This window comes from Streptomyces sp. NBC_00271, assembly GCF_036178845.1.
Taxonomy (GTDB): Bacteria; Actinomycetota; Actinomycetes; order Streptomycetales; family Streptomycetaceae; genus Streptomyces.
Genome location: NZ_CP108070.1, coordinates 7,632,008 through 7,689,678, shown reverse-complemented (window position 1 = coordinate 7,689,678; position 57,671 = coordinate 7,632,008). Strand labels below are relative to the sequence as shown.

Annotated in this window: 49 protein-coding genes (2 of these 49 running past the window's edge); 31 read left to right on the top strand and 18 right to left on the bottom strand. The window is 70.4% G+C overall.

The features are described 5' to 3' along the window. The 7 genes from OG798_RS35065 to OG798_RS35035 all read left to right on the top strand — a co-directional run. On the top strand, positions 1–318 hold the end of the coding sequence (locus tag OG798_RS35065) for a peptidoglycan recognition family protein (protein WP_097224787.1). 1,641 nt of this gene lie to the left of the window's left edge; the window shows 318 of its 1,959 coding nt (coding positions 1,642–1,959); its start codon lies beyond the left edge, outside the window; it ends in the stop codon at positions 316–318. A 719-nt stretch (positions 319–1,037) separates the two neighbouring features. Then, positions 1,038–3,620 carry a Pls/PosA family non-ribosomal peptide synthetase gene (locus OG798_RS35060; RefSeq protein ID WP_097224788.1) on the top strand — a complete coding sequence of 861 codons (2,583 nt, stop codon included), beginning with the start codon at positions 1,038–1,040 and terminating at the stop codon, positions 3,618–3,620. Beyond that, positions 3,617–6,865 carry a non-ribosomal peptide synthetase gene (locus OG798_RS35055; protein ID WP_267062808.1) on the top strand — a complete coding sequence of 1,083 codons (3,249 nt, stop codon included), beginning with the start codon at positions 3,617–3,619 and terminating at the stop codon, positions 6,863–6,865. The genes OG798_RS35060 and OG798_RS35055 overlap by 4 nt, the downstream gene beginning before the upstream one ends. A 128-nt stretch (positions 6,866–6,993) precedes the next feature. Beyond that, entirely contained in the window at positions 6,994–7,998 is a 1,005-nt protein-coding gene (locus OG798_RS35050; RefSeq protein WP_095852613.1) for a TauD/TfdA family dioxygenase, read from the top strand. Beyond that, positions 7,995–9,077, top strand: a complete 1,083-nt coding sequence (gene sbnB / locus OG798_RS35045; protein ID WP_267062807.1) for a 2,3-diaminopropionate biosynthesis protein SbnB — start codon at positions 7,995–7,997, stop codon at positions 9,075–9,077. Before OG798_RS35050 ends, sbnB begins: the two co-directional genes overlap by 4 nt. Before the next feature lie 157 nt (positions 9,078–9,234). Next, complete coding sequence (gene sbnA, locus OG798_RS35040) at positions 9,235–10,320, top strand: 2,3-diaminopropionate biosynthesis protein SbnA (protein ID WP_095852615.1); 1,086 nt, start codon at positions 9,235–9,237, stop codon at positions 10,318–10,320. A gap of 261 nt (positions 10,321–10,581) precedes the next feature. After that, positions 10,582–12,342 (top strand): beta-ketoacyl-[acyl-carrier-protein] synthase family protein, encoded by a 1,761-nt coding sequence (locus OG798_RS35035; RefSeq protein WP_267062806.1) that lies wholly within the window; start codon positions 10,582–10,584, stop codon positions 12,340–12,342. A gap of 50 nt (positions 12,343–12,392) precedes the next feature. Here OG798_RS35035 and ku read toward each other — a convergent pair whose 3' ends face one another. Further along, the gene (ku, locus tag OG798_RS35030) at positions 12,393–13,499 is read right to left on the bottom strand and encodes a non-homologous end joining protein Ku (protein ID WP_443053907.1); all 1,107 of its coding nucleotides are present in this window, start codon (positions 13,497–13,499) and stop codon (positions 12,393–12,395) included. 196 nt (positions 13,500–13,695) lie between these two features. On the opposite strand from ku, the gene ligD reads away from it, so the two are divergent. Further along, a complete protein-coding gene (gene ligD / locus OG798_RS35025) occupies positions 13,696–14,562 on the top strand; it encodes a non-homologous end-joining DNA ligase (RefSeq protein ID WP_095852618.1) in 867 nt (288 codons plus the stop codon). A gap of 513 nt (positions 14,563–15,075) precedes the next feature. On the opposite strand, the gene OG798_RS35020 is transcribed toward ligD, so the two are convergent. Next, entirely contained in the window at positions 15,076–15,879 is an 804-nt protein-coding gene (locus tag OG798_RS35020; RefSeq protein WP_095852619.1) for a nuclease-related domain-containing protein, read from the bottom strand. 97 nt (positions 15,880–15,976) lie between these two features. Between OG798_RS35020 and OG798_RS35015 the strand changes: the two genes are divergently transcribed. The 8 genes from OG798_RS35015 to OG798_RS34980 all read left to right on the top strand — a co-directional run bounded on the left by OG798_RS35015 (position 15,977) and on the right by OG798_RS34980 (position 24,287). Continuing rightward, the gene (locus OG798_RS35015) at positions 15,977–16,483 is read left to right on the top strand and encodes a protein-tyrosine phosphatase family protein (protein ID WP_095857779.1); all 507 of its coding nucleotides are present in this window, start codon (positions 15,977–15,979) and stop codon (positions 16,481–16,483) included. Positions 16,484–16,658: 175 nt separating this feature from the next. Further along, entirely contained in the window at positions 16,659–17,489 is an 831-nt protein-coding gene (locus tag OG798_RS35010) for a hypothetical protein (protein WP_121415029.1), read from the top strand. Further along, positions 17,486–18,823, top strand: coding sequence for a sensor histidine kinase (locus tag OG798_RS35005; protein WP_267062804.1), 1,338 nt, complete (start codon positions 17,486–17,488; stop codon positions 18,821–18,823). The genes OG798_RS35010 and OG798_RS35005 overlap by 4 nt, the downstream gene beginning before the upstream one ends. A 101-nt stretch (positions 18,824–18,924) precedes the next feature. Then, positions 18,925–19,443: an SH3 domain-containing protein gene (locus OG798_RS35000; protein ID WP_267062803.1), complete on the top strand. Its 519-nt coding sequence runs from the start codon at positions 18,925–18,927 to the stop codon at positions 19,441–19,443. An 80-nt stretch (positions 19,444–19,523) separates the two neighbouring features. Continuing rightward, complete coding sequence (locus OG798_RS34995; RefSeq protein ID WP_095852623.1) at positions 19,524–20,918, top strand: FtsW/RodA/SpoVE family cell cycle protein; 1,395 nt, start codon at positions 19,524–19,526, stop codon at positions 20,916–20,918. Beyond that, entirely contained in the window at positions 20,915–22,369 is a 1,455-nt protein-coding gene (locus OG798_RS34990) for a penicillin-binding transpeptidase domain-containing protein (protein ID WP_121415031.1), read from the top strand. The genes OG798_RS34995 and OG798_RS34990 overlap by 4 nt, the downstream gene beginning before the upstream one ends. Before the next feature lie 131 nt (positions 22,370–22,500). Beyond that, on the top strand, positions 22,501–23,571 hold the full coding sequence (locus tag OG798_RS34985) for a permease (protein WP_257038530.1): 1,071 nt from the start codon (positions 22,501–22,503) through the stop codon (positions 23,569–23,571). Further along, positions 23,568–24,287: a TIGR03943 family putative permease subunit gene (locus OG798_RS34980; protein WP_095852626.1), complete on the top strand. Its 720-nt coding sequence runs from the start codon at positions 23,568–23,570 to the stop codon at positions 24,285–24,287. Before OG798_RS34985 ends, OG798_RS34980 begins: the two co-directional genes overlap by 4 nt. 19 nt (positions 24,288–24,306) lie before the next feature. Here the strand turns inward: OG798_RS34980 and OG798_RS34975 are convergent, their stop codons facing one another. Both OG798_RS34975 and OG798_RS34970 read right to left on the bottom strand, forming a co-directional pair. After that, the gene (locus OG798_RS34975) at positions 24,307–25,215 is read right to left on the bottom strand and encodes an ADP-ribosylglycohydrolase family protein (RefSeq protein ID WP_328758228.1); all 909 of its coding nucleotides are present in this window, start codon (positions 25,213–25,215) and stop codon (positions 24,307–24,309) included. A gap of 69 nt (positions 25,216–25,284) precedes the next feature. Beyond that, a complete protein-coding gene (locus tag OG798_RS34970) occupies positions 25,285–26,391 on the bottom strand; it encodes a ferritin-like domain-containing protein (protein WP_328758227.1) in 1,107 nt (368 codons plus the stop codon). Positions 26,392–26,541: 150 nt separating this feature from the next. Between OG798_RS34970 and OG798_RS34965 the strand changes: the two genes are divergently transcribed. From OG798_RS34965 to OG798_RS34950, 4 genes are all read left to right on the top strand, one after another. Then, on the top strand, positions 26,542–27,471 hold the full coding sequence (locus OG798_RS34965) for an AurF N-oxygenase family protein (protein WP_095857780.1): 930 nt from the start codon (positions 26,542–26,544) through the stop codon (positions 27,469–27,471). An 88-nt stretch (positions 27,472–27,559) separates the two neighbouring features. Further along, positions 27,560–28,285: a TetR/AcrR family transcriptional regulator gene (locus OG798_RS34960; RefSeq protein WP_095852629.1), complete on the top strand. Its 726-nt coding sequence runs from the start codon at positions 27,560–27,562 to the stop codon at positions 28,283–28,285. Positions 28,286–28,310: 25 nt separating this feature from the next. Then, entirely contained in the window at positions 28,311–28,619 is a 309-nt protein-coding gene (locus OG798_RS34955; protein WP_097224800.1) for a hypothetical protein, read from the top strand. Between the two features lie 102 nt (positions 28,620–28,721). Continuing rightward, positions 28,722–29,810, top strand: coding sequence for a C40 family peptidase (locus OG798_RS34950; protein ID WP_328758224.1), 1,089 nt, complete (start codon positions 28,722–28,724; stop codon positions 29,808–29,810). Between the two features lie 69 nt (positions 29,811–29,879). Here the strand turns inward: OG798_RS34950 and OG798_RS34945 are convergent, their stop codons facing one another. From OG798_RS34945 to OG798_RS34925, 5 genes are read right to left on the bottom strand one after another with little or no spacing between them, the layout of a single operon-like run. Further along, the gene (locus OG798_RS34945) at positions 29,880–31,133 is read right to left on the bottom strand and encodes a styrene monooxygenase/indole monooxygenase family protein (protein ID WP_095852632.1); all 1,254 of its coding nucleotides are present in this window, start codon (positions 31,131–31,133) and stop codon (positions 29,880–29,882) included. Positions 31,134–31,157: 24 nt separating this feature from the next. Continuing rightward, entirely contained in the window at positions 31,158–31,832 is a 675-nt protein-coding gene (locus tag OG798_RS34940; protein WP_079174117.1) for a GTP-binding protein, read from the bottom strand. Further along, a complete protein-coding gene (locus OG798_RS34935) occupies positions 31,813–32,220 on the bottom strand; it encodes a DUF742 domain-containing protein (protein ID WP_095852633.1) in 408 nt (135 codons plus the stop codon). Before OG798_RS34935 ends, OG798_RS34940 begins: the two co-directional genes overlap by 20 nt. Next, on the bottom strand, positions 32,217–32,720 hold the full coding sequence (locus OG798_RS34930; protein WP_054236699.1) for a roadblock/LC7 domain-containing protein: 504 nt from the start codon (positions 32,718–32,720) through the stop codon (positions 32,217–32,219). The genes OG798_RS34935 and OG798_RS34930 overlap by 4 nt, the downstream gene beginning before the upstream one ends. Continuing rightward, a complete protein-coding gene (locus tag OG798_RS34925) occupies positions 32,717–35,527 on the bottom strand; it encodes a sensor histidine kinase (protein ID WP_328758222.1) in 2,811 nt (936 codons plus the stop codon). The genes OG798_RS34930 and OG798_RS34925 overlap by 4 nt, the downstream gene beginning before the upstream one ends. Before the next feature lie 413 nt (positions 35,528–35,940). Between OG798_RS34925 and OG798_RS34920 the strand changes: the two genes are divergently transcribed. Further along, the gene (locus tag OG798_RS34920) at positions 35,941–36,729 is read left to right on the top strand and encodes a protein phosphatase 2C domain-containing protein (RefSeq protein ID WP_121415038.1); all 789 of its coding nucleotides are present in this window, start codon (positions 35,941–35,943) and stop codon (positions 36,727–36,729) included. Between the two features lie 36 nt (positions 36,730–36,765). Here the strand turns inward: OG798_RS34920 and OG798_RS34915 are convergent, their stop codons facing one another. Together OG798_RS34915 and OG798_RS34910 are read right to left on the bottom strand one after the other, a co-directional pair. After that, positions 36,766–37,197: a MarR family winged helix-turn-helix transcriptional regulator gene (locus OG798_RS34915; protein ID WP_095852635.1), complete on the bottom strand. Its 432-nt coding sequence runs from the start codon at positions 37,195–37,197 to the stop codon at positions 36,766–36,768. Between the two features lie 12 nt (positions 37,198–37,209). Next, positions 37,210–37,728 carry a MarR family winged helix-turn-helix transcriptional regulator gene (locus OG798_RS34910; RefSeq protein WP_443053904.1) on the bottom strand — a complete coding sequence of 173 codons (519 nt, stop codon included), beginning with the start codon at positions 37,726–37,728 and terminating at the stop codon, positions 37,210–37,212. Between the two features lie 288 nt (positions 37,729–38,016). Between OG798_RS34910 and OG798_RS34905 the strand changes: the two genes are divergently transcribed. Next, a complete protein-coding gene (locus tag OG798_RS34905) occupies positions 38,017–38,844 on the top strand; it encodes a lysozyme (RefSeq protein ID WP_095852637.1) in 828 nt (275 codons plus the stop codon). Positions 38,845–39,087: 243 nt separating this feature from the next. Here the strand turns inward: OG798_RS34905 and lon are convergent, their stop codons facing one another. From lon to OG798_RS34890, 3 genes are all read right to left on the bottom strand, one after another. Then, positions 39,088–41,505: an endopeptidase La gene (lon, locus tag OG798_RS34900; RefSeq protein WP_095852638.1), complete on the bottom strand. Its 2,418-nt coding sequence runs from the start codon at positions 41,503–41,505 to the stop codon at positions 39,088–39,090. Positions 41,506–41,996: 491 nt separating this feature from the next. Then, the gene (locus tag OG798_RS34895) at positions 41,997–42,923 is read right to left on the bottom strand and encodes a rhomboid-like protein (protein ID WP_267062796.1); all 927 of its coding nucleotides are present in this window, start codon (positions 42,921–42,923) and stop codon (positions 41,997–41,999) included. 144 nt (positions 42,924–43,067) lie between these two features. Beyond that, positions 43,068–43,253: a hypothetical protein gene (locus OG798_RS34890; protein ID WP_121415040.1), complete on the bottom strand. Its 186-nt coding sequence runs from the start codon at positions 43,251–43,253 to the stop codon at positions 43,068–43,070. Positions 43,254–43,262: 9 nt separating this feature from the next. On the opposite strand from OG798_RS34890, the gene OG798_RS34885 reads away from it, so the two are divergent. The 7 genes from OG798_RS34885 (at position 43,263) to OG798_RS34855 (ending at position 53,118) form a co-directional block, all read left to right on the top strand. Further along, entirely contained in the window at positions 43,263–44,048 is a 786-nt protein-coding gene (locus OG798_RS34885; RefSeq protein WP_267062795.1) for an MFS transporter, read from the top strand. 77 nt (positions 44,049–44,125) lie between these two features. Beyond that, positions 44,126–45,883: a glycoside hydrolase family 3 protein gene (locus OG798_RS34880; RefSeq protein ID WP_267062794.1), complete on the top strand. Its 1,758-nt coding sequence runs from the start codon at positions 44,126–44,128 to the stop codon at positions 45,881–45,883. A gap of 55 nt (positions 45,884–45,938) precedes the next feature. Beyond that, positions 45,939–46,616, top strand: coding sequence for a spermidine synthase (locus OG798_RS34875; RefSeq protein WP_328758220.1), 678 nt, complete (start codon positions 45,939–45,941; stop codon positions 46,614–46,616). 113 nt (positions 46,617–46,729) lie between these two features. After that, complete coding sequence (locus tag OG798_RS34870) at positions 46,730–47,467, top strand: response regulator transcription factor (RefSeq protein ID WP_054236710.1); 738 nt, start codon at positions 46,730–46,732, stop codon at positions 47,465–47,467. A gap of 47 nt (positions 47,468–47,514) precedes the next feature. After that, positions 47,515–48,657 (top strand): HAMP domain-containing sensor histidine kinase, encoded by a 1,143-nt coding sequence (locus tag OG798_RS34865; RefSeq protein ID WP_257016583.1) that lies wholly within the window; start codon positions 47,515–47,517, stop codon positions 48,655–48,657. 282 nt (positions 48,658–48,939) lie between these two features. Beyond that, complete coding sequence (locus tag OG798_RS34860; protein WP_095852643.1) at positions 48,940–52,758, top strand: multifunctional oxoglutarate decarboxylase/oxoglutarate dehydrogenase thiamine pyrophosphate-binding subunit/dihydrolipoyllysine-residue succinyltransferase subunit; 3,819 nt, start codon at positions 48,940–48,942, stop codon at positions 52,756–52,758. 177 nt (positions 52,759–52,935) lie between these two features. Then, on the top strand, positions 52,936–53,118 hold the full coding sequence (locus OG798_RS34855) for a DUF6104 family protein (protein ID WP_005312030.1): 183 nt from the start codon (positions 52,936–52,938) through the stop codon (positions 53,116–53,118). A 27-nt stretch (positions 53,119–53,145) separates the two neighbouring features. Here the strand turns inward: OG798_RS34855 and OG798_RS34850 are convergent, their stop codons facing one another. Further along, complete coding sequence (locus OG798_RS34850; protein ID WP_095852644.1) at positions 53,146–53,973, bottom strand: hypothetical protein; 828 nt, start codon at positions 53,971–53,973, stop codon at positions 53,146–53,148. 233 nt (positions 53,974–54,206) lie between these two features. On the opposite strand from OG798_RS34850, the gene OG798_RS34845 reads away from it, so the two are divergent. Then, positions 54,207–55,082, top strand: a complete 876-nt coding sequence (locus OG798_RS34845) for a DUF4097 family beta strand repeat-containing protein (protein ID WP_067368788.1) — start codon at positions 54,207–54,209, stop codon at positions 55,080–55,082. A 1-nt stretch (position 55,083) separates the two neighbouring features. After that, positions 55,084–56,154: a PadR family transcriptional regulator gene (locus OG798_RS34840; RefSeq protein WP_328758219.1), complete on the top strand. Its 1,071-nt coding sequence runs from the start codon at positions 55,084–55,086 to the stop codon at positions 56,152–56,154. Positions 56,155–56,260: 106 nt separating this feature from the next. Here the strand turns inward: OG798_RS34840 and OG798_RS34835 are convergent, their stop codons facing one another. The 3 genes from OG798_RS34835 to OG798_RS34825 all read right to left on the bottom strand — a co-directional run. After that, positions 56,261–56,827 carry a Clp protease N-terminal domain-containing protein gene (locus tag OG798_RS34835; RefSeq protein WP_328758218.1) on the bottom strand — a complete coding sequence of 189 codons (567 nt, stop codon included), beginning with the start codon at positions 56,825–56,827 and terminating at the stop codon, positions 56,261–56,263. Further along, entirely contained in the window at positions 56,827–57,036 is a 210-nt protein-coding gene (locus OG798_RS34830; protein WP_010984411.1) for a helix-turn-helix domain-containing protein, read from the bottom strand. The genes OG798_RS34835 and OG798_RS34830 overlap by 1 nt, the downstream gene beginning before the upstream one ends. A gap of 161 nt (positions 57,037–57,197) precedes the next feature. Next, positions 57,198–57,671: the end of a zinc-binding dehydrogenase gene (locus OG798_RS34825; protein ID WP_095852648.1), read on the bottom strand. Its footprint extends 492 nt past the window's final position; the window shows 474 of its 966 coding nt (coding positions 493–966); the start codon falls outside the window, past its right edge; its stop codon occupies positions 57,198–57,200.

Sequence of the window (57,671 nt, the reverse complement as noted above, 5' to 3'; positions counted from 1 at the left end):
ATCCCGGTGTTCGGGCGTGCCCTGCCGGAGGAGGAGGCCTACCCGGAGGGAGTGGAACAGCAGTCCGAGTCCCCACTCCCGTACAGCCTCCTCGCGGGCCAGCGGTACGTGGCCCAGTCCCGGCCCGTCGGTTCCTACATCGACAGGTCGACCTTCAGCGACACACCGAGCCTGGTGGTGACGGGGCGCGAGGAGTACTACGAGATCCAGTTCGGCCACCGGATCGCCTACGTCCGCGCGAGCGACGTGGACCTGGTGCGTGTACCCGGCACGGAGAAGGCGCCGTCGGGGCACGCGGCGCCCCCTGCCGGGCAGTAACGGGGTCCCGGTCCGAGCCGAGCCGGAGGCGTCCACGCGACCGCGTGGACGCCTCCGGCTCAGGCATGCATGGGGTGCCGGGAGGCTCAGACGTGATGGGGTGCCGGGCGACTCAGGCGTGATGGGGTGCCCGGCGGCAGTTCTCTTCGTGGACGCCCACGCGCCCTTTCCACGCGCCCGTGTACGGCCGGAGGCCCGGCCGCGCGCCCGCGCCTCTCCTCAAGACCTTCACAGATCTCCAGGTCTCCGCAGATCTCCGCGTCCCCACAGATCTCCGCCTGCCCAGGGTCCTCCACGTCCGCGTGTCGCGACCCCGTCGGTGGCGTCCGCCCGCCCGTCCGGATCTGGTACACGCCACTCGTACGCAGTAAGGCGAATCCCGTGCGCAACTCCTCGCCGGCCCTCCGGACGGGATCGTGGACGAGGAGTGAAAACGGGTGGCGACCGCTCTGTGCCGCGGGCATCGGGCGTCAGCAGCAAGAACCCCCTGACGCCGTCGAAGGACAGTGCCATCCCGACACGATCCAGTTCGAGTGGCAGCCCCACGGATGGGCGGCTAAGACTGAGTCAACGGTCTTGTGACCGGGCCGGTTTCGTGACCGGAGAACAGATTCCGACCTCATGGCTTCCGGATTACTCGCTCCGGCCATCGAAAGGCGCGCGTGCAGGGCGTCGACCGTATTGGCAGGCGGCGTTCGAAAGTTCCTCAAGGAGCTCGTATGGAGGAGAAGTCCGTCGAAGTCCTGACGCCTGGTCCGGGTGAATCCACACTCGACAAGCGTGGGTACACAGGACCGAACAGCGGCATCGAGAAGGAACTCGCCGACGTGTTGGCCGTCGTCATCGACGTCGAACAAGTATCGGTCGAGAGTCACTTCTTCAACGACCTCGGCGCCAACTCATTGGTGATGGCCCAATTCTGCGCACGGATCAGGAAGCGGCCGGATCTCCCCTCGGCGTCGATGAAGGACATCTACCGGCACCCGACGATCCGAAGCCTGGCGACGGGTCTCGCGGACGCCGAACCGCTTCTGACCGAATCGTCGGTTCCGGCGCCGGCCACGGTGGTGACACGGGCCGGGACGGCGCGGTACGTCCTCTGCGGAGCACTTCAGTTCCTGTTCTTCATGGGATATTCATTCCTCGCCGGAATTGCCGCCGACCGGGGCTACGGATGGGTTTCCGCAGGCTCGAACGCGATCGGAATCTACCTGCGATCGCTCGTCTTCGGCTCCATCGGTTTCGTCGCTCTGTGCACTTTCCCGATCGCGGCCAAATGGATTCTCGTCGGCCGGTGGAAACCGCGTGAATTCCCGATCTGGGGACTGACATATCTGCGCTTCTGGACGGTCAAGGCGCTGATCCACGCCAACCCGATGATCTTCTTCGTCGGCAATCCCCTGTACGTGCTGTACCTGCGCGCCCTGGGCGCCCGGATCGGCAAGGGGGTCACGATCCTCTCCCGCCAGACTCCGGCCTGCCCCGACCTGCTCACAATCGGCGCCGGAACGGTGATCCGCAAGGACTCGTTCTTCCACTGCTACCGGGCGCACGCCGGGCGTATCCAGACCGGCCGGGTCACCCTGGGCCGGGACGTGTTCATCGGCGAGAAGACCGTGCTCGACATCGACACGTCGATGGGCGACGGGGCTCAGCTCGGCCACACGTCCACGCTGTACAGCGGCCAGATGGTCCCGGGCGGCCAGCAGTGGCACGGATCCCCGGCACAGCCCACCGAGCACGACTACGTGCGGATCGAGTCGGCCGCGTGCGGCGCACTGCGCCGGTTCGGCTTCGGTTTCGTCACCCTGCTGCAGGTGTTCTTCGTCTACGTGCCGCTGATGGTCGGGGGCGCGTACATGCTGATCGACCTGGTTCCGGCGTTGCACAACCGGCTGGGCCCGGGTTCGGTGGGGTTCACCTCACCGGGTCTCTACGCCGACGCGCTGGCCCTGTCCTTCGTGCTGTTCTTCGGCTTCGTCGTCTTCGGCCTGGCCGTGCTGTTCACCGTTCCGCGCCTGCTGAACCTGGTCATCCAGCCGGACAAGGTCTATCCGCTGTACGGCTTCCACTACTCGACGTTCCGCGCGATCGGGCGCATGACCAACATCAAGTTCTTCAAATGGCTGCTCGGTGACAGCTCCTACATCGTCTACTATCTGCGCGGCCTCGGATACGACTTGTCCCGGATCGAACAGACCGGGTCGAACTTCGGCACGGAAGTGCAGCACGAGAGCCCGTATCTGTGCTCGGTCGGCAGCGGCACGATGGTCGCCGACGGGCTCTCCATCGTCAACGCGGACTATTCGAGCTCCTCTTTCCGGGTGTCCAAGGCCTCGATCGGACCGCGCAACTTCATCGGGAACAACATCGCCTATCCGTCGGGGGCCAGGACGGGCGAGAACTGCCTCCTCGCGACGAAGGTGATGATTCCGCTCGAAGGCGAAGTGCGCGAAGGCGTGGGCCTGTTGGGCTCGCCGTGTTTCGAGATTCCCCGGACGGTCGAGCGCGACTCACGGTTCGACCATCTCCGCAGCGGCGAGGAGTTCCGTCGCAGTCTCGCCGCGAAGAATCGTTACAACATCCGCTCGATGCTCCTGCTCCTGACGGTGCGGTGGATCTACTTCTTCGTCCTCACGGTGGTCGCTCTCGCCGATGTCGATCTGTACGACTCCTACGGGCATGTACTGATCGCCGCGTTCCTCGTGTTCAGCCTTGCTTTCACGCCGTTCTACTTCGTGCTGGTGGAGCGCTGCATCGCCGCATTCCGCGGGCTACAACCGCAGTTGTGTTCCATCTACGAACCGTACTTCTGGTGGCACGAGCGCCTCTGGAAGGTTCCCGAGAACTACCTCAACATCTTCAACGGGACCCCTTTCAAGAGCCTGATCTGGCGGATGCTGGGCGTTCGGATCGGCAGCAGGGTCTTCGACGACGGCTGCCACCTGACGGAGCGGATGCTCACCACCATCGGGAGCGACTGCACGCTCAATGCGGGAAGCAAGATCCAGTGCCATTCGCAGGAGGACGGCACCTTCAAGTCCGACCGCAGCACGATCGGCGCCGGCTCCACGCTCGGTGTCGGCGCCCACGTCCACTACGGCGTGACGATGGGCGACGGCGCGGAACTCGCCCCCGACTCCTTCCTCATGAAGGGCGAGGAAGTCCCGGAGCGCGCCCGGTGGGGCGGAAATCCGGCGGCCGAAACGCGCGAGGCCCCCTATCAGCCTGCCGCACTGGCGTACGAGGCACAGCGTGACCGCTCCGGCCTGCAGGCCCAGTCAAACGGGAAGATGCGATGAGAGTGCAAGTGGAAGCCGATCGGGAGTTCTGGCGCGGTCAGCTCGTGGCCGGTGGGTTCACCGCGGTGCCGCGGTGGACGCCCCAGCCGGTGGCGGGCGTCGCCGACCACGAGACGACGGTCCCGGAGGACGTCGCGGGACCGCTGCGCGGGCTGGCGCAGGACCTGGCCGTACCGCTCGACTCGGTGCTGCTGGCCGCGCACGCCAAGGTGCTCGCCGCGCTGTCCGGTGAGCGCGAGATCGTGTCCGGCTACGTCCCCGCCGACGGCGGCCGGCCGTTGCCCTGCCGCCTGACGACCGAACCCCCGACGTGGCGGACCCTGCTGCTGAACGCCCATCGGGCCGCGTCGGAGCTGTTGTCGCACAAGGACTTCCCGGTCGACGACCTCAGGCGCGAACTGGGCCTCACCGAGCCGCCGTTCGAGGCCGTCTTCGATCCGGGCGGTGTGGGCGGCGACCTGGCCGAGGACACCGTGGTGTGGATCGGGTTCTCGTGGCGGGACGGCCGGCTCGTGCTGCGGCTGCGGTACCGGACCGACGTACTCGACGCGGACTGCGCCGCCCGGATCGCCGGTTACCACGTCACCGCGCTCGCCCTGATCGCCGTCGGCCCGGATGCCGAGCACGGACGGCAGGGCCTGCTCTCCGCCGAGGAACTCCGCTTCCAGTTCGAAGGGCTCGCCGGACCCCGCCGGGAGCTGCCCGATCGCCGGATGCACGAGTTGTTCGAACAGCGGGTGCGGGAACACCCGGACGCCGTCGCGGCCGTACACGGTGAACGGCGGTGGACCTACCGCGAACTCAACGCCCGGGCCAATCGGCTGGCACGCGCGCTGCTGGCGCGCGGGCTGCGCCGGGAGGACGTGGTCGCGGTGGTGACCGAACGCAACCTGGACTGGCCGGCCGCCGTGCTCGCGGTCTTCAAGGCCGGGGGCGTGTACCTGCCCATCGAGCCGCACTTCCCGGCCGGCCGCATCGCCACCACCCTCACGCGCGCCGGGTGTGCCCTCGTGCTGACCGAGCACGGCAGCACCACCACCCTCGACCAGGCCCTGGAGTCCCTGTCCGGGATCGGGAAGGTCCTCATCGACGCGGCCTACGCGGAGGACCACGCCGACGACGATCCGGGCGTGCCCGTCGCACCGGACCAACTCGCCTACATCTACTTCACTTCCGGCTCCACGGGTGAGCCGAAGGGCGCGATGTGCGAGCACGCGGGGATGCTCAACCACCTCTACGCCAAGATCGACGACCTGGGGCTCGGCAAGGGACAGGTGGTCGCGCAGACCGCGCCCCAGTGCTTCGACATCTCGCTGTGGCAACTGGTGTCCGGGCTCCTGGTCGGCGGGCAGACCCTGCTGGTGGAGCAGGAGGTGATCCTGGACGTCCAGCGGTTCGTCGACAAGATCGTCGAGGGCCGGGTCGCCGTGCTCCAGGTCGTGCCCTCGTACCTGGACGTCGTCGTGTCCTGTCTGCGGCAGCACCCCCGTGAGCTGCCGGAACTGCGATGTGTGTCGGTCACCGGCGAGGCGTTGAAGAAGGAGCTCACGGAGCGCTGGTTCGCCGTCCAGCCCGGGATCAAGCTGGTCAACGCCTACGGGCTGACCGAGACCTCGGACGACACCAACCACGAGGTCATGGACCGGGCGCCGGACCGCATCCTGCTCGGCCGCGCGGTCAACAACGTGCGCGTCTACGTCGTCGACGAACACCTCGCCCCGGTGCCACTCGGTGCCCCCGGTCTGATCGTGTTCTCCGGCGTCTGCGTCGGCCGCGGCTACATCAACGACCCCGAGCGCACCCGGCAGGCCTATCTGGCCGATCCACACCGTGCGGGCGCCCGGCTCTACCGGGGCGGCGACTACGGCCGCTGGCAGCCCGGGGGCAAGCTGGAGTTCCTCGGCCGCCGGGACACCCAGGTCAAGATCCGTGGCTTCCGGATCGAGATCGGCGAGATCGAGAACACCCTGCTGCGGGTGCCGGGAGTGCGCGACGGCGCGGTGGTCGTCGCCGAGCGGGCCGATCAGAGCAAGCACCTGGTGGCGTTCTACTCGGGCCCGCGGGCCCTCGACGGCGACGTCCTGCCGGCCCGGCTCGCCGAGTCGCTGCCCGAGTACATGGTCCCGTCGGCCTTCCACTGGCGCGAAAGCCTGCCGCTGACCGCCAACAGCAAGATCGACAGGAAGACCCTGCAGGCGCTCGCCGGAGAACTCGACGACGTCCAGGACGACTACGACGCGCCGAGCACACCGACCGAACACCGGCTGGCGGCCGCGTGGGAGAAGGTCCTCGGCATCCCACAGGACCGGATCGGACGCCGCGACCACTTCTTCGACCGCGGCGGCACCTCCCTCTCGGCGGTGAAGCTCGCCATCACCCTGGACCGCGCCGTGTCCCTCAAAGACGTCACCGCACACCCGGTCCTCGCCGACCTGGCCGCGCTGGTCGACGGCAGGTCCGAGCGGCGCCCCGGGCTGCTGCACCCGCTGTCGGAATCGGACGATGCGCGGGCCGGGGCCCTGGTGTGCTTCCCGTACGCCGGCGGCAACGCGGTGAACTTCCAGCCGCTGGCCAGGGCGCTACCACCCGGTGGGCCCGCCGTCTACGCCGTCGAGCTGCCCGGTCACGACATGGCCGCCGACAGCGAACCGTTCGCACCGATGACACAGGTGGTCGAACAGGTCGTCGACGAGATCGTCCGCCGCGGACTGACCCGGATCCTGCTGTGGGGCCACTCCTCCGGCGCCGCGCCGGCCGTGAAGACGGCCAGAAGGCTCCAGGAGCGCGGGGTGGACGTCCAGCGGGTGTTCCTCGGCGCGCAACTGCTCGGCGACGCCGCCCGCCGACGTGCCGCCATCGACGAGCTGACGGAACTGAGCGACGCCGAGATCGCCGCGCAGCTGAGCGCGGCCGGCGGGTACACCGAACTCGGCGAGCTGGACGCACGGCACGCCGAGCACGTGGGTGCCGCCTACCGGCACGACTGCGTGTCCGCACACCGCTGTTTCGCCGACCTCCTGGACAACCCGCCGACACCGAAGCTGTCCGCTCCGGTCACCGTGGTCGTCGCCGCTGACGACCCGAGCACGGCGGACCACCCGCACCGCTATCGCGACTGGGAGCTCCTGGCCGAACAGGTCGACCTGCACGAGCTCGCCGACGGCGGCCACTACTTCCCCCGCACCCGTCCGGCCGAAGTGGCACAGGCCGTTCTGCGCGCCGCCGAACTGTTCGCTCCTTCCTGAGCGACAACTGACCAGTGACAACCGACTACTGACAACCGACAACTGACGGATGACAACCGACGAATGACAACCGACAAGTGACTGACCCGAGTGACAACCGACTGAGTGGCTACGGAAAGGAAACCGAGATGTCGTCCACTTCCACGGCGTCGATGGTCGACGTGGAACTGCAGCCCGGCAGACCTCCGCTCCTGCGGGCTGAGGTCACCGGTGGCGCGGCGGGCTGGGCAGCCGCGCACCGGGACGCGCTGCGCGCCGTCGTCGCCGAGCACGGCTGCGTCCTGATCCGCGGTCTCGGGCTGCGCGACGCGGCCGAGACCGGTGCCGTCTTCTCGAAGCTCGCCACCGGTCTGATGACCGAGAAAGAGGTCTTCGCACCCCGACGGACCTACTCCGACGGCGTGTACTCCTCGACGAAGTGGCCGCCGAACCAGCCGATGTGCATGCACCACGAACTGAGCTACACGCTCGAGTTCCCCGGCCTGATGATGTTCGCCTGTCTGAGCGCGCCCACCGACGGCGGGGCGACCGCGGTGGCCGACGCGCCGACCGTGCTCGACGCGCTGCCCGCCGAGTTGACCGGGCGGTTCGAGCGCGAGGGCTGGCTGCTCACCCGCAGCTACAACGACGAGATCGGGGCGACCGTGGCCGAGGCGTTCGGCACCGAGGACCGTGCTGCCGTCGAGAGCTACTGCCGCGCCAACGCGATCGCGTTCGAGTGGCAGCCGGACGGTGGGCTGCGCACCCGACAGCGTCGCAGCGCCGTGGTGCGTCACCCGGTCACCGGCCGCCGCTGCTGGTTCAACCAGATCGCGTTCCTCAACGAGTGGACGATGGCCCCCGAGGTGCGCGAGTACCTGATGGACGTCTACGGGGCCGACGGGCTGCCGTTCAACACCCGCTTCGGCAACGGCGACCCGATCGGCGAGGACGTCGTGGAGCTGCTCAACCGCGTCTACGAGGCCCACACCGCACGCGAGCCGTGGCAGGCGGGCGACCTCATGCTCGTCGACAACATCCGCACCGCGCACAGCAGGGAGCCCTTCGAGGGACCACGCGAAGTGCTCGTCGCCCTGGCCGACCCGGTGCCTCTGACCGACTGCTCCCCGACCGTCGAGGTGACCGCGCCATGACCACCACCCGTTCCACCACGTCGAAATCCGCACCGAAATCCACTCCGGCCGCGCCGGTCACCGTGCCGCCGTTCGCGGTGATCCCCGGCGCCCAGGTCCAGCGCGCGCTGCGCGGACGCGAGAAGCAGATGGTGGAGCTGGTCGAGGCGACCTACCGGGTGCACGGCGCCGGTGACTCGGTGAACCCGCCGTCGTACTTCCTGCGGTTCCCCGACCGCCCCTCCTCCCGGATCATCGCGCTGCCCGCCTCGATCGGCGGGGAGGTGCGGGTGGACGGCCTGAAGTGGGTCTCCAGCTTCCCGGAGAACGTGAAGGCCGGTATCCCGAGGGCCTCGGCCGTGCTGATCCTCAACGACCATGACACCGGCTACCCGTTCGCCTGTCTGGAGAGCTCGATCATCAGCGCGACCAGGACCGCCGCGTCGGCGGCGGCGGCCGCCGACCGGCTCAGCCGTGACCGGCAGCGACCGGCGCGGGTCGGTTTCTTCGGGGTGGGCCTGATCGCCCGGTACATCCACACGTTCCTGGTCGGCACCGGCTGGTCGTTCGACGAGATCGGTGTGCACGATCTGTCCACCGACAGCGCGGCAGGGTTCCGGTGCTACCTGGAGCAGTCGGGCGCCACCGGCCGGATCACCGTGCACGACAACGCCGAGCAGCTGATCCGCAACAGCGACCTGGTGGTCTTCGCCACGGTCGCCGGGCAGCCGCACGTCAGCGATTTGTCCTGGTTCGCACACAACCCTGTGGTGCTCCATGTGTCGCTGCGCGACCTCGCGCCGGAGATCCTGCTCGCCTCGACCAACATCGTCGACGACATCGAGCACTGCCTGAAGGCCGACACCTCGCCGCATCTGGTCGAGCAGCTCACGGGCAACCGGGACTTCGTGCACGGCACGTTGGACGACGTGATGGCCGGACGGGTGACCGTGCCCGCGGACCGGCCGGTGGTGTTCTCACCCTTCGGCCTCGGGGTGCTCGACCTCGCGGTCGGCAAGTACGTCTACGACGAAGTGGCCCGCGGCGGTGAACTGCACGTCGTCGACGACTTCTTCCACGAACTGAGCCGGTACGGATGAGCCGGCCCCGAACCCGGGCCGCAGCAGACAGCGGCCCCTGACGCAGGGCCCTGTCCGACCCATATGGACACGGCCTCCCGCCCGAAAAAGCGAAGAAGCCCGCCCACGGTCGGACGGACATTCCGAAAGTGCTCTGCTCCAGATTGAGGAGACCGTCGTGCCCGTCATTTCCGTTCCCCAGGCCTACAACGAAGAGGATCTCTATGTCGACCTCCGGGCGATCATCGGGCACTCACTCTTCCTGAAGTGCGAGGGCTTCAACTTCGCCGGCTCGATCAAGCTGAAGGCCGCCATCGAGATGGTGGAGGCCGCCGAGCGGGACGGAGTTCTGAAGCCGAATTCGATCCTGGTCGAATCCTCGTCCGGGAACCTCGGCGTGGCGCTGAGCATGATCGCGGCGAGCAAGGGTTACCGGTTCCTGTGCGTGACGGACTCCCGCGGCAACCTGTCGACCAGGATGATGATGGAGGCCCTGGGCAGTCAGGTACACATGATCGCCGGTCAGCAGGAGAGCAACGGCGGCTATCTCGGCGCGCGGATCGATTACGTGCGTGCGCTGTGCGCCTCCGACGACCGGTATGTGTGGCTCAGTCAGTACACCAACCCGAGCAACTGGAAGGCGCACTACCGCAGGACGGCGCCGGAGATCGCCCGTCAGTTCCCGCTACTGGACGTGCTGTTCGTCGGGGCCGGCACCACCGGCACCCTGATGGGCTGCGCGCGCTACTTCCGGGAGTGGCACCGTCCGGTGCGGGTCGTCGCGGTGGACAGCGTGGGCTCGGTGTCCTTCGGTGGTCCGCCCGGCCGCCGAATGATTCCGGGCCTCGGAATGAGCATGCGCCCGCCCCTGCTCGACGAGTCCTACGTGGACGAAGTGATACGAGTCGAGGAGAGGGACACCGTCCGTACCTGCCACCGGCTGGCCAGGAGAGGGTTCGTGTTCGGCGGCTCCACCGGCACGGTGGTCAGCGGCGCGTCGGACTGGTTGAGCCGGCACGACGCACGCGAACTCACCGCCGTGGCCATCGGTCCGGACCTCGGCGAGCGCTACCTCGACACCATCTACCAGGCCAGCTGGCTGCGGGATCTCTACGGCGACGACGTGCTCAACTCCGAAGAGATCACCGCCGATTCCTGGGCGCCCTCCCCCACGCCATCGACACGGTGGAGCCGGGCGGTCGACCTCCAGAACGGCGAGCGCAACAACAACCAACGCCCTCAACTCCAGGACCGTAAGAGCTAGCGCCTGTCTTCACAGGTGGGCGGGGTCCGGTACGTGCCGGGCCCCGCGGCCCGGTCCGCCCGCGCCGGGGCGGTAATGCGACGAACTCGGCGGCCACGGGATTCGGTTGTCCGACCAGGGGCGGCATTGGAGGTACGGGAGCGAAATACTGATCACTGTTTTCGGTGACGTTGCCCACTATGTGATGGGGACATCTAGGCAATTCGTACTTTGTCACCGAAAGTTGGGGACGGAAATCCCCACAGAAAGCAATCGCCCCCCATGCACCGTTCGTCCGACGTTCCCGTACAGCCCCACGCCGTCACCGTCGCCGAAGTGATCCCCGGTGATCTGGTCGCCCTGTCCGAACAGGATGTGGTGGAGAACACCTGGTACGTGGTGATGCACACCCTGCCCGAGACTCCCCACACCATTCGCCTGACATTGCGGCCGCCACTCGGCGGAATTGATCACGACGAGGTATTCGAACGCGGTCACCAAGTGACCACGGCCTGCCGTCGAATGGATGTCGGGGCAATTCCCGAGATCACCTCCACCGACCTCGGCCCGGTGGAATTCCGGGACGGCGACCGCGTCACCTCGCTGCGCGCCGTGGACCCCCGGGCCGTCGAGGAGTCGTACACCCGCAGGTGGGGTCACTGGTACCGGGACCTGGACCGCCGGGCCGAGGATCCCGTCCCCGACGAGGAACTGCGGAACTTGGCCGCACAAGTCACCCAAACAGGACATGTCGTACGACATCACCCGCGTCCGACGCGGGTCGCCGAGGTGTACGCACCCCGCCGGGTCGTCGTCACCGGGCTCGGTGCCGTGACGCCGCTCGGTGTCGGGGTCGAGGAGCTGTGGCGGGGGCTGGTCGAGGGCCGGTGCGGGATAAGCGAGTTGGAGGGCGAGGAGTTCGCCGAACTGCCCGTGCGGGTCGCGGGCAGCGTGCCCGTGGACCCCGTCGGTCTGCTGCCCCGGCCGCAGGCGCGGCGGATGAACCGGTCCGCCCAGTTCGCGGTGCTCGCCGCCCGGGAGGCCTGGCAGGACGCCGGGCTGGACCCGGCCGGCACGACGGAGAGCGGGCTGGCGCCCGAGCGGGTCGGCGTCTCGGTCGGGGCCATCCTCGGTGACGCCTCCGTGCTCGTCGGCGGCGACCGCAAGCTGCGGGACAAGGGCCCGCGCGCGGTCTCCCCGCTCACCACTCCGATGACCGTGCCCTCGCAGGCCGCCTCCCAGGTGTCGCTCGCGCTGCACATCACCGGCGAGGCCCGCACCGTGACCAGCGCGTGCGCCTCCGGCACCGAGGCCATCGGACAGGCCATCGACCGCATCCGGTACGGCCGGGTGGACGTCGCCCTCGCCGGGGGCGCCGAAGCCGTCGTCACGCCCGCGATCATGGCCTCGTTCGCCGCCATGCGCGCGCTCTCCACCCACGAGCTCGGATCCACCAGCCCCTCCCGGCCGTTCGCCAGCGACCGCGACGGCTTCGTGAACGGCGAGGGCGCGGGCTTCCTGCTCCTGGAGGCCGAGGAGCACGCCCGGGCACGCGGCGCGCGCATCTACTGCGAGGCCGCGGGCTGGGGACTGTCCGCCGACGCCCACCACATGGCCGCGCCCGACCCGTCCGGCAGCGGCGTGGCGCTGGCACTGCGCCGGGCCGTCCACGACGCCGGTGCCCATGTCGTGGACGTCGTCCACGTCAACGCCCATGCCACCGCCACCGTCGACGGCGACCTCGCCGAGGCGAGCGCGCTGCGCGCCGTGCTCGGCGGGAGCGTGCCCGTGACCGCGCTGAAGGGCCACCTCGGTCATCTCCAGGGAGCCGCGGGCGGTGTGGAGGCCGTCGCCACGGTGCTCACCCTCCACCACGGCCTCATCCCACCCACCATCGGCTGCGACGACCAGGACGAAGCAATCGACCTGGACGTGGTGACCAGGAGGCCCCGCCGGCTGCCCGCGCTCGGCGACCTCGCCCTGAGCAACTCGTTCGGGTTCGGCGGGCACAATGCGGTGCTGGCCCTGCGGCGTACGGGGTGAGGCGTACAAGGTGAGGCGTACGAGGTGACGGGGCTCCCGGGGGGCGGCGGTCAGGCCGAGGCTCGGCCCCGCGGGGTGGCCTTCTTCGCGGTCGTCTTCTTCCCCGTCGCCTTCTTGGCGGTCGTCTTCTTGGCCGCCGTCTTCTTCGCGGTGGACTTGGTGGCCGCCGCCTTGCCGGCCGCCTGGCCCGTCGACTTCGCCGTGGACTTCGCGACCGTCTTCTTCGCCGCCGTCTTCCTCGCGGTCGACGTGGACTTCTTCCCGCCGACCTCCTTGGGCGCCGTACGGGCCGACCTGCGGGAGGGCAGCGGGGTGACCTCGGCGGATTCGCCGGTCCGCGCCCCGGCTTCCTCGCCCGTCCCCTCGCCCGTCTCCTCGCCCCGGGACACCTTGGCCGCGCGCACGCTCTTCTCCAGGGCGGCCATCAGGTCGAGCACCTTGCCGCCGGCCCGCTCCCCGGCGGGGAGCGCGGCCGGGAGTTCACCGGAGGCCTTGGCGGCGATGAGTTCCTCGACGGCCTCGCGGTAGTCGTCGTGCAGTTCGGTGAGCTCGACCTCGCCGAGGGTGTCCATGAGGGCGTCGGCCAGGTCGAGTTCCTTGTCCCGTACGGTCACGCTCGCGTCCGGGGCGACCTCCTGCGTGGACCGGATCTCGTCCGGCCACAGCAGCCCGTGCATGGCGATCACGTCGTCCACCACGCGCAGCATGCCGAGTCGCTCCCGCCCGCGCAGTGCGAACTTCGCGACGGCGACCTTCTGGCTGCGCTTGAGCGCCTCGCGCAGCAGGACGTACGGCTTGGTGGCGGGGACGCCGTTCGCGGCCAGGTAGTACGCCGTGTCCATCTGGAGCGGGTCGATCCGCTCGGCCGGCACGAACGCCACGATCTCGATCGTCCTCGCGGTGGCGATCGGCAGCGCGGCCAGCTCCTCGTCCGTGATCGGGATCAGCGTGCCGTCCGCGTCCTCGTACGCCTTGCCGATCTCACCGGTGGTGACCTCGCGGTCCTCCAGTTCGCAGAATTTGCGGTACCGGATGCGGCCGCCGTCGTCCAGGTGGACCTGGCGGAAGGAGATCGAGTGGCTCTCCGTCGCGTTCACGACCTTGATCGGGATGCTGACCAGACCGAAGGAGATGGCGCCGTTCCAGATGGATCGCACGTGCGGCACCTTCCTGGTGGTTCCTGCTGACGCGGGTTCTTGGTGACGGGTTCTTGGTGACGCGGGTTCTTGCTGACACGGGCTCGCGGGGTGCGGTTGAAAGCCAGGCTAGACGGGTGTGCGCGACCTCACATCCGCAAGGGAGCGGCGGGGCGATCTCGGCGCCTTGATGGCGATTTCATGCGACTCTCGTCGTATGACGCCGATCACGGAAGTGGAGGGACGGCGGCTCGCGCTCACCAATCTGGACAAGGTGCTGTACCCCGCGACCGGCTTCACCAAGGGTGAGGTCCTGCACTACTACGCGACGGTCGCGGAACCCCTGCTGGCGCACCTCCACGACCGGCCGGTCTCCTTCCTCCGCTACCCCGACGGGCCGGACGGGCAGGTCTTCTTCACCAAGAACGTGCCGCCCGGCACCCCCGACTGGGTCCGCACCGCCGAGGTCCCCCGGACGGAGGGCCCCGCCCGGATGGTGCTGGTCCAGGACCTCCCCTCGCTGATGTGGGCGGCGAACCTCGTCACCGAGTTCCACACGCCGCAGTGGCGGGTGGACGCGCCCGGTCTGGCCGACCGGATCGTGTTCGACCTCGACCCGGGGGCGCCCGCGACGGTCGTCGAGTGCTGCGAGGTCGCGTTGTGGCTGCGGGAGCGGTTGGCTGTGGACGGGATCGAGGCGTACGCGAAGACGTCCGGGTCGAAGGGGCTGCATCTGCTGGCGACGGTGGTGCGGATGCCGTCCTCGGACGTCAGCGCGTATGCGAGGGAGCTGGCTGTGGAGGCGGAGCGGGCGTTGCCGGCGCTCGTCACGCACCGGATGACCAAGAGTCTGCGGCCCGGGAAGGTGTTCGTCGACCACAGTCAGAACGCGGCGCGGAAGACGACGGCCACGCCGTACACGTTGCGTGCGCGGGCCGCGCCCACCGTGTCCGCCCCCGTCACCTGGGACGAGGTCGCGTCCTGCGGGGATCCGTCCCGGCTCGTGTTCCACGCCGACGACATCGCTCCGCGCCTGCACCGACACGGCGACCTCCTCTCCCCCCTCCTCACCCCGTCCTCCTGACCAACCAGTCCCTCGCCCCCGCCGCCCCTACCCTCCCCCAAGCTCTCGGCTTCGCTCGAGCAGGGGGACCCCCATCATCCCCAGGGGCTCCGCCCCCTCACCCCCGCCAGGGGCGCTGCGCCCCCTGGACCCCCGCATCGGCCTGAACGGCTTCGTCCTCAAACGCCGGACGGGCTGAGTAATACGGGCCGGGGTGGGCGGGGCACGGCCTCCGACCTCGCCCTCGAACGCCGACCGAGCCAAGGCTTTCAGGGGCGCGAGGAACCGCGCGCCCAGCCCCCACCGGCCCGCAGCCAAACGAAAACGGTCGGCCAGGGATTCGGGGCGCAGCCCCGCCCAAGGGGCGCGGGGAACTGCGCGCCCAGCCCCCTCCAGCCCGCAGCCAAAGCACATCCAGCGGACGGGGGATCCGGGGCGCAGCCCCGACCCCAGGGGCGCGGGGAACTGCGCGCCCAGCCCCCACCCGCCCGCAGCCATACAGATACCGGCACGCAGCGATCCAGGACTACGGAGTCACGTTCGTAGCCATGTGTGGCGGTCGCGGGCCATCGCGTGCAGGGCCTCCACGTCCGCCGGCTTCAGGACGCCCCCGAGGCGGGCCAGCGAGGACAGGTCGGTGTCCTGCAGGACGCGGACCTCGCGGAGGGGGGCGAGGACATCGAGGTCGGCGGGGCCGGCCACGGCCAGGACGGCGTGGACCTCGGCGGTCAGCGCGTACGAGGCCCGGTCGGCGTCGGCACGGACCCGGCGCAGCAGCGGATACGGCTCCCGGCGGCCGACGGTCACCATGGGGTCGGCGACGAGCACCCGCTGCTTGCGGGCGTGCAGGGAGCGCAGGGCGAAGATGCCGCCGGGGCCGATCAGCAAGTGGTGGACGCGATCGCCGCCAGGGAGCGGGACGGAGTGGAGGGTGTGCCAGCCCGCGCCCTCCAGATGGTCCAGGGCCTCCCCGACCGCCTGCTCGGCGGCGAGCGCACGGCGCCGCGGGTCGGGCCGCAGTCGGCGCGCCGGTCCCGGGTCGCGGTCGAGGTCGATCACCAGCGCCTCGCCGGGCCGGTTCGGCGCGAGGTCGTCGTCCGGGTGGAGGGTCAGTCGGGCCAGTTCCGCGGGGGTCGGGACGGGTGGGGGCCCCACCGTCACGGGGCCGGTCAGGAACGGGCCGAGCGCGTCGAGCACGTCCTCCCGGCGCTCCTCACTGAGCAGATTGACGCGGGCTGCGTCACGGTCGTACCAGGCAACGTTCCTCCCGTCGGTCAGGCACACGTACAGGCGCTCCTGCCCGTGGCGCCAGGTCGGTATGACGCGCAGTCCGTTCATGCACCATCACCCCATGACCATGGGAACAGGCGGGGTGCTCCAGGGGCAAGAACCCGGTTACCTTTGTGAGCAGTTGGGGGAGTTGTGGGAGGCGCTGTTGCGGACTCGCAGAAAGCAACCCGATGTGCCCGCTCCGGACAGCCCGTGGAGCGAGATCGTGCCTGGCCTGTGGATGGGTGGACACGCGTTCGCCGGGCGTGCCGGCGAGCCGGAATTCGCGGTCGTGAGGGATGAGTTCGACCTCGTCCTGACGCTGCTGCGAATGCCGGGGCACGGCCCCGACCCGGGCGTCGAGCACCATGTGTGGCCGATTCCGGACGGTCCTTTGGACGGGACACAGCTCGCCGGGGTGATCCGGCTCGCGCGGGCCGCGGACGACGCGCTGGAGGACGGGCGCCGGGTCCTGGTGCGCTGCTATCACGGCTACAACCGCTCGGGGCTCGTGGTCGCGCACGCGCTGGTCCTCGCGGGACACAGCTCCGACGAGGCGATCCGCCTGATCCGCAGCCGCCGCTCGCCCTGGGCCCTGCACAACGAACTGTTCGTGGAGTACCTGCGCGCCGGTCTGCCCACGGCCCGCCTCCTGGAGGAACTGGCGGAGTAGCCCCCCGGCCCCGCGGCCCTACGCCCTCACCAGCCCCACCGACCCCACCCGCGAACAAAAAGGACTTCCCTACGAATATGGTGTACGGCGTCGGTTACGTCGATTTCACGCCGACCTCGCGCACCGAGCCGTCCCCCTGGCCCCGGATCGAGGCCGGCCCGGACGCAGGAGCGCAGTGACCCCCACCCGGCCCAGCCGTCTCGTGCGCGCAGCCCTCGTCGCCCTGCTGGCGGCGGCCGTGGCAGGCTGTGGCGACTCCGGTGCCCTGCGGGGCGCGGGGGCGACGCCCACCGCCGTCGGCCCGGCCCGGCTCTGGCCCGAGCTGCCGTCCGCGTCGACGGCCGCCCTCGACTACGGCGAGGCGGACACCGAGACGGTGACGGGCATCACGGCGCCGGGCGACGACATCCACAAGGTGGACCCGATCGCCGTGTTCCGTGCCGAGGTCGGCCGCCACCCGGACGAGTACAGCGCCGTCCACGCCCCGTACCGTGAGACGGCCCAGCAGCTCAAGTACTGCACCGGCAAGGACACGCTCGGCGGGAAGTGCCCGATCCTCCAGGCGTACTACCGTGATCTCACGGGTGACCGGAAGGACGACCTGGTGCTCGGCATCCGCTTTCCGCAGAATCAGCTGGCGGTGCGTGTGTACACCTTCGAGCACCACAAGCTGGTCCAGATCATGGGCACCGCGGACAGCACGATCAGCGTCGAGGTCGCGGGCCGTGACGTGATCATCCGCTCGCCCTCGACCCTGCCGGGCTACGAGTACCGCACGGTGTGGACCTGGGACCCGCACCAGCACGCGATGCTGGCGACCCGGGACGAGATCCTCCGGGTGGGCACGCCCAGCCCCACCAGGCGCGGCACCACCGCACCCGTCCCCTCGGCACCCCCCGCCCCACCGGTCTCGCCCTCAACCTCTCCCGCGGCCCCTCCGTCGGCCTCGCACTTCGTCTCCCCCTCCGCCTCCCCCGCGCCGTCGACCGCCGCGAGCACCCCATGAGGCTGCCCTCACGCCGCTTCCGGCCGCCCCGCCGTCTCCCCCACTGGACCGCCACCCTCACCTGGAAGGCCGCCGCCTTCATCACGGTGATGTGCTGCGGTCTCGCCGCCCTGCTCGGCGTCCTCGTGCATGTCTCGGTGACCAACCAGACCGTCGGCGAGGCCCGCGGCCGGGCCCTCGACCGGCTGGCGGAGGTGACGGCGGCCTACGAGGCGGGCGACCGGCTGCCGCCGGGCGCGGGGATGGATCTCCCGGGTCTGCCGGCGCCGCTGCGCGAGCTGGCGACGGACGGGCGCCGCGGCACGATGGTCGGGGACGACGACCCGCACCCCACCATGTGGGCGGCCGGACCCGCGGGCGGCGGGCGGGCGCTCGCCGTGCAGTTCGACTACTCGCAGGGCGCGCACGCCATCGACGCCCTGGACCGGTCGATCGTGTGGTCCTCGGCGCTGGCGATCGGCGCGACGCTGCTGGTGGGAGCGTTCGCGGTGACGCGGGTGACCCGTCGGCTGCACGCGACGGCACAGGTGGCCCGGCGGATCAGCGCGGGCGACCTGGACGCGCGCGTCAACGATCCCCGTACGGCCGTGGACCCCCGTACGCGGTACCCGGCCGGCCCCCAGGACGAGGTGGCCGCGGTCGCCGGGGCCCTCGACACGATGGCGTCCTCGCTGCAGAGCAAGCTGATGAGCGAGCAGCGCTTCACGGCGGACGTGGCGCACGAGCTGCGCACCCCGCTGACCGGGCTGCACGCGGCGGCCGAGCTGCTGCCGCCGGGCCGGCCGACGGAGCTGGTCCGCGACCGGGTGGCCACGCTGCGGACGCTCACCGAGGACCTGCTGGAGATCTCCCGGCTGGACGCCGGGTGGGAGTTGCTGGAGCTGGACTCGGAGCCGCTGGCCCCGTTGGCCGAGCGGGTGGTGCGGGCGTCGGGCACCGAGACCGAGGTGCGGGTCGTGGGTGACGTCCGGGTGGAGACCGACCGGCGCCGTCTGGAGCGGGTGCTCGGCAATCTGGTGGCCAACGCGCACAAGCACGGGGCGGGCCCGGTGGTGCTGACCGTCGACGGCCCGGTGGTGACGGTGCGGGACCACGGCGGCGGCTATCCGGAGTACCTGCTGGAGCACGGGCCGCAGCGGTTCCGAACGGAGGGCGGCTCGAAGGGCCATGGGCTGGGGTTGACGATCGCGCTCGGCCAGGCGGAGGTGCTGGGCGCGCGATTGGTCTTCGCCAACGCTCCCGAGGGCGGTGCGATCGCGACGCTGACGCTTCCTCAGGACGAGCGGGGCGCGACCGGCCAGACCGGTGGGGAAGGGCCGACCGGGGCACGCTGAGCGTCCTCGCGTCCCCGATGGCTCAGTGCGGCCTGCGCGCGTCCGAGCTCACTCCTAATGTGGCGATTAGTCAGATTTACCACCTTTCCGGAGGAGCCTCCATGTCCCTGCGCCACACCCTTGCCCGCACCGGGATGGTGCTCGCCGTCGGCACGCTCATCGCGGCCGCGGGCGCCGGACCCGCCCTCGCCGCCGGCAAGCCCACCGCGACCACGGGCACCGGCCCCGGCTTCACCGACGACGGGGCCTTCGCCCGCGACTGGGACAGCCGCGACTTGGACAACGGCGTCTGGGACAGCGGCGACGACCCCTACTTCGACGAAGACGGTCTGGGCGAAGGCGGCTTCCGCGACCCGTACTACGACGGATGGGTCGACGACCACCGCCGCTTCGAGGGCCTGATCGTCTCCCGCAACGGCCTCGCGCTGCACAACCGGCCCGACCGTCGCAGCCGGATCCTCCGTATCGCGCCGTACCGCGAGCGGGTCCACATCTACTGCAAGACCACGGGCGAGCCCGTCGGCGGCAACCCGATCTGGTACCTGATCACCGACGGCACCTGGTCCTGGGGCCCGGCGCAGCACATCGACAACCTCGGTGCGTCCCCGCGCTGGTGCTGACGCCGGATCGCGCCCAACGGATCCGCCCGTTCGCCATCACCTAACGGGACATCAGGTTCGGCGCTTGCTACGTTCCGGACATGATTCAGCCCGGAATGCCCGGAATTCCCGGTACGCGGGGAACGACCGTGGCAGCGGACCCGCCCACCCCCGCTGTCCGCCTGCCCCGGCGCCGTGGCATCGAGTTCACCCTGATCGTCATGGCCGTACTGCTGTCCGTGTTCGGCTACTGCGCGGTCGGATACGCCCGGCACGCCACCCTCCCGCCCGGCGCCGCGGTCTACGGCGCCGGGCTCGGCGTGCTCGCCCTCCTCGCACATGTCGCGGTGCGGCTGCGGGCGCCGTACGCCGATCCGCTGCTGCTGCCCATCGCCGTCCTGCTCAACGGCCTGGGCCTGGTGCTGATCTACCGCCTGGACCTGGAGACCCCGGGCGACCGGGCCGCCCCCGTCCAGCTCATCTGGTCGACGCTCGGCGTCGCGCTCTTCATCGCGGCCGTCCTCTTCCTGCGCGACCACCGCGTCCTGCAGCGCTACACCTACGTCTCGGTCGTCACGGCGCTGGGCCTGCTGGTCCTGCCCATCCTCTTCCCCGCCGTGAACGGCGCCCGGATCTGGATCCGGATCGCCGGGTTCTCCATCCAGCCGGGCGAGTTCGCGAAGGTGCTGCTCGCGGTCTTCTTCGCCGGCTACCTCGCGGCCAACCGCAACGCGCTCGCCTACGCGGGCCGCCCCGTCTGGCGGTTCAAGCGGCTCCAGCTCCCCACCGGCCGGGTCCTCGGCCCGATCGTCGCGATCTGGCTGCTGAGCGTGGTGGTCCTGGTCCTGGAGCGGGACCTCGGCACCTCGTTGCTGTTCTTCGGCCTCTTCGTGATCATGCTGTACGTCGCCACCGGCCGCACCGGCTGGATCGCCGTGGGCCTGCTGCTCGCCTGCGTGGGCGCGGTCGCCGTCGGCTGGCTGGAACCGCACGTCCACAGCCGGGTGCAGGACTGGCTGCACCCCTTCGCGACGATCGAGGCGGGCCAGGGACCGAACCAGCTCGCCCAGTCCCTGTTCGCGTTCGCCGCGGGCGGGCTGCTGGGCACCGGCCTCGGGCTCGGCCACTCCATCCTCATCGGATTCGCCGCCAAGTCGGACTTCATCCTGGCCACCGCGGGCGAGGAACTGGGCCTCTTCGGACTCTGCGCGATCTTCCTCCTCTACGGCCTCCTCGTGGAACGCGGCTACCGCGCCGGCCTCGCCCTGCGCGACCCCTTCGGACGGCTCCTCGCCATCGGCCTCTCCTCGATCGTGGCGCTCCAGGTCTTCGTGATCGCGGGCGGCGTGACCGGTCTGATCCCGCTGACCGGGATGGCGATGCCGTTCCTCGCCCAGGGCGGCTCCTCGGTCGTCACCAACTGGATCATCGTGGCGCTGCTGATCCGCGTCAGTGACTCGGCACGCAGCCAGTACGACGGGACGGCGGCGCCATGACCAAGTACATCCGCCGGGCCGCCGCGCTCTGCGCGGTGCTGTTGCTGGCGCTCCTCCTCAACGCCACCCGCGTCCAGGTCTTCCAGGCCGGGGCGTACGACGGCAACCCGGCCAACCGCCGCCAGACGATCGCCCGTTACGGCCAGCCGCGCGGTGACATCGTGGTCGGGGGCCGATCGGTCACCGGCTCCAGGGACAGCGGCCAGCAGCTCCGCTACGAACGGACCTACACGGACGGCCCGCTGTACGCGCCCGTGACCGGCTTCGCCTCGCAGGTGTACGGGACGACGTTCCTGGAGAACTCCGAGGACGGCATCCTCTCCGGCAGCGACCCGCTGCTCTCGCCGTTCCCCCTGTGGAACGACGCCACCCGCGCCCAGAACCCCGCCGGCAAGGTGGTCACGACGATCGACCCCGCCGCACAGCGCGCCGCGTACCGGGGTCTCGGTTCCCGGCGCGGGGCCGTGGCCGCCATCGAGCCGTCCACCGGCAGGATCCTCGCGCTGGTCTCCACCCCGTCGTACGACCCCGGGGAGCTGTCCGGGACGGGCAGGGCGGTCACGCACGCCTGGGAGCGGCTGAACGGGGCGGCGGACAAGCCGATGCTCAACCGGGCGATCCGGCAGACCTATCCGCCCGGGTCGACGTTCAAGGTGGTGACGGCGGCGGCGGCCCTCGACGCGGGGGTGGTGACGAACCTCGACACGTCGACCACCTCCCCGGACCCGTACCGGCTGCCCGGCACCACGACCCGGCTGACGAACGAGCTCGACGGCTGCGAGGACGCCTCGCTGCGGTACGCCTTCGAGTGGTCCTGCAACACGGTCTTCGCCAAGCTGGGCGTGGACGTGGGACTGAGCGACATGACCCGCACGGCGGCGGACTTCGGTTTCAACGACCGTCTGCGGATTCCCTTCTCCGTCGCCCCCAGCAACTTCGACACGACACTCGACAAGGCGCAGCTCGCGCTCTCCTCCATCGGTCAGTTCAACACCCGGGCCACTCCCCTCCAGATGGCGATGATCTCGGCGGCCGTCGCGGGCGGCGGGTCCGTCAAGACGCCCTATCTGGTGGAGAAGGCGACCACCCGGAGCGACAGCACGGTGGCGACGACCGGTCCCCGCACGCTCCACCAGGCGATGAACCCGGCGACCGCCCTGCGGATGCGCGAGCTGATGACGGACGTGGTGACGGAGGGCACCGGCACCAACGCCGCGATTCCCGGAGCGACGGTCGGCGGCAAGACCGGGACCGCCCAGCACGGCATCGACAACCTGGGGATGCCGTACGCCTGGTTCATCTCCTGGGCCCAGGCGGACGGCACGATGGAGCCCGCGGTGGCGGTCGCGGTCGTCGTCGAGGACGCGGCGGCCGACCGCGGGGACATCAGCGGGGGCGGGGACGCGGCGCCGATCGCGAAGGCGGTCATGGAGGCGGTCCTCGGGTTCTGAGACAGGAGTTGGGGGCGCCCCTCGGGATTGAACGCCCCCGCCTGAACGGACGTACCGATACGGGCGTATTTATGGGGAGGGGAACCCACCCACGAGATTCCAGCCCGTGCCCTGCCGGAGGTACCTCGCCCGTGAGCATCACCAAAGCGGCCCCGCCCGGGGCCGACCACCGCGACGCGGACGCACCGGACGGTCCACGGGAACAGACGGACGCACCGGACGGTCCAGGGGAGCAAGCGGCGCCATCCCAGGGCTGGCAGTTCAACTCGCCGCTCGTCCTGGTCATGGTGCTGCTCGTCCTGGTGGTGGCGCAGGGGCCGATCCGCCGGGCGATGTCGGCGCCGGTGATGCAGAGCTGGATGACCGTGTTCGTCGCGGTGGTCTGCCAGGCGCTGCCCTTCCTCGTCCTCGGTGTGCTGCTGTCGGCGGTCATCGCGGTGTTCGTGCCGCCGACGTTCTTCGCCCGGGCGCTGCCGAAGCGGCCCGCGCTGGCCGTGCCGGTCGCCGGGATGGCCGGGGCGGTGCTGCCCGGCTGCGAGTGCGCGTCGGTGCCGGTGGCGGGGGCGCTGGTACGGCGGGGGGTCACGCCCGCGGCGGCGCTGGCGTTCCTGCTGTCGGCGCCCGCGATCAACCCGATCGTGCTGACGGCCACCGCCGTCGCGTTCCCCCGCAACCCCGAGATGGTCCTCGCCCGGTTCGTGGCGAGCCTGCTCGTGGCCTGCGTGATGGGGTGGCTGTGGCAGCGGCTGGGGCGGGCGGACTGGATGCGGCCGCCGGCCCGGCCCTCGCACGAGGGGCTCGGCAAGGGCGCCGCGTTCTGGGATTCCGTACGGCACGACGTGATGCACGCCGGCGGGTTCCTCGTCATCGGGGCGATGGCGGCGGCCACGCTGAAGGCCGTCGTCCCGGCGACCTGGCTGCACGCCGCGGCCGCCAACCCGGTGGTGGCGATCCTCGCCCTCGCGGTCCTCGCCGTGCTGCTGTCCATCTGCTCCGAGGCCGACGCGTTCGTCGTCTCCTCGCTGACCCAGTTCTCGCTGACCGCGCGGCTGGCCTTCCTCGTGGTGGGACCGATGATCGACCTGAAACTCTTCGCCATGCAGGCGGGCACGTTCGGCCGCGGGTTCGCCCTGCGGTTCGCGCCCGCCACCTTCGCCCTGGCCATCCTCGGCTCGGTCCTCGTCGGGACGGTGCTGCTGTGAACCGGCAGGCACAGGCGGCGGTCCTGTTCCTCGTCGGCGCGGCGGTCCTGCACGCCGGGCTCACCGATCTCTACCTGCGCTACGTCAAGGCGGGGTTGCGGCCGTTGCTGCTGGCCGCCGGGGTCGTGCTGATCATGGCGGCGGTGGCGACGGTCTGGTACGAGCGACGGGGCCGGGGTGAAGCCGGCGACGGGCACGGGCACGTCCACCGCGAACCCCGTGTCGCCTGGCTCCTCGTCCTCCCCCTCCTCGCCCTGATCCTGGTCTCCCCGCCCGCGCTGGGCTCCTACAGCGCCATGCACGCCGGTACGGCCCTGCAGGCGCCCCTCGCCTATCCGTCCCTGCCGGCCACCGACCCGCTCCCGCTCGGCGTCGTCGACTACGCGGGCCGCGCCGCCTACGACCACGGCCGCACCCTGGCCCACCGGCGGGTCGAAGTCACCGGCTTCGTCGCCCTCGCCAAGGACGGCACCCCGTACCTGGTCCGGATGGCCCTCAACTGCTGTGCCGCCGACGCCCAACCGGTCAAGATCGGCCTGACCGGCCACATCCCGCCGATCCTTCAGCCCGACACCTGGCTCCAGGTCACCGGTACCTACACCGCCAAGCAGACCAAGGACCCCGTCAACGACGGCCGCATCCCGTTCCTCGACGTCACCGCGGCCAAACCGGTCCCGACCCCGCACGACCCGTACGACGAGAGCTGGAACAACTGACGCGGTACCCGGCGGCGGCCTAGGCGGCGCCGGGTACCGCCTCGCGGCGGCTCAGCCATTCCTGGGGTACGTGCCCCACTCCCGTACGGGCGCCCACGATGCCGCCCGTGATGGGGCAGGTCGTGTCGACGTCGCCGAAGCCCTCCGCCGTGCTCCACAGGGCCGAGGTCAGGTCGTCGGGGTGACGGGCGGCGCACCAGACGGCGAAGGGGACGGTGTCGTCGGCGCGGACCCGCTGGCCGTTGCCGAGGATGTCCGCGGCCTTCCAGGGTTCGGTGGTGAAGGGGAGGCTCCCGGCACGCCGCAGCCCCTCGCGGACGGCGCTGTCGGGCGTGGCCTCCACCACGGTGTCGATGTTCAGGTCCCGACGGGTGGACAGCGCCGCCGCGACGGCCACCGCCACCGCGCCCGCGATGCCCTCCGGGTGGGCGTGGGTCACCTCCGCCGACAGCGTCGCCTGTGCGATCACCAGGCGCAGGTCGCGCCGGAACCAGGCACCCAACGGGGCCACCCGCATCGCCGCGCCGTTGCCGAGGCTGCCCTCGCCGTCGAAGAGTCCGCGCGCCAACTCCGCCCAGCGGTTCGGCTCCTGGAGGAGGCGCGGGAGCAGTTGGTGCATGCCGTAGCCGTAGCCCCGGGCGGGGTCGGCGTCGTAGCCGAGGGCGAAGGCCTGGGCCAGTTCCGGTTGCCGGATCTCGCCGTGTTCGTCGAGGACACGGAGGATGCCGAGCGCCATCGCCGTGTCATCGGTCCAGTGCCATTCCGGTTCCTCGGGGGTGCGCCGGGCGCGGATCTCCTCGTACGCCTGGGGACGGTCCCGGAAGAGGGGGAACCAGCGTTCGCCGAAGGCGTCGCCCAGGGCCAGGCCCTCCAGGCTGCGGCGGGCCAGGGCGCGCGGGGTGAGATGGGGGTTCGGAGCGGATGTCATGATGTGAGCATGCCGGTCCGGGCGGGCCGGCACACGCGTGTTTGGACGGGTCGTTTCCGGCGGTTCGTCCTACGAGTCCGTGCCCTTCTCGATCATCTCCTCCACCTCCGCCACCCGTTCCCTCTCCTCCGCCGCGAACCGTTCCGCGTCCAACCGCTCGGCCACCTCCTCGTCCTGGGCCATCAGCAGGTCGAGGTTGGAGTCGCCCATCTCGAAGACGCCCATGTCGACGTACGCCCGTTGGAGGCGTTCGCCCCACAGGCCGATGTCCTTGACGCACGGGACGATGCGGCTGAAGAGCAACTGGCGGAAGAGGCGCAGGAATTCGGACTGTTCGCTGTATTCCTCGGCCTCGGCCTTGGGAATGCCGAAGTTCTCCAGGACCTCGACACCGCGCAGCCGGTCCCGCATCAAGTAGCAGCCCTCGATGACGAATTCCTCGCGCTCGCGGAGTTCGGCGTCGGAGAGTTGTGTGTAGTAGTCGCGCAGCGCCATCCGGCCGAAGGCGACATGGCGGACCTCGTCCTGCATCACGTAGGCGAGGATCTGCTTGGGGAGGGGCTTGTCGGTGGTGTCCCTGATCATGCCGAAGGCGGCCAGGGCCAGGCCCTCTATGAGGACCTGCATCCCGAGGTACGGCATGTCCCAGCGGGAGTCCCGGAGGGTGTCGCCGAGGAGCGACCGCAGGTTGTCGTTGATCGGGTAGAGCATCCCGATCTTCTCCTGCAGGAAGCGGGCGTAGATCTCGGCGTGGCGGGCCTCGTCCATGGTCTGGGTGGCCGAGTAGAACTTCGCGTCGAGGTCGGGGACCGACTCGACGATGCGCGCCGCGCAGACCATGGCCCCCTGCTCGCCGTGCAGGAACTGGCTGAACTGCCAGGACGCGTAGTGCTTGCGCAGCTCGCCCTTGTCCCGGTCGGTCATCTTCGCCCAGTGCGGGGTCCCGTAGAGGGTCATCGACTCGTCGGGGGTACCGAGCGGGTCGTGGGGGTCGACCTCCAGGTCCCAGTCGATTCTCTTCTGGCCGTCCCACTGTTTGTCCTTGCCCTTCTGGTACAGGGCGAGGAGTCGGTCGCGACCGTCGTCGTACTCCCAGCTGAAGCGTGCCGCCCCTGAGGCCGGCACCTGCCAGAGGGGGTCTCCCGGGTCCTTGGCGTACAGCTCGTGCGTCGGCATACATCGCAGGCTCACACGAGGTAGACGCGTCGTCAACAAGTCGCGCACAAGGGATTGACGAGCTTGCTGACAGGCAGTCTCATAAGTCGTGACCGTCGGTAACCCGGAGGGATGCCGTACTTGATCCCGTACGACGAGGTGGGAACAGCCATGACGACCGTGACGGAAGTGGACGTGCTGCGCGATGCGCTCGGTCTGCTCAAGGACCGGGAGCAGGTCGCCGAGCGGCTGCTCGACTCCTCCGCCAAGCACTCCTTCGACCCGGACAAGGAGCTGGACTGGGACGCGCCCTTCGAGGAGGGCAAGTGGTTCTGGCCGCCGGAGCTGGTGTCGCTGTACGACACCCCGCTGTGGAAGCGGATGAGCGAGGAGCAGCGGATTCTGCTCTCGCACCACGAGGCCGCCGCGCTGGCTTCGCTGGGGATCTGGTTCGAGATCATCCTGATGCAGTTGCTGGTGCGGCACATTTACGACAAGGCGGCGACGAGTGCGCATGTGCGCTACGCGCTGACCGAGATCGAGGACGAGTGCCGGCACTCGAAGATGTTCGCCCGGCTGATCTCGCGCGGTGGAATGCCGTACTACCCGGTGAGCCGGACGCATCTGAATCTGGGACGGGTCTTCAAGACCATCTCGACCACGCCCGGGTCCTTCACGGCGACTCTGCTCGGCGAGGAGATCCTCGACTGGATGCAGCGGCTGACCTTTCCCGACGAGCGGGTGCAGAGCCTCGTACGAGGGGTCACGCGCATCCACGTGGTGGAGGAGGCGCGGCACGTGCGGTACGCGCGGGAGGAGCTGCGACGGCAGATGGTGACGGCACCGCGATGGTCGCAGGAGTTCACTCGGGTGACGTCGGGGGAGTTCGCCCGGATCTTCTCCGTCGCCTTCGTCAATCCCGAGGTCTACCCGAACGTCGGCCTCGACCAGCGGGAGGCCGTGGCGCAGGTGCGGGCGAGCGGGCACCGGCGGGAGGTCATGCAGACCGGCGCCAAGCGACTGACCGACTTCCTGGACGACATCGGGGTGCTGCGGGGGGTCGGGCGGCGGCTGTGGAAGGCGTCGGGGCTGCTGGCCTGAGGGCGGGGCGCCCGGTGGCTGTGGTGGGTCGGGGCCGTGGCGGCCGTGGCTGGGAAGGGGCGCGTGTCCTGGCCGTTACGCTGCCGATATGACCTCGCAGGCTCCCACCCCCGCATACCGCCGGCTGAGTGTCGAGGAGCGGCGCTCGCAGCTCCTCGAAGCGGCGCTGTCCCTCTTCGCGCACCGGGCACCCGAGGAGGTCTCGCTCGACGACGTGGCGGAGGCGGCGGGCGTGTCACGGCCTCTTGTGTACCGGTACTTCCCGGGCGGCAAGCAGCAGCTGTACGAGGCCGCCCTGCGGTCCGCCGCGGAGGATCTGGAGCACTGCTTCGCGGAGCCCCCCGAGGGGCCGCTGAGCGAGCGGCTGGCCCGAGCTGTGGATCGGTACCTGGCGTTCGTGGACCAGCACGACGCCGGGTTCACCGCGTTGCTTCAGGGAGGCAGTGTCGTCGAGACCTCCAGGACGACGGCCATAGTGGACGGCGTGCGGCGGGCGGCGGCAGAGCACATTCTGGATCATCTGGGCGTGAAGGATCCGGGGCGACGGCTGCGGATGACCGTGCGGATGTGGATCACGGCGGTGGAGGGCGCCTCGCTGAGCTGGCTGGACGGGGGCAAGGAGCCGCCGTTGGACGAGCTGCGGGACTGGCTCGTGGAGCAGTTCGTGGCGATGCTCGTGGTCAGTGCCGGACGTGATCCGCAGACCGCCGGCGTGGTGCAGGCCGCACTCGTCCTGGAGGGGCGGGAAGGTGCCCTGGGGAAGCTGGCCCGGGCGGTTCTTCCGGTGATCGGTGACGCCGCGCGGCTGCTGTGACGGGGGCGTTTGTGACACTGGTGCCGTGAAGAGCGAAGACACCCCCTTCGAGGGCGGCCCGCTGGACGGGCGTGTGCTGCCCGTCCTGCTCGGTCTGACCGGACACCCGCCGAAGGTGTACCGGATTCCGGTTCCGGATGCCGACGGCGGCCCGCCGACCGTTCTCGTCTACCGGCGGGTCCAGGCGCGGGTGAGCAAACGACTGGGGCTGCACCAGGCGTGGAAGTACGAGTACGACCCCTCGGGCGACGCGGGGAGCGGGCGCAAGTGGCCCTGGTCCAAGCCCGGCGGCAAGAGTACGGGAGCCACGCCGGAGCCCCACGCCGACGAGTGAGATTCTTGGGCCGAACCGGTCAGTGGGCGCGCACTCGGGATGCGCCTCCCTGATCCTGCCGGTGCGAGGTGGAGGTACCACCTCGACACCGGAGGTGATGACGTGTCAGGAAGGCTTGTGCGTCTGGCTTGTACGGCCGCCATGGCGTCGGGGGCGCTGCTGGCCTCCACGCCGGCGGTGGTTGCCGCGCCGGATCCCGGGGCCGAAAAGCGGTCCGTGACCCGGTTGCTGACGGATCTTCAGCAGCTTTACCAGGACGCCGAGCGCGCCACCGAGACGTACAACGCCACGGCGGAGAAGCTGAAGAAACAGAAGGCCGAGGTCGCCCGGATCGACGGGAACCTCGCCAAGTCCCGCCTCTCCCTGCACGACAGCCGCGCGGCGGCGGGGCGGCTCGCCCGGCAGCAGTACCAGAACAGCGGCGAGATCTCGTCGTACGTACGGCTGCTGCTCGCCCGCGATCCGCAGCACGCCCTGGACGAGGGACACGTGATCGGGCAGCTGGCGCAGGAGCGGGTCGAGACCGTCGACCGGCTGCAGGGGACGGAGCGCAGGACCGACGCTCTCGCACGGAAGGCGCGCAAGGCGCTCGACGATCAACTCGTCCTCGCCGAACGGCAGAAGAAGGAGCGCGACGAGGTGCGGGCGCGGCTCAAGGACGTCGAGGTGCTGCTCGCCTCGCTCAGCGCCGGTCAGATCGCCGAGCTCGCCCGGCTGGAGAAGTCGGGAGTCACCGAGGCGCAGCAGAAGTTCGTGGCGTCAGGGGCGCTCAGCAGTGCGCGGCCGCCCACGCGGGAGGGCGAGAAGGCGGCGCGCTACGCCGTGGAGCAGATCGGGAAGCCGTACGTGTGGGGGGCCGAGGGTCCCGGGGCGTACGACTGCTCGGGGCTCACTTCGCAGGCCTGGCAGCACGCCGGGCGGACCATCCCCCGGACCAGCCAGGAGCAATGGGCCCGGTTGCCCCACATTCCGCTGAGCGAGCTTCGCCCCGGGGATCTGGTGATCTACTTCCCCGAGGCCACCCATGTCGCCCTGTATCTGGGCGACGGCCTGGTCGTGCAGGCCCCGAGACCGGGAACCGACGTCAAGGTCTCCCCCATCGCCGCCAACCCGTTGCTCGGAGCCGTCCGCCCGGACCCGGACGGAAAGACCCTGCGGCACTACACACCACCGAAGCTCGCGTCCCGATAGGGGCGCCCCCTGAGGGGCGCGGGGAACCGCGCGACCAGCCACGGACTCCCCGCGCCCGGAAGGAAAGGCTCAGGCCCCCGTCACGGAAGCCAGGTACGCCTCCACCTTCTCCGGTTCATAGAAGAAGTTCTCGAAGTCCGCCGGGTCGTTGAACCCATTGGCGAAACGATGCGCCACCGCCGGAATCTGACCCCCGGCCCCGATCAGATTGAGGACGTGCTCCGGCGGGACGCCCAGCATGGCGTTCGTCCACTTCGTCACGTGCTGGGCCGTGTCCCAGTACCGGTCGAACGCGGACCGCATCCACGCCTCGTCGAACTCCTTGTCCTCGTGCTCGAGGATCGCGCCGAGGTACGCCGCCGCGCACTTGGAGGCGGAGTTGGAGCCCTGGCCGGTGATCGGGTCGTTGGCGACGACCACGTCGGCGACGCCCAGGACCAGACCGCCGCCGGGGAGGCGGCCGATCGGGTTGCGGACGGTGGGGGCGTAGCGTCCGGACAGTGTTCCGTTGGCGTCGGTGAGTTCGACCTTGGTGGCCCGGGCGTACTCCCACGGCACGAACTTCTCCATGAGTTCCAGGGTCAGGGAGAGGTGTTCGGCGGGGTCCTTGATGCCGTTGAAGGCGTCGACCGGGCCGCCGGGTATGCCCTCCCAGAAGAGGATGTCCGCACGGCCGGTGGTGGTGAGGGTCGGCATGACGAAGAGCTCGCCGACGCCGGGGACCAGGTTGCAGCGGACCGCGTCGTAGTCGGGGTGCTCGGGGCGCGGGCCCAGACCGTGGACGTAGGCGACGGCGAGGGCGCGCTGCGGCTGCGTGTACGGGGAACGGACGGCGTCCCGGCCGAACATGGAGACCAGCTCACCCTTGCCCGCCGACACCAGGACCAGGTCGTACGTACGGGCGAAGTAGTCCAGGTCGGAGACCGCCGCGCCGTGGATGACCAGTTGGCCGCCGCGCTGCGCGAACGTCTCCATCCAGCCGGCCATCTTCACCCGCTGGTCGACCGACTGCGCGTAGCCGTCGAGCCGGCCCACCCAGTCGATGGCCCGCTGGGTCGGACCGGGGTCGTGCGAGCCGGGGGCGGCGACCGAGACGCCGAGTCCTTCGATCTTCGGGGCCTGGGACTCCCAGAAGTTCAGCTGGAGATCGCGCTCGTGCTGGAGTGCCGTGTGGAACATGCACTGCGTCGACATGACGCGGCCGGTGCGGATCTCGTCCGCCGTCCGGTTCGACATCAGGGTGACCTCGTACCCGTGCGACTGGAGGCCGAGGGCAAGCTGGAGTCCGGACTGACCGGCTCCGACGACGAGTATCTTCCGCATGCGCGTCCTAACTCCGTGTACGTCTTATTCGGGGCTCGCGTCGAGCGCGTGCCCCACCAGCGCGAGCAGGGTCTCGACGACCGAGATCCGGCGCCTGGCGTCCATGATCATGACAGGTATGTGTGGAGGCACTGTGAGGGCATCGCGCACGTCGTCGGCGTCGAACCGCTCGCTGCCGTCGAAGTGGTTGACCGCGACGACGTACGGCAGTCCGCAGCTCTCGAAGTAGTCGAGCGCCGGGAAGCAGTCCTTGAGGCGGCGGGTGTCGGCGAGGACCACGGCGCCGATCGCGCCGCGCACCAGGTCGTCCCACATGAACCAGAACCGCTGCTGGCCCGGCGTCCCGAAGAGGTACAGGACCAGGTCGTCGTCGAGTGTGATGCGGCCGAAGTCCATGGCCACGGTCGTGGTCACCTTGTCCGGGGTGCCGGTGAGGTCGTCGGTCTCCTCGCTGGCCTGGGTCATCAGCGCCTCCGTCTGGAGGGGCGTGATCTCGGAGACCGCGGTCACCAGCGTGGTCTTGCCCACGCCGAAGCCGCCCGCCACCACGATCTTCGTCGCGATCGGGGCGCGGGTGCGGTCGGTCTGCCAGGCCTGGAGGTTCTCGTCGGACTCGGGCAGCGGCACCGGGGCCAGAGGCATCGGAGCCGAGGCGGGGGAGGCCGTTCTCGGCGCACCCTCAGAGACGACGGAGTCCATTCAGCACCCTTTCCAGCAGAGCGCGGTCCGGCTGTCCCGGGCCGTGACCTGTTCCGTACACACGGATCTTTCCCTGGTCCGCCAGGTCGCTCAGGAGGACGCGGACCACGCCCAGCGGCATCCTGAGGAGGGCGGCGATCTCGGCCACCGTACGCATCCGGCGGCAGAGTTCGACGATGGCCTGCATCTCGGGCATCACCCGGGTCGCGAGGGAGCCGTTGGTCAGCTCCTTGCGCTCCTCGGGGGCCTCGATCGCCGCCACGAACGTCTCGACCAGCAGCACGTGCCCGAAACGGGTACGGCCGCCGGTGAGCGAGTACGGGCGCACGCGGGCCGGTTTGCGGTCCCCGCCACGTATGGGGAGCTTGGGCGCGGAGGAAGGACTCACTGGGCACTCCCCGTCGGCTTGGCTTCGAGTGACTGGCGTAGCTCGCTGCGGAGTTCGGGCGTCAGGACGTGCCCGGCGCGGCCGACGAACAGCGCCATGTGGTACGCCACCACGCTCATGTCGCAGTCCGGGGCGCCGTGCACCCCGAGCAGCGAGCCGTCGCTGATCGACATGACGAAGAGGCTGCCCTCGTCCATCGCGACCATCGTCTGTTTCACCCCGCCCGCGTCCATCAGCTTGGCGGCGCCGATGGTGAGGCTGCCGATGCCGGAGACGATGGTGGCGAGGTCCGCGGAGGATCCCTTGGGGCCGGTGGGGCGCGCCTCCGCCCCGGTGCGGGCCTCCGCGTTCCTCCCGGGGTCGGAGGACAGCAGCAGCAGACCGTCGGAGGAGACGACCGCGACCGACTGGAGGCCCGGCACCTCCTCGACGAGGTTCGTCAGCAGCCAGTGCAGATTGCGGGCTTCACTGCTCAGGCCGAAGGTACTGGGCGCGGTCAACTGCTTGCCTCCTCGACTGTGCCCCCCGATGCGTCTACTGCGTCCTGCTGTCGCACCGCGTCCCGCGCTTGGTCCTGCGCGGTGTTCCGTGCGGTGTGGTGCGGGGTGGGCGTCTGGGCCGTCTGTTCGGCGATCTCGGCCTCCACGTCGCGGCGGCCCTCCGTCGCGCCCCGGTGGAAGCCGCCGAGCCTGCGCCGCAGCGCCTCGGCGTCCACACCACCGACGCGCGGCCGGGGAACCGGTGCGGGCGCCGAGATCTTCGGCGTCCGCTTGGGCAGTCCCTTGTCGGTGACCCGCTCCGTCTCCTCGTCCGACACCCGTTCGTGGGAGTCGGGGCCTATGGCGTAGGGGTCGGGAGTGGCGGCGGACACCGCGGGCTCGTGGGCCGGGGCCACCGGCTCGTCCGGCGGGACCAGCGGTGCCAGCAGCTCCATGGTGGTCTCGGAGGGCGTCGGCTCGGGAGCGTAGGCCACCTCCTCCGCGGCGGCGTCCGCTCGTACGGCCTCCTCCGCGGCGGCGATCAGCGGGTCCTCGTCACCGACGGGAGCGGTGGGAACGGCCGGGCCCGCCTGGCCCCGTGCCGTGAGGGCCGAACGGCCGCGCAGCACGTTCGAGTTGGCCTCCGCGTCGGCGCCCGGGAGGACGACCGAGGGGGCGGCTCCGGCGACCGGGGAGGCCGAGGGGACCGTGGCGGCGGGGGCGGTCGCGAACAGCGTCTTGGGGAGGACGACCACGGCCGCGGTGCCGCCCTGCTTCTGCTCCCGCAGCTGTACGCGGACGCCGTGCCGGTGGGCGAGCCGGGCCACCACGTACAGGCCGAGCCCGAGTCCCTCGCCGCTCTCCTGGTCGTAGGCGTCCTCCGGGTCGAACTCGGAGAGGCGGGCGTTGAGCTGGGCCATCCGGTCGGCGGCCATGCCGATGCCCTCGTCCTGCACGGAGAGCATCACCTCGCCGTTCTCCAGCAGCCAGCCGGAGACCTCGACGGGCAGGTCGGGTGGCGAGAACGAGGAGGCGTTCTCCAGGAGTTCGGCCACCAGGTGCGAGAGGTCGTCCGCGGCGAACCCGGCGAGGTGCGCGTGCGGCGGCAGCACGGCGATACGGACGCGCTCGTACCGCTCGATCTCGCTGACCGCGGCCCGTACGACGTCGACCAGCGGGACGGGGCCCGCGTGGTGCTGGACGTGCTCGTGGCCGGCGAGGACGAGCAGGTTCTCGCTGTGGCGCCGCATGACGGTCGCGAAGTGGTCCAGCTTGAAGAGCGTGCCCAGGCGTTCCGGGTCCTGCTCGCGCTCCTCCAGTCCCTCGATGACCCCGAGCTGCCGCTCGACCAGGCCGAGGGTGCGCAGCGCGAGGTTGACGAAGGTGCCGTGGATGGTGCCGCGCACCTGCTCCAGATGGGCCGCAGCGTCGGCGAGTTCCGCGCGCAGCCTGTCGCGCTCGTCGGCCATCAGCTGGCGCTGCCCGATGAGGTGCTTGCGGTCCGCCTCGAGGGTGGCCAGCCGTTCGTGGAGCGCGGCGGCGTGCGCGTGCAGCGCGTTGACGGAGCGGACCACCTGGGCGAACTCGTCGTTGCGGCCGGTGAACTTGACCGGCTCCTGCGCTCCCGGGTCCGCGGCGAGGCGGGCCGAGCCCCGGCGCAGTACGGACAGCGGGCGGGTGAGCGTACGGGCCATGGCCATCGAGACGCCGACCGCGACCAGCAGCAGGGTGCCGATGAGGGCGATCCGGATCTCCAGCGCGGTGACGTCGTCGTCCCGCAGCCGCTCCAGGTCCTTGGTGCGGTGGTCGTAGAACGAGGCCTCGGCGCCGCGCATCAGCTCGACGCGGGCGGAGAGCGCCGCGTCCACCTTGTTCGTGCTGGAGTCGAGCTCGGAGTCGGAGAGCGTCGGCTGGTCGGTGAGCTCGGTGAGGTACTTGTCCGCGGTCGTGACGTCGGGTCCGGTGACCGTGGAGTCGTACGAGGCCTTGGCGTCCTTGGGGGCCGTCTCGCGGAAGTCCGCGAGGGCCGCGTCCGAGCGGAGCCGGGCCTGTTGGGCGGCGGCGCTGAGCGCGTCGCGCTGCTTGGTGTCGGCGGGGGACGAGCCGCTGGTGGTGGACGCCAGGCCGGTGATGGGGTTGATGACCGTCTGGGTGGTGCGCGGGATGTTGAGGGCCGCGAGGAGCAGTCCGCGGGCGGCGGCGGACTGCTGGACCGCGGAGTCCAGCTCGGCGAGGGCGTGCGCGCCGGCGCCCGCGCGGGGCGGCAGCTGCTCGGCCAGGTCCTCGGCGAGGGCGTGGAGTTCGGTGATGACGTCGGAGTACGCCTCGTGCGCTTCGAGAGCGGTGCTCTTGCCGGTGAGCGCCGCTCTGCGGGCGGTGCCGATGCCGTCCAGGTCCTTCAGGAGGACGGCGGGCGCGTCCTCGTCCGCCCGCACCTCGTCGACCTGCCGGTCGACCCGGGCGCTGCGCTGCTCGGAGGGCGCCTTGGACTTCGGCCGGCCCGCGGCGATGTACGAGGTGACCTCGTCGCGCTCGTCGGCCAGCGCGTGGGCGAGCGTCAGCGCCTGCTGGGTCCGCCCGGCGAGCGTCACCAGGTTCTGGGAGTCGTTCAGCTGCTCGGAGGCCGCGAGGACCGTGGGGGCTCCGGCGCCGGCGATGGCGGCCGCGACGACCGCCACGGCGACGATCAGCCGATTGCGCACGTGAGCGGAGCGGCCCTTGCCCGCAGGGGTCTGCCCCGCGGCACCCGGAGTGCGCTCCGCGCCCCCTTCGGAGGCCGACTGCCCGGCTCCGGAAGTCGCCTGCTTGCCTGTGCGCCGAGACCGCATCTTCTGCACCGGTGCTCGCATTCCTGACTCGTGTACCCAAGGGCCCGGGTGACGTTCCGTCAACTGGGCGTCCGCCCTCCCCAAGCTCTCGACTTCGCTCGAGCAGGGGGTGTCCCATCGGCTCCCGACCCTCCCAGTGCCGGTGGGCAGTGGTCCCGCATCGTCCGGCCCGCCACCCGAAGGAGTGAACCCCGGACGGGAGTTGGCGGGCAAGTTCCTCTGGCGCGTGCGGACCCCTTGCGCGGCGGGCCGGTTGGACGTCTGCGGCGCGCTTTGGCAGTATTCGCCGCCACGCCTTGCCGGAGTCGATCATTCCATGCCAAACCCGGCGGCTGAGCTGCTGGTCCGCACCGGTCCTGCGACCGTTGCCAGCCTTTCGTGCCCCTTGTGAAGGGCTCGTGCAGACTGGCTGGATGCGCACCGAACTCGTATCCGAGCCGGGTGACCCGACCCGCCCCAATGAGGACTTCGCATCGGTCGGCCTTCCGGCGTCAGGGCAAGGAGGATCACTGGTCGTCCTCGACGGCGTGACTCCCCCGCCGGGCGACGACGGCTGTCTGCATTCCGTCCACTGGTTCTCCGCACACCTCGGCGGAGCCCTGACCGAACTGTCCGTTTCCCGCCGGGATCTGACCTTGGCGGAGATCCTTTCCCGGTCCATCCGGCGCACTTCCGAGGCCCACTCCGACACCTGTGACCTTTCTCACCCGCGCACGCCCCAGGCAACCGTGGTCCTCGCCCGCTGGTCAGGCGACCTCGTCGAGTACCTGGTCCTCTCGGACTCGGCCCTTTTGCTGGAGTCCCCCGCGGGCGAGGTGACACCGGTCCTGGACGACCGCCTCGCCCGTGTCCCCCGCGCCTCTCTCGCCTCGGACGCGATCGCCGACGCGACCGTCCGCAACAAGGAGGGGGGCTTCTTCACGGCCGCCGCCGATCCGTCGGTCGCGGCCCGGGCGGTGACGGGGATCGTGTCCCGGGCCGAGGTCCGTGCCCTGGCCGCCCTGACGGACGGCGCGACCCGCTGGGTGGAGAAGTTCGGGGAGGGCGACTGGGGCGGTCTGTTCACCGTCGTCCGCAAGGAGGGCGCCCAGTCCCTCGTGGACCGCGTACGGACGCTGGAACGGGCCGACGCCGAGGCGCGGGTACGGCTGAGGCGGAGCAAGACGCACGACGACGCGACGGTGGTCTTCGTGGAGTGGTGAGTCTTGGCGGAGTGGTGAGTGGGGCGGATCGGAGTCTTACTTCTCCATGACCCGGTTCAGCTGGTGGAGCAGCCGGGCCAGTTCGGCGACCTCGTGCGGGTCCCAGCCCGCGAGTTCACGGACGTACCGTGCCCGGCGCGCCTCCCGCACCGTACGGAACCGGTGCCGGCCCTCGTCCGTGAGACGGACGAGCCAGGCACGCCCGTCGACGGGGTCGGGCTCACGGGCGACCAGACCGAGCTCCTCCAGGGCATGGAGCTGACGGGACATCGTGGCCTTGCCCACGCCGATGTACGCGGCCAGCTCGGTGGCGCGCTGGCGGCCGCACTCGTCGAGGCGGAAGAGGAGCCCGTACGCGGAGGACTCCAGGTCGGGGTGGACCTCGCGGGCCATCTCGCCGGAACTGGCCCGGGCGCGCCGCAGCAGCAGGGTCAGCTCCCGCTCCAGCGCGGGGAATTCCTGGTCCACGCCCGCCTCCTCCTACTTCTCCATGCCGAGGTTCAGCTGGTGCAGCAGCCGCGCCAGCTCCGCGACCTCGCGAGGATCCCAGTGGGCGAGCTCACTCACGTACCGGGCGCGCCGGGCCTCGCGCACCTCGCCGACCCGGCCGCGGCCCCCTTCGGTGAGGTGGACGAGCCAGGCACGGCCGTCGGCGGGGTCGGGCTCACGGGCGACGAGGCCGAGCTCCTCCAGGGCGCGCAGCTGGCGGGACATGGTGGCCTTGCCCACGCCGATGTAGGCGGCGAGCTCCGTCGCCCGCTGGCGACCGCACTCGTCGAGGCGTACGAGGAGTCCGTACGCGGCGGACTCCAGGTCCGGATGGACCTCGCGGGCCATCTCTCCCTGGTTGGCGCGGGCACGGCGCAGGAACACAGTCAACTCGCGCTCCAGGGAGAGGAACTCCGGGTCCGGGCCGCCGTGCGCGGCGGGCCGGTCCACACCCCGGCCCGACCCGTCGAGGCCGGCCGGACGTCGGCCTCCGTTCCTGTCCTCGCGCACGTCTGCCCCTCACCCGGTTTCCCGACTCTGAAAGTTTCCGCCAAAGGTGGCCATAGCCACAGCTCCGTCAGTATTTCTCAGGCGTAGACCAACGGCAGCCCACGGCCCCTCTTCCCAGCGCGTTCTCCCCGTGCGTAGCTTCGTGAACAGGCACCCAATGGCATGCCCACGCCGCCAGGTCGACGAGGACCTGACCCCCACTCACGGCGCGCACCCCGCACCACTCACGGCACGCATGTCCGCACCATTCCCCCCACCTGGCTCCATCGAGCCCTTCGGAGGCACGTCATGCCCGTGCACAGATCCGGAACGCCCCACCGCCTGCGCCTGCTCGCGCTGGGAACCCTGCTCGCCGCCTTCTCCCTCCTCTCCGCCCTCACCGCCCCGCCCTCCTCCGCCGCCGACACACCCGCCCGGGGCTCCGCCCGCATGGGCATGGGCGTCCTCGCGCACGACGGCCAGGCCGGCACACCCAACACCGGTGACGCCACCCAGACGGAAGGCGTGGACGTCAGCGGCCACCAGGGCAACGTCGCCTGGTCGACCCTGTGGAGCAGCGGGGTCAAGTGGGCCTACACCAAGGCCACCGAGGGGACGTACTACACGAACCCCTACTTCGCCCAGCAGTACAACGGCTCGTACAACGTCGGCATGATCCGCGGCGCGTACCACTTCGCGACGCCCGACACGACGAGCGGCGCCACCCAGGCCAACTACTTCGTGGACCACGGCGGCGGCTGGTCCGGCGACGGCAGGACGCTGCCGGGCACGCTCGACATCGAGTGGAACCCGTACGGGGCCGCCTGCTACGGCAAGACGCAGAGCGCGATGGTCAGCTGGATCAGCAGCTTCCTCGCCCAGTACAAGGCGCGCACCGGCCGGGACGCCGTGATCTACACGGCCACCAGCTGGTGGAGCGACTGCACCGGCAACTACGGCGGCTTCGCCTCCGCCAACCCGCTGTGGATCGCGCGGTATGCGTCGGATCCGGGGACGCTGCCTTCCGGGTGGTCGTATTACACCATTTGGCAGTACACGTCGTCCGGTCCGACGGTCGGCGACCACGACAAGTTCAACGGCGGGCTGGACCGGGTGCGGGCACTGGCCAACGGCTGACCGATGACGGCTGACAGATGACAGATGACAGATGACAGATGACAGATGGCGGCTGACGGCTGACGGCTGACAGACGGCGGCTGACACCTGACGGCTGACAGATTTCAGCTGACAGATTTCAGATTTCAGATTTCAGATTTCAGTCGACCGATGTCGGCCGACAGCCGACACAAACGGCTGACGGCACGGCGAAGGCCCGGGCCTCCCTCACGGGACCCGGGCCTTCCCTTCCGGCAGCGTCCGTCACGCCGCTACCGGAACCTCCGGCGTCGCGCCGTTCATCGCCGGCGACAGCGCCAGTTCCAGGACCTGGCGGACGTCCGTGACGGCGTGGACGTCCAGCTTCTCCAGCACCTCGGCCGGGACGTCGTCCAGGTCGGCCTCGTTGCGCTTCGGGATGATGACCGTGGTGACACCCGCCCGGTGCGCGGCGAGCAGCTTCTGCTTCACCCCGCCGATGGGCAGGACACGGCCGGTCAGTGAGACCTCACCCGTCATCGCCACGTCCGTGCGGACCAGTCGGCCGGACAGGAGCGAGGCCAGCGCCGTCGTCATGGTGACGCCCGCGCTCGGACCGTCCTTGGGGACCGCGCCCGCCGGGAAGTGGATGTGCACGCCACGGTCCTTCAGGTCGCCGACCGGCAGTTCCAGCTCGGCGCCGTGCGAGCGGAGGAAGGAGAGCGCGATCTGCGCCGACTCCTTCATCACGTCACCCAGCTGACCGGTCAGGGTCAGACCGGCCGCGCCCGTCTCCGGGTCGGCCAGCGACGCCTCCACGAAGAGAACGTCACCGCCCGCGCCCGTCACGGCCAGACCGGTGGCGACGCCGGGCACCGCGGTGCGGCGCTCGGCCGGGTCCTGGGCGGACTCGGGCACGTGGTGCGGCCGTCCGATGAGCCCGCGCAGATCGGCGTCGGTCACCGTGAAGGGCAGCTCCCGCTCTCCGAGTTCGTGCTGCGCCGCGACCTTGCGGAGCAGGCGTGCGACGGCCCGCTCCAGGTTGCGTACGCCCGCTTCCCGGGTGTACTCCCCGGCGAGCTTGCGCAGCGCGCTCTCGTCGAGCGCGACCTCCTCCTTCTCCAGACCGGCCCGCTCCAGCTGACGCGGCAGCAGGTGGTCACGGGCGATGACGACCTTCTCGTCCTCGGTGTACCCGTCGAGCCTGACCAGCTCCATACGGTCGAGCAGCGCCTCCGGGATGGCCTCGAGCACGTTGGCCGTCGCCAGGAACACCACGTCGCTGAGGTCGAGCTCGACCTCCAGGTAGTGGTCCCGGAAGGTGTGGTTCTGGGCGGGGTCGAGGACTTCGAGCAGCGCCGCGGCGGGGTCGCCGCGGAAGTCGGAGCCGACCTTGTCGATCTCGTCCAGCAGGACCACCGGGTTCATGGACCCGGCCTCCTTGATGGCGCGGACGATACGGCCGGGCAGCGCGCCGACGTACGTACGCCGGTGGCCGCGGATCTCGGCCTCGTCCCGTACGCCGCCGAGCGCGACCCGGACGAACTTGCGGCCCATGGCGTGCGCGACGGACTCGCCGAGCGAGGTCTTGCCGACACCGGGCGGACCGACGAGCGCGAGCACGGCACCGCCGCGCCGCCCGCCGACGACGCCGAGACCACGCTCGGAACGCCGCTTGCGCACGGCCAGGTACTCGGTGATGCGCTCCTTCACGTCCTGCAGACCGGCGTGCTCGGCGTCCAGGATGCCCTTGGCGCCCTGGATGTCGTACTCGTCCTCGGTGCGCTCGTTCCACGGGAGTTCCAGGACGGTGTCGAGCCAGGTCCGGATCCAGCCGCCCTCGGGCGACTGGTCGCTGGACCGCTCCAGCTTGTCGACTTCCTTGAGCGCGGCCTCGCGGACGTTCTCGGGGAGATCGGCGGCCTCGACGCGGGTCCGGTAGTCGTCGGACTCCTCGCCCTCCTTGGCGTCGCCGTTCAGCTCGCGCAGCTCCTTGCGGACGGCTTCGAGCTGGCGCCGCAGCAGGAACTCGCGCTGCTGCTTGTCGACGCCTTCCTGGACGTCCTTCGCGATGGACTCGGCGACATCCTGCTCGGCGAGGTGCTCACGCAGCTGCTCGGTGGCGAGCTTCAGCCGGGCGACCGGGTCGGCGGTCTCCAGCAGCGTGACCTTCTGCTCGGTGCTCAGGAACGGGGAGTAACCGGAATTGTCGGCAAGGGTGGACACATCGTCGATGGCCTGTACGCGGTCCACGACCTGCCAGGCGCCGCGCTTGCGCAGCCAGCTGGTGGCGAGGGCCTTGTACTCCTTGACCAGTTCGGCGACGTGGCCGGGCAGCGGATCGGGCACGGTCTCATCGACCTGGGTGCCCTCGACCCACAGGGCGGCACCAGGACCGGTCGTCCCGGCGCCGATCTTCACGCGCCCACGGCCGCGGATCAGCGCGCCCGGGTCGCCGTCGGCCAGTCGGCCGACCTGCTCGACGGTGCCGAGCACGCCCGTGCTCGGGTACGCCCCGTCGATGCGTGGCACCAGCAGCACCTTCGGCTTGCCGGGCTCCGACCGCGCGGCGGCCTGGGCGGCCTCCACCGCGGCGCGTACATCGGCGTCGTTCAGGTCCAGCGGAACCACCATCCCGGGCAGCACGACCTCATCATCGAGCGGCAACACGGGCAGGGTGAGCGGTGTGGACGTCGAAGCCATTATCTCTCCCTAGGCAGTCAAGTTGAGCTATGCCGACTCAATGCACGTGAGCCCCGGATTGTTCCCCGGGGACTGTTCGCTGTGAGCGATCGCTCTCCACGGAGACGTCCGTGCAGGTCAGCGGGGTATCCGCCACGCTTCCCTCTTGGTCGGCGCCGCTCCGCCGTACCTCCGCCGCGAACGCCTGTGGTGCGGTCAACGCCGTCGGCCCGCCGTCCCTTCCCGTACGACCGCGCCCGGTCGACGCGGTCGACGCGGTCGACGCGGTCGCAAGAGCCGCGGCCGGGAGAGCGCAAGAGCGCCGTCACACCACCGCAGTCGCATGCACAGCCGGCTCCTTCACACCGCAGGCTCATCCACACGCTGTGGAACCACGCACGGGGAAACGGGGCACGACGTGGGCGAGAGGCAGCAACAGGGGCGAGGGTCGACTCGGCGCCGGGTGGTCGTGGGCGGCGGGGCAGCGGCCGTGGTGGCGCTCGCCCGGGATGCTAGGCCGCGACGGTGCCGGGCGTCTGAGCGGTGTGTACGGCGGCGGGGGCAACGGGGCTGGAGGCCGCCTGCGCACGGGCGCGGCGCCAGCCCCGGACCAGCGGCCAGGTCGACACCCCGATCGCCAGGGACATCACATGCCCCCAGTCCGTCATCGGGTCGGCGAATTCGAGCAGGTCCCCGACGACCATCGAGCCGAAGACGACCAGCAGCGGCCAGCGCAGCCAGGGCCGCAGCAACCCGGCGAGCGCGCCGACGCTCGTGGCGACGCCGAAGCTGATGCCGTAGTCGAGGCGGTGCAGGGAGCTGTCGGGGAGGTCTCCCACCAGCACGGAAAGACCGATAGGCACCTCGGTGGCCAGGGTGGCCAGGACGTGCCCGAGCAGGAAGACTCCGGCGGCCCGCAGGCCGCCTATCCGCCGCTCCAGCGCGGTCAGCACCAGCACGAACCCGAGGGCGTACGGCGAGGTGATCCCGCCCGCCATCCACAGCGCGCTGGCCAGCAGTACCAGCACCGGTTCGTGTATGAGGTGCGCGACGTCGGTGCTGGACCCCTGATGCAGGGCGTGGACGAGGGAGGGGTCCGCGTAGTCGGTGACCATCGCGGTGACGGTGAGCACGGCCGCGTAGCCGAAAGTGAACGGCGTTCCGGTGGGGGTGGGCAGCAGCCGCCAGGGACGGAGCGACCGGAGCCGGGCGAGGGCGCGGGAGACGGGTGGAGCGACCGGAGCGGGAGGAGCAAGTGCAGGAGATGTCGTCGCCGGGCGGGGGACGGGCGGCACGGTCATGGCGCCCCGTTGTCGCGGCACCCCGTCCAGGAAAAGCGTGCCCGTCTGTGGGTCCTTGAGCGCGGCATCGGCCGAGGAGGCCGTCGGGGCCGTGGTCGTCGCCACTGCCGTCTCCGTCGCGGTCGTGCTCCGGTCCAAGGTGAGGGGCTCCTTCCGTCCCGCTCCACCCTTGGGGGCTCGCGCCGCCGCTGTCTATGACCGACGCCACGTGGGAGGCGATTCATAGCAACCTGATAAGCGCATTCGGCGTCCGCGGTCGCCGTGTCCGCACACGCGTCCGAGTCAGTCCGTGCGTGCGTCCGAGTCGGTCCGTACGCGCGCACGAGTCAGTGCCGTATGCGCGTCCGACGGCAGCCCCGTGCCCGAGACGGTGATCGAGCGCAGCAGCCGGTCGAGGTAGGCCCGCATCCGGGCGGCCATGTCGACGCCCGTGGGGTCGAGGGCCCACTGCAGCTGGATGCCGTCCACATCGTCGGCATGACGACGTCGTTCTCGATGATCGCGGGCTCGGTCCTGGCCAATGTCTTCAGCGGCTCGATGGCGCTGGCGTTCCTCGTCCCCGGCGTCATCGGGCTCGCCGCGGTCGGCTATCTGGTCGCGGTGATGAAGGACCGCCCGGCCCGCGCCGGCGCCTTCGAGCCGTACGGCCTCCGCGAGTTCCTGCGCAGCTTCTGGGTCGACCCGCGCAAGCACCCCGACTTCGCCTGGAACTTCGCCGGCCGCTTCCTGGTCTTCACCGGCGCCTCCTGCGTCACCAGCTACCAGGTCTACTTCCTGATGGACCGCCTCGGCTACAGCGACGACGCCGTCTCCGGCAAGGTCCTCGTCGGCACTCTCGCCATGGTCGTCGCGACCGTGACCGGCTCGCTGCTCGGCGGCCAGCTCTCCGACCGTTCGGGCCGCCGCAGGCCGTACGTCCTCGGCTCCTCGCTCGTCATGGCCCTCAGCCTGGCGCTGCTCGCCGCCGCGCAGTCCTTCGGGATGTACGTCGTCGCCGTGATCGTCTTCGGCCTCGGTGAGGGCCTCTACCTCTCCGTCGACCTGGCGCTCGCCGCCGCGGTGCTGCCCAACCCCGACGAGTCCGCCAAGGACGTGGGCGTCCTCAACATCGGCAACGCCCTGCCCCAGTCCCTCGTCCCGATCGCCGCCCCCGCGCTCCTCGCGATCGGCGGGGGCGGCAACTACGGGGCGCTGTTCCTCTTCGGCGCGATCGCCGCCGTACTGGGCGCACTCGCCGTCCGGTTCGTCCGCTCCGTCAAGTGACCCCCTTCAAACAGCCCCCTTCTTTAAGAAGCCCGTCAAACAGCCGCCTCGAGCAAGAAGGAAACAAGGAAACCGGGATGCCCTCAGGGAAGACCACCGCCACGTACCGCGATCCGCACCGCCCCGTCGACGAGCGCGTCGAGGACCTGCTCTCCCGCATGACGCTGGAGGAGAAGGCGGGTCAGCTGTTCCACTCCATGCTCTCCATGAACGCGGACGGCACCTTCGCCACCGACGGGCCCTTCGTGCACGCCCCCACCCCCGAGCTGATCGAGGGCAGGGCGCTGACCCACTTCAACCTCATCGGCCAGTACGGCGTGCGCGAGACGGCCCAGTGGGTCAACCGGGTCCAGGAGCTGGCCGCGAGCACCCGTCTGGGCATCCCGGTCACCCTCTCCACCGACCCGCGCCACGCGTTCACCGACAACCCGGGCGCCTCCTTCAACTCCGGCGCCTTCTCGGCCTGGCCCGAACCCCTGGGCCTGGCCGCGATCGGCGACCCGGCGCTGGTGGAGCGCTTCGGGGACACGGTCCGCCGCGAGTACCTGGCGGTGGGCTTCCGGGTCGCGCTGCACCCGCAGATCGACCTGGCCACCGAGCCACGCTGGTCGCGCCAGAGCGGCACGTTCGGATCCAGCGCGGGGCTGACGAGCGAGCTGGTACGGGCGTACGTACGCGGTCTCCAGGGGGCGAGGCTCGGACCGGAATCCGTCGCCGCCATGGTCAAGCACTTCCCCGGCGGAGGACCGCAGAAGGACGGCGAGGACCCGCACTTCGCGCATGGTAAGGAGCAGATCTATCCGGGCGGCATGCGTGAGTACCACCTCCAGCCCTTCAAGGCGGCCGTGGAGGCGGGCTGTTCCCAGGTGATGCCGTACTACGGGCAGCCGATCGGCACCGACTGGGAGGAGGTCGGCTTCGGCTTCAACCGCGATGTCCTCACCGGCCTCCTGCGCGAACGCCTCGGCTTCGACGGCATCGTCTGCACCGACTGGGGCCTGCTCACCGACGCGCCCGTGCTCGGCGAGCTGTTCCCCGCGCGAGCCTGGGGCGCCGAGCACCTGACCGTCGCCGAACGCGCGGCGAAGGCGCTGGACGCGGGCAGCGACCAGTTCGGCGGCGAGCAGTGCCCCGAGGTGATCGTGGAACTGGTCCGTTCGGGCCGCGTCACGGAGGAACGCGTCGACGAATCCGTACGTCGACTCCTGCGCGAGAAATTCACGCTCGGCCTCTTCGAGAACCGCTACGTGGACCCCGACCGGGCGGAGGAGACCGTCGGGGCGGGCGAGTTCACCGCGCTCGGCGAGGCCGCCCAGCGCCGCTCGCTGACCGTCCTGACCAACCACGGACTGCTGCCCCTCGAGGGCCGCCCGAACCTGTACGTGCGGGGAATCTCCGAGCAAGTGGCCGCCGCGTACGGCAATGTCGTCCCCGATCCCGTCGACGCGGACCTCGCGGTACTGCGCCTGCGCACGCCCCACGAGGAGCGCCCCGGGCTCTTCGAGTCCTTCTTCCACTCGGGGTCGCTGGCCTTCCCGGAGGACGAGCTCAAGGAGATCCTGCGGCTGCTGGACGCGGTGCCCACGCTGGTGTGCGTCAACCTCGAACGGCCCGCCGTCCTCCCCGAGATCGCCGCGAAGGCGGCCGCGCTGGTCGCCGACTACGGCGCGAGCGACACGGCACTCCTGGACGTCGCCTTCGGACGGGCGCGGGCCCAGGGACGACTGCCGTTCGAACTGCCGCGCTCCATGGCGGCGGTCGAGGCGTCACGGCCGGACGTCCCCGACGACACCGAAGACCCCGTGTTCCCCTACGGGCACGGACTGAACCTCTGACCCCCTGAGGATTAATTCGGCTGCCCATCCTGGTGAAAGTGCCAGGATGGGAGCCATGACTGCCTCGTACGACATCCCTGTAGTCATCGATCGCCGGGAAGGCCCCTACGGCGAGGTCGTGTTGCGGCGCCACGGCGCGCTGCTGCAGATCATCGCCAACGGGTGCTTCCTGATGGACACCTCCGACGGCCGCTCGGAACGGCTGCTCGTCGACGCCGCGCTGGACGCCCTGGACGAGCGGACGGAGCCCGAGGTGCTGATCGGGGGGCTCGGTGTCGGGTTCTCTCTGGCACACGCCGCCGCCGACCCGCGCTGGGGGCACATCACCGTCGTCGAACGCGAAGGGGCCATCATCGACTGGCACCGTGACGGACCGCTGGCGGAACTCTCCGCGGCGGCGCTCGCCGACCCCCGGACCGAAATCGTGAGATCCGATCTGCTCGCTCACGTCAATGAGACTTCCGACACGTACGACGCGCTGTGCCTCGACATCGACAACGGGCCCGACTGGACCGTCACCGAGGACAACACCGGGCTGTACGGACCGGCCGGACTGGCAAGCTGCGCAAGGGTGTTGAAGCCGGGCGGGGTGCTCGCCGTGTGGTCGGCGCAGCCCTCTCCGGAATTTGAAGGATCGCTGCGGAATGCCGGATTCCACCAGGTGCGTACCGAAGAGATCCCCGTTGCCCGGGGCGTTCCGGACGTCGTCCATCTCGCGGTCGGGCCTGGATAGCCGAGCGAAGGTGACTGCCCGTACCCTGCTTCCCTGGCGCAGATCATTCAAGCGTCAAGCGCAGTCATGGGATCACCCCACGGATTCCGGAAAGCACACTTCAGGGGCGGGCGATGGAGCAAACACACACCTCGCACAACGGCACGGCGGCCACGCCAGGCGCTCAGCGCCGGGTGCTGGTGGTCGAGGACGACCCGACGATCGTCGACGCCATCGCGGCCCGCCTGCGGGCCGAGGGATTCCTCGTGCAAACCGCGGGCGACGGACCGGCCGCCGTCGACACAGCAGAGGCCTGGCAGCCCGACCTGCTGATCCTCGACATCATGCTGCCCGGCTTCGACGGCCTGGAGGTCTGCCGGCGCGTGCAGGCCCAGCGCCCGGTGCCGGTGCTGATGCTCACCGCGCGCGACGACGAGACCGACATGCTGGTCGGGCTCGGCGTCGGCGCCGACGACTACATGACCAAGCCGTTCTCGATGCGCGAGCTGGCCGCGCGCGTGCACGTCCTGCTGCGCCGGGTCGAGCGGGCCGTGGTGGCCGCCTCGACGCCGCGCAGCGGGATCCTGCGCCTCGGCGAGCTGGAGATCGACCACGCGCAGCGCCGGGTACGGGTGCGCTCGGAGGACGTGCACCTCACGCCCACCGAATTCGACCTCCTGGTATGCCTCGCCAACACTCCGCGCGCGGTACTCTCCCGCGAGCAGTTGCTGGCCGAGGTCTGGGACTGGGCGGACGCCTCGGGCACTCGGACCGTGGACAGCCACATCAAGGCGCTGCGCCGGAAGATCGGTGCCGAGCGGATCCGTACCGTCCACGGCGTGGGCTACGCCTTGGAGACCCCGACTCCCTGAGCCGGGTCTCCGCAGGGACCAGGAACCTCATGTAGGGGGCTGATGTCATGAGCGGGCTCGGTGAATCGGGCAGAACCACGGGCGTCGTGAGCGGTCCCGGTGAGCCGGGCCGCGACGAGGGGTTCTGGGGCTCCGTACGCCCGTTCTCGATCAAGACCAAGCTGGGCGCTCTCGTCGTCATCTCCGTGCTCATCACCACGGGTCTGTCGATGATCGCGGTGCACACCAAGACGGAGCTCCGCTTCATCACGGTCTTCTCGATGATCGCCACACTGCTGATAACGCAGTTCGTGGCCCATTCGCTCACCGCGCCGCTGGACGAGATGAACACGGTCGCCCGCTCCATCTCGCACGGCGACTACACCCGCCGGGTGCGGGACGACCGGCGGGACGAGCTGGGCGACCTGGCCCAGACGATCAACCTGATGGCCGACGAGCTGGAGGCCCAGGACCGCCAGCGCAAGGAACTCGTGGCGAATGTCTCGCACGAGCTGCGCACCCCCATCGCGGGCCTGCGCGCGGTCCTGGAGAACGTCGTGGACGGTGTCTCCGCCGCCGACCCCGAGACGATGCGTACGGCCCTGAAGCAGACGGAGCGGCTGGGCCGGCTGGTCGAGACGCTGTTGGACCTCTCCAGGCTGGACAACGGGGTCGTACCCCTGCGCAGGCGCCGTTTCGAGGTGTGGCCGTACCTGTCCGGCGTGCTCAAGGAGGCCAACATGGTCGCCTCCGCGCGCGCGGGCATCGCCTCGGGCTCCGGCAGTCACACCCGCACCGACGTCCATCTGCACCTCGACGTGTCCCCGCCGGAGCTGACCGCGCACGCGGACCCGGAGCGGATCCACCAGGTCGTGGCGAACCTCATCGACAACGCGGTCAAGCACAGCCCGCCGCACGGCCGGGTGACGGTCAAGGCGCGGCGCGGCGACTACCCGGAGTCACTTGCCCTGGAGGTCCTGGACGAGGGCCCCGGCATTCCGCAGTCGGAGTGGCACCGGGTCTTCGAGCGCTTCAACCGCGGCGGGGTGCCCTCGCCGCACGGCCCGGGCAGCGACGGCGGTACGGGCCTCGGGCTCGCCATCGCCCGTTGGGCGGTCGATCTGCACGGCGGCCGGATCGGCGTGGCCGAATCCCAGCGGGGTTGCCGGATTCAGGTCATCCTTCCAGGGCTTCCTTCTCTGCCAAGTTGACGTAAAGTTCGAACCGGAGCCACAAGATCCATCGTCGTCCCGTGCTCGTGGACACGTGTGATCAGGCACAGGGCCGTGTGAGTCGTACCGCGACCCTGGATCGGCGTACCCATTCCGGACCGAAACCCCGCTTGTTTCCCGCCATTTCCTTCCCCGAAACACGCTTTCCGATGTGACTTACACGACGTTGGACCGGCCCGGCCTGACCTTCTCGGCCATGGGGGCGTAGCCTTGATTCCCGCTGTCCATCACCTTGTGAAGCGGAAGAGGGCGGTTGCCGCCGTGTCGCCACAGTCCCCCAGTAACTCGAGCATCTCGACCGATGACCAAGCCGCCGGGAAGAACCCCGCGGCCGCGTTCGGTGCGAACGAATGGCTCGTCGACGAGATCTATCAGCAGTACCTCCAGGACCCGAATTCGGTAGACCGAGCCTGGTGGGACTTCTTCGCCGACTACAAGCCGGGGGCTCCTGCCGCCTCGGCTTCGGCGGGTACTGCGGCCGCGGGGGCCGCAGGGACCACCACCCCGTCAGCGACGCCTCAGGCCGCGCCTGCCGCTCCGGCAGCCCCGGCCGCGCCCGCGGCACCGGCTCAGGCCGCTCCTGCGCCCGTCCAGGCCGCCGCTCCCGCAGCCGCTCCGGCGGCGCCGAAGCCCGCTGCCGCCGCCCCGGCCCCCGTGAAGGCCGCTCCGGCCGCCGCGAAGCCGAAGGCCGAGCCCGCGACCGAGGGCCCCGAGGGTCCCGAGTACGTGACGCTGCGTGGTCCCGCCGGTGCCGTCGCGAAGAACATGAACGCCTCCCTGGAGCTGCCCACGGCCACGTCCGTGCGCGCGGTCCCGGTGAAGCTGCTCTTCGACAACCGCATCGTCATCAACAACCACCTGAAGCGCGCCCGGGGCGGGAAGATCTCCTTCACCCACCTCATCGGCTACGCGATGGTGCAGGCCATCAAGGCCATGCCGTCGATGAACTGGCACTACGCGGAGAAGGACGGGAAGCCCACCCTCGTCAAGCCCGCGCACGTCAACTTCGGCCTCGCCATCGACCTGGTGAAGCCGAACGGCGACCGCCAGCTCGTCGTCGCCGGCATCAAGAAGGCCGAGACGCTGAACTTCTTCGAGTTCTGGCAGGCCTACGAGGACATCGTCCGCCGCGCCCGCGACGGCAAGCTGACGATGGACGACTTCACCGGTGTCACGGTCTCCCTGACCAACCCCGGCGGCCTCGGCACCGTCCACTCCGTGCCGCGTCTGATGCCCGGCCAGTCGGTCATCATGGGCGTCGGCTCCATGGACTACCCGGCGGAGTTCCAGGGCACCTCCCAGGACACCCTGAACAAGCTCGGCATCTCGAAGGTCATGACGCTCACGTCGACCTACGACCACCGGGTGATCCAGGGCGCCGCCTCCGGCGAGTTCCTCAGGGTCGTCGCGAACCTCCTCCTCGGCGAGAACGGCTTCTTCGACGAGATCTTCGAGGCCCTGCGCATCCCCTACGAGCCGGTCCGCTGGCTCAAGGACATCGACGCCAGCCACGACGACGACGTCACGAAGGCCGCCCGCGTCTTCGAGCTGATCCACTCCTACCGGGTCCGCGGCCACGTCATGGCCGACACCGACCCGCTGGAGTACCGCCAGCGCAAGCACCCCGACCTCGACATCACCGAGCACGGCCTCACCCTGTGGGACCTGGAGCGCGAGTTCGCGGTCGGCGGCTTCTCCGGCAAGTCGATGATGAAGCTGCGCGACATCCTCGGCGTGCTGCGCGACTCGTACTGCCGCACCACCGGCATCGAGTTCATGCACATCCAGGACCCGAAGCAGCGCAAGTGGATCCAGGACCGCGTCGAGCGCCCGCACTCCAAGCCGGAGCGCGAGGAGCAGCTGCGCATCCTGCGCCGCCTGAACGCGGCGGAGGCCTTCGAGACCTTCCTGCAGACGAAGTACGTCGGCCAGAAGCGCTTCTCCCTGGAGGGCGGCGAGTCCGTCATCCCGCTCCTCGACGCCGTCATCGACAGCGCCGCGGAGTCCCGCCTGGACGAGGTCGTCATCGGCATGGCCCACCGCGGCCGCCTGAACGTCCTCGCCAACATCGTCGGCAAGTCGTACGCGCAGATCTTCCGCGAGTTCGAGGGCAACCTCGACCCGAAGTCGATGCACGGCTCCGGCGACGTGAAGTACCACCTGGGCGCCCAGGGCACCTTCACTGGCCTCGACGGCGAGCAGATCAAGGTCTCGCTGGCCGCGAACCCCTCCCACCTGGAGACGGTCGACCCGGTCATCGAGGGCATCGCCCGCGCCAAGCAGGACATCATCAACAAGGGCGGCACGGACTTCACCGTCCTGCCGGTCGCCCTGCACGGTGACGCGGCCTTCGCCGGCCAGGGTGTGGTCGCCGAGACGCTGAACATGTCGCAGCTGCGTGGCTACCGCACCGGCGGCACGGTCCACATCGTCATCAACAACCAGGTCGGCTTCACCGCCGCCCCGGAGTCCTCGCGCTCCTCCATGTACGCCACCGACGTGGCCCGCATGATCGAGGCGCCGATCTTCCACGTGAACGGCGACGACCCCGAGGCCGTCGTCCGCGTCGCTCGCCTGGCCTTCGAGTTCCGCCAGGCGTTCAACAAGGACGTCGTGATCGACCTCATCTGCTACCGCCGTCGCGGGCACAACGAGTCGGACAACCCGGCGTTCACGCAGCCGCTGATGTACGACCTGATCGACAAGAAGCGCTCGGTGCGCAAGCTCTACACCGAGTCCCTGATCGGCCGCGGCGACATCACCCTCGAAGAGGCCGAGCAGGCGCTGCAGGACTTCCAGGGCCAGCTGGAGAAGGTCTTCACCGAGGTCCGCGAGGCCGTCTCGCAGGGGGCCGAGGTGCAGATCTCGGACCCGCAGGCGCAGTTCCCGGTGGCCGTGCAGACCGCGGTCTCCCAGGAGGTCGTCAAGCGGATCGCCGAGTCCCAGGTCAACATCCCCGACAACGTCACCGTCCACCCGCGTCTGCTGCCGCAGCTGCAGCGCCGGGCGGCGATGATCGAGGACGGCACGATCGACTGGGGCATGGGCGAGACCCTCGCCATCGGCTCCCTCCTCCTGGAGGGCACCCCGGTCCGGCTGTCGGGCCAGGACTCCCGCCGTGGCACCTTCGGCCAGCGCCACGCTGTCCTGATCGACCGGGTCACGGGCGAGGACTTCACCCCGCTCCAGTACCTCTCCGACGACCAGGCCCGCTACAACGTCTACGACTCCCTGCTCTCCGAGTACGCGGTCATGGGCTTCGAGTACGGCTACTCGCTGGCCCGCCCGGACGCCCTCGTGATGTGGGAGGCGCAGTTCGGTGACTTCGTCAACGGCGCGCAGACGGTCGTCGACGAGTACATCTCGGCCGCGGAGCAGAAGTGGGGCCAGACGTCCGGCGTCACCCTCCTCCTCCCCCACGGCTACGAGGGCCAGGGCCCGGACCACTCCTCGGCCCGCATCGAGCGCTTCCTCCAGCTGTGCGCGCAGAACAACATGACGGTCGCCCAGCCGACGCTCCCGTCGAACTACTTCCACCTCCTGCGGTGGCAGGTGCACAACCCGCACCACAAGCCGCTGGTCGTGTTCACCCCGAAGTCGATGCTGCGTCTCAAGGCCGCCGCGTCGAAGACGGAGGAGTTCACCACGGGCGCCTTCCGCCCCGTCATCGGCGACGACTCGGTCGACGCCTCGGCGGTCCGCAAGGTCGTCTTCTGCGCCGGCAAGCTGTACTACGACCTCGAGGCCGAGCGGCAGAAGCGCGGCGTCACGGACACGGCGATCATCCGCATCGAGCGCCTGTACCCGCTCGCGGGTGCCGAGCTCCAGGCGGAGATCGCCAAGTACCCGAACGCCGAGAAGTACCTGTGGGCCCAGGAGGAGCCGGCGAACCAGGGCGCGTGGCCCTTCATCGCCCTCAACCTGATCGACCACCTGGACCTGGCCGTCGGCGCCGACATCCCGGGCGCCGAGCGGCTGCGCCGCATCTCCCGCCCGGCCGGCTCTTCTCCGGCCGTGGGATCGGCGAAGCGGCACCAGGCCGAGCAGGAGCAGCTGGTGCGTGAGGTGTTCGAGGCGTAGCCCTCGACCCGCTCACGTCCGGTGACGGGCCCGGCCTCCGAGAACACCGGAGGCCGGGCCCTTCCCTGTACCACCGTTCCGGCGGTGATACGGGGTCCGAGGCCCTCCGGCCGCCCCGTGCGCCCACTTATCCTTTTCTCAGCGTTCCCCTTCACTTTCACCGACGGAGCACCATCCATGTACTTCACCGACCGTGGCATCGAGGAACTGGAGAAGCGGCGCGGCGAGGAGGAGGTCACCTTCGAGTGGCTCGCCGAGCAGCTGCGTACGTTCGTCGACCTCAATCCGGACTTCGAGGTGCCGGTGGAGCGGCTGGCGACGTGGCTGGCGCGGCTGGACGACGAGGACGACGAGGAGTAGGCCCCCGACGTCGGGAGCGGGTGGGCGTCAGTCGAAGGCGCGCAGCCGGTCGTACGCGAGGCCGAGCGCCCCGTGGAGCATCAGGAGCGTCCCCGCGACGATCCAGCCCGCGCTGTGGCGCCGTACGCCCCACACGGTGAGCGGCAGCCCGGCGGCCAGCTGCCCGGTCGCGAGGACACGGGCCCGGCGCCCGCGCAGCCAGGAACCCCCACCGGCGCCCTCCACCGCCGCCGGCTCCGCCCGGACCGCCGCACGCCACCCGTTCCACTCGATCTGCTCGGCGCCGGGCTGGGTCCGGGCCACCTCGAGGAGCCGGTCGGTCGGCTCCCCGGGGCCGAGCCCGGCCGGCAGCAGCACCCCCGCGCGCGTGAGGACGGCGAGCAGTCCCCGCAGGCGCGCGCGGGCGTCCGCCCCGGACACCGGCCTGGTCAGCGGGTCGAGCGCCGGCATGTCGAGGACCGGGTCGAGGCCGAGCCGCGCGGCGAAGGTGCGCATCGCCTCGTCCTCACCGACCGGGGTGCCGTCCGCCAGCCATTCGTAGCCCACGCTGCGCCGGAAGCCCGCCGCGAGAGTGAGCCCGCTGCGGTCCGCGTCCCACCACAGGGCCAGTACGGGCCAAGGGGCGCTGACGGCCAGGGCGGTGGCCCACCCCGTGACCACGCGGTCGACGGGCTCGCTGCCGTGCAGCCAGGGCTCCCCCTCGGGAACGAGCACGCTCCACTCGGGGCCCGCCCCGGTGAGCAGCATCCGCTCCCGCAACAGCTGGGCGGCCAGACCGACGGACTCGTGCCCTGCCCGGCAGAGCAGCAGGGCGCCGGCGGCCTTGGCCTGGGACGAGTCGGGCGTCGTGGACATGGGCACACCGTAGATCGACTACGACCCGAATGACCCGTTTTGCCCGTCAAGTCCCCACCACTCACCCGCAAGCCCCGACCGCGAGAGCACCACTTCCCCCAAACGAGTGCCTTGACTTTCCATATCCGCGATATATCGTGAATGACGGAAGACGCGATATGGCGCGTCGAGTCCAGATTACGTCGAGTCCAGACGCGCGCCCGGTCTGGTCGGGTCGTTGGGAGGTCTGCACCATGTCCGAGTGGTCCGTCGCAGAGCCGAGGAAGCTCACCTTCGACGACCCCGTGACGGCACTTCATGTGCGCGTCGTCAACGGAACAGTGAACGTCGTGGGGACCGACGAGGGTTCCGCCCGCCTGGAAGTCTCCGAGCTGGAGGGCCCGCCGCTGCTCGTGACCCAGCAGGACGGCACGCTCACCGTGGCCTACGAGGACCTGCCCTGGAAGGGCTTCCTCAAGTGGCTCGACCGCAAGGGCTGGCGCCGCAGCGCCGTCGTCACGCTGGCCGTCCCGGCCGGCACCCCCGTCGAGGTGGGCGTCGTCGGCGCCGCCGCCGTGGTCTCCGGGATGGAGAACCGGGTGGCGGTCAGGGGCGTCACGGGCGACACGACCCTCGTACGGATCGCCGGCCCCGTCCGCGTGGAGACCGTCTCCGGGAGCCTGGAGGCCCAGGCCGTCACCGGCGACCTCCGCTTCAACTCCGTCTCCGGCGACCTGACCGTGGTCGAGGCCTCGGGCTGCTCCGTGCGCGCCGAATCGGTGAGCGGCTCGATGATCGTGGACCTCGACCCCAGGGGCACCCCCACCGACGTCCAGTTGTCGAACGTCTCGGGGGAGATCGCCATCCGCCTCCCCCACCCCGCGGACGCCGAGGTGGAGGCCAACACCGCCAGCGGCACGGTCTCCAGTGCCTTCGAGGATCTCCGGGTCAGCGGCCAGTGGGGCGCCAAGAAGATCACCGGCCGACTGGGCGCGGGCAATGGCAAGTTGAAGGCGATGACCGTCTCCGGCTCCATCGCCATGCTCCGCAGGCCGACGGCGGAGGACGAGCCCCACGAGGACGGGTCGTCCGCTTCTCCGGAGACCCCGACCGACAAGAAGGTGCTCTGACATGCCTCCCGTCTTCGCCCACGGCCGCCTGCGCCTCTACCTGCTGAAGCTGCTGGACGAGGCCCCCCGCCACGGGTACGAGGTGATCCGGCTCCTGGAGGAGCGCTTCCAGGGGCTGTACGCACCCTCGGCAGGCACCGTCTACCCCCGGCTGGCGAAGCTGGAGGCGGAAGGGCTGGTCACCCACACCACCGAGGGCGGCCGCAAGGTGTACGCGATCACGGACGCGGGCCGCGCCGAACTGGCCGACCGCAGTGGCGAACTGGCCGACCTGGAGCTCGAGATCCGCGAGTCGGTCGCGGAGCTCGCCGCGGAGATCCGCGCCGATGTGCGGGGCGCGGCGGGCGATCTGCGCCGAGAGATGCGGGCCGCGGCCACCGAGGCGAGGCGAGGCGGCAAGAGCGGCACTGGCACCGGCACCAGCACCGGAGAACACGAAGGGCCCGCGGGCGAGTTCGGGGACTTCGGAGACTTCCGCGACAAGGACTCGTGGCGGGTCGCCAAGGAGGAGATGCGGCGGGTCAAGCAGGAGTGGAAGGAACAGAACCGGCGCGCGAAGGACGAGAGCCGCCGGGCCCGCGACGAGGCGCAGCGCGCGCGGCGCCAGGCCAAGGAGGCGCAGGAGGAGATGCAGCGCATGGCCAAGCGGGTCCAGGAGCAGGTCCAGGACCGCTTCGCGCGCGGCGACTGGCCGAACGGGGTCCGTGAGGGCCTGAGCGAACTGGCCAAGGAGTTCGGCGACTTCGGGAAGACCTTCGGCAAGGACTTCGGTAAGGACTTCGGCTTCGGCCGCGCGGGTACGACGGCCACCGGGTCGGCGAAGCCCGAGTACGCCGAGTACACGGACACTCCGGAGGACTTCCCCGCCGACTACGCACCCTCCTGGGCCCACGAGGACTCCACCGGCGACCCCGCCCGCGACCTCGAACGCCTCCTGGACCGCTTCCGCGACGACATCCGCGACGCCGCCCGCGACCACGGGGTGACGGAGGACCAACTCCGATCGGCCCGCCGCCACTTGTCGACGGCTGCGGCGCACATCGGGGCCGCGTTGCGCACGCCGAAGAGCTGACGCCCATCGCCGCCCGGGGCTTTCCGAGGCCCGAGGGGATCCCCCCGGGCTCCGGCCGGGGACCTCGGAGAAGCCCCCGGCCGGAGCCCCGGTTGCGACCGCTCGCTCACCCCGCCTTGGCCTCCCCGCCGCCGTACAGCACGCGCGTGACCGCCTCATAGGTGACCCCGTGGTCGGCGAGCACCTCCGCCGACACACCGGGCCGTGCGGTCAGGGCCATCAGCAGATGCTCGTCGCCGATGTGCCGGTCATGACGGGCGAGGGCGGCACGAAGGGACCGCGTCAGCACGTCCTTGGCCCCCGGGGCGAACGGCCGACGCCTGGAGCGTCGCCCGCCGCCACCCCCGTTCCCCGATCCCAACGCCCCGACCCCGTGTGCCTCCTCCACCCGGGAGACGATCTCCGAGAGGTCGATCCCGAGCCCGGAGAGCGCCTCCGTGTCGGCGCGGGAGAGCCCGCCCCACCGACGCGCATCGGCAAGCGACCGTTCCATCGAGTCCCGACGACCGGCCGCCCCGAGCGAGGCCAGCACGAACGAGCCACGGCTGCCCTCCCGATCGAGGAGGGCGAGAAGCATGTGCTCCTCGTCCACCGCCTCGGCACCCGTGCGTTCGGCGTGCCCGACCGCCCCCACGACCACGGCCCGGGCGTCCTTCGTGAACCGCTCGAACATCACTGCCTCCCGTACTTCTTGTGCACGGCCTGCCTGCTCACTCCGAGTTCCGCGGCGATCTCCTGCCACGACCAGCCCTGATTGCGCGCGCTGCGCACCTGTACCGCTTCCAACTGCTCCAGCAGCCTCCGCAGCGCGGAGACCGCCCGCAGTCCGATCCGCGGATCGCGATCACCCGCACGCTCGGCGAGATCCGTTGCTTCGGTCATGATGTCAATCTAGGTTGACAGCAGGACGGATGTCAACCCCAGTTGACAGGCGGTACGCGAAACGGCGGGCTCGAATGCCTCCCGAGCCCGCCGTGACCGCTCCACGCTGCACTGCACTGCACCTCGGCCCGAGCAGCCGAGGGTCCCTCAATCCCTCACCCTCATCCCGCGGTAAGAACGATCTTCCCGAACTGGTCGCCCGCCTCCAGTCGCTCGAACCCTTCCCGGGCCCGGTCCAGCGGAAGCACCTCATCGATGACGGGTCGCACACCCGTGGCGGCGCAGAAGGAGAGCAGATCCTCCAGCTCGTCCTTGGTGCCCATCGTGGAGCCGACGACCTTGAGTTCCAGGAAGAAGATGCGGGTGAGCTCGGCGTGCGAGGGGCGGTCGCCGCTCGTCGCGCCCGAGATGACCAGCGTGCCGCCGGGCCGCAGCGACTTGACGCTGTGCGACCAGGTGGCCGCGCCGACCGTCTCGATGACCGCGTCCACGCGCTGCGGCAGCCGTGCGCCGGACTCTAGGGCCTCCACGGCGCCCAGCTCGACCGCCCGCTTGCGCTTGGCCTCGTCGCGACTGGTGGCGAAGACCCGAAGACCGGCGGCCTTGCCGAGCACGATCGCGGCGGTCGCCACGCC

Bases quoted from the DNA above. Each gene is read 5' to 3' on its own strand.
- OG798_RS34995 (WP_095852623.1), top strand. From the start codon at position 19,524: ATGATTCAGCCCGGAATGCCCGGAATTCCCGGTACGCGGGGAACGACC.
- OG798_RS34845 (WP_067368788.1), top strand. From the start codon at position 54,207: ATGTCCGAGTGGTCCGTCGCAGAGCCGAGGAAGCTCACCTTCGACGAC.
- OG798_RS34905 (WP_095852637.1), top strand. From the start codon at position 38,017: ATGCCCGTGCACAGATCCGGAACGCCCCACCGCCTGCGCCTGCTCGCG.
- OG798_RS35000 (WP_267062803.1), top strand. From the start codon at position 18,925: ATGTCCCTGCGCCACACCCTTGCCCGCACCGGGATGGTGCTCGCCGTC.
- OG798_RS34925 (WP_328758222.1), bottom strand. From the start codon at position 35,527: ATGCGGTCTCGGCGCACAGGCAAGCAGGCGACTTCCGGAGCCGGGCAG.
- OG798_RS34885 (WP_267062795.1), top strand. From the start codon at position 43,263: ATGACGACGTCGTTCTCGATGATCGCGGGCTCGGTCCTGGCCAATGTC.
- OG798_RS35035 (WP_267062806.1), top strand. From the start codon at position 10,582: ATGCACCGTTCGTCCGACGTTCCCGTACAGCCCCACGCCGTCACCGTC.
- OG798_RS34835 (WP_328758218.1), bottom strand. From the start codon at position 56,827: ATGTTCGAGCGGTTCACGAAGGACGCCCGGGCCGTGGTCGTGGGGGCG.
- OG798_RS34830 (WP_010984411.1), bottom strand. From the start codon at position 57,036: ATGACCGAAGCAACGGATCTCGCCGAGCGTGCGGGTGATCGCGATCCG.
- OG798_RS34850 (WP_095852644.1), bottom strand. From the start codon at position 53,973: ATGTCCACGACGCCCGACTCGTCCCAGGCCAAGGCCGCCGGCGCCCTG.
- OG798_RS34990 (WP_121415031.1), top strand. From the start codon at position 20,915: ATGACCAAGTACATCCGCCGGGCCGCCGCGCTCTGCGCGGTGCTGTTG.
- OG798_RS35060 (WP_097224788.1), top strand. From the start codon at position 1,038: ATGGAGGAGAAGTCCGTCGAAGTCCTGACGCCTGGTCCGGGTGAATCC.
- OG798_RS34880 (WP_267062794.1), top strand. From the start codon at position 44,126: ATGCCCTCAGGGAAGACCACCGCCACGTACCGCGATCCGCACCGCCCC.
- OG798_RS34865 (WP_257016583.1), top strand. From the start codon at position 47,515: ATGAGCGGGCTCGGTGAATCGGGCAGAACCACGGGCGTCGTGAGCGGT.
- OG798_RS34875 (WP_328758220.1), top strand. From the start codon at position 45,939: ATGACTGCCTCGTACGACATCCCTGTAGTCATCGATCGCCGGGAAGGC.
- OG798_RS34945 (WP_095852632.1), bottom strand. From the start codon at position 31,133: ATGCGGAAGATACTCGTCGTCGGAGCCGGTCAGTCCGGACTCCAGCTT.
- OG798_RS34855 (WP_005312030.1), top strand. From the start codon at position 52,936: ATGTACTTCACCGACCGTGGCATCGAGGAACTGGAGAAGCGGCGCGGC.
- OG798_RS34965 (WP_095857780.1), top strand. From the start codon at position 26,542: ATGACGACCGTGACGGAAGTGGACGTGCTGCGCGATGCGCTCGGTCTG.
- OG798_RS35050 (WP_095852613.1), top strand. From the start codon at position 6,994: ATGTCGTCCACTTCCACGGCGTCGATGGTCGACGTGGAACTGCAGCCC.
- sbnB (WP_267062807.1), top strand. From the start codon at position 7,995: ATGACCACCACCCGTTCCACCACGTCGAAATCCGCACCGAAATCCACT.
- lon (WP_095852638.1), bottom strand. From the start codon at position 41,505: ATGGCTTCGACGTCCACACCGCTCACCCTGCCCGTGTTGCCGCTCGAT.
- OG798_RS34870 (WP_054236710.1), top strand. From the start codon at position 46,730: ATGGAGCAAACACACACCTCGCACAACGGCACGGCGGCCACGCCAGGC.
- ligD (WP_095852618.1), top strand. From the start codon at position 13,696: ATGACGCCGATCACGGAAGTGGAGGGACGGCGGCTCGCGCTCACCAAT.
- OG798_RS34920 (WP_121415038.1), top strand. From the start codon at position 35,941: ATGCGCACCGAACTCGTATCCGAGCCGGGTGACCCGACCCGCCCCAAT.
- OG798_RS34840 (WP_328758219.1), top strand. From the start codon at position 55,084: ATGCCTCCCGTCTTCGCCCACGGCCGCCTGCGCCTCTACCTGCTGAAG.
- OG798_RS35005 (WP_267062804.1), top strand. From the start codon at position 17,486: ATGAGGCTGCCCTCACGCCGCTTCCGGCCGCCCCGCCGTCTCCCCCAC.
- OG798_RS34960 (WP_095852629.1), top strand. From the start codon at position 27,560: ATGACCTCGCAGGCTCCCACCCCCGCATACCGCCGGCTGAGTGTCGAG.
- OG798_RS35020 (WP_095852619.1), bottom strand. From the start codon at position 15,879: ATGAACGGACTGCGCGTCATACCGACCTGGCGCCACGGGCAGGAGCGC.
- OG798_RS35055 (WP_267062808.1), top strand. From the start codon at position 3,617: ATGAGAGTGCAAGTGGAAGCCGATCGGGAGTTCTGGCGCGGTCAGCTC.
- OG798_RS34975 (WP_328758228.1), bottom strand. From the start codon at position 25,215: ATGACATCCGCTCCGAACCCCCATCTCACCCCGCGCGCCCTGGCCCGC.
- OG798_RS34940 (WP_079174117.1), bottom strand. From the start codon at position 31,832: ATGGACTCCGTCGTCTCTGAGGGTGCGCCGAGAACGGCCTCCCCCGCC.
- OG798_RS34970 (WP_328758227.1), bottom strand. From the start codon at position 26,391: ATGCCGACGCACGAGCTGTACGCCAAGGACCCGGGAGACCCCCTCTGG.